Genomic DNA, 55705 nt, shown 5'->3' on the forward strand with positions numbered 1-55705 from the left:
TTCAGATAGCCGGAGTCCAGGATGATGTCGTAGGTGCGCTCGGCAGGTCGGTTGAGGAGTTCGTTTCCGTCGTTAACCTCCTGGGCCAGGATCACCTGGGCGAACAGCAAAAGGGCGAGTATTCGAGACAGACTTTTCATTGTTTTCTCCCAACGACGAAGGGCCGGCACAGGGCCGGCCCGAGTTCAGGCATTCGTTCCGATCGGAATGGTGTTCATCACTCCGGCTTGGGTAGAGATTCCACATAGGTGCGGATAGCCCACATGGCGTTCTGGTCCATGCTCTTTTTCCAGGACGGCATGCCACGATCGGTGCCATTCATCACCCGGCCGATGTAGTACTCGTCATCCCACTCGGTCAGTTCGCGAAGATCCGGCGTGAGACCGCCGGACATCGCCCGGATGCCATGGCAGGCGGCACAGTTTCCCGCGTAGGCACTCTCACCGATTTTGATGGCCTGAGCGTTGAACTCGCCAAACTCGTTACCTTCGCGGAAAGGATTCTCTGCGCGGACGTCATCCCCCAGTTCCGGCAGATTGCCCGTATCCACTTCCTGTGGTGTGACATTGCCGTGCGCGATAGCAAAGCCGGCCAGGCCAAGCATGGCCGAAGCCACGATTGCTTTGAGTGAAAAGGACATTGCCATTGGTCTTACCTCTGTTATTGGATTCCCCGTGGTTGGCTATTGGATTTGTCAGTTGCCAACTTGCTGATCTCCAGTCTAGGAATCCCCTTCTCCAATCCGAATGCCACTTTGGGGTTTTTGACTTAGTTCCTTGGTAGTAGATGGTTGGAGCGAAGGCCAAAGCACGAGCCCCCTCAGCAAGAACGGAAAACCGACCAACTTTCATGAAGAAGGCTGCGGTTCGGGAATTTTTCCCGGTTTTTACGGATTTTTTCCCGCACTGGAAGTGGGTTTTTCCGTCGCCATCAAAGTCCGCCTGCGCCAATACTCGGGGCGTCGATGCCATGGGCAAGACAATGGTTACAACAAAAACCAAGGGGAAAGACTATGAACATCAAGACACGCAAACACCCGCTGCTTCGCGGGATCGGATTGGCCCTGGCTCTGAGCTCAGCGGCCGGACTGGCCAGCCAGGTTCACGCCAAAGACGTGACCTGGGACGACATTGCCAATGACGCGCAAACACCTGAGAACGTTCTCGGATACGGCATTGGCCCCAAGGCACAACGCTACAGCCCCATGACCACCATTAACCGGGATAACGTCGAGCGCCTGGTTCCAGCGTGGTCGTTCTCATTTGGCGATGAAAAGCAGCGGGGCCAGGAATCCCAGGCACTGGTTCATGATGGTGTGGTCTATGTTACTGGCTCCTACTCTCGCCTTTTCGCCCTGGACGCCAAGACCGGTGAGCGTCTCTGGGAATACTCCCATCGCCTTCCCGAGGGTATCCGTCCCTGCTGCGACGTGGTCAACCGAGGCGCAGCCATTTTCGGTGACAAGGTGTTCTTTGGCACCCTGGATGCCGGCATCGTTGCCCTGAACAAAGACACCGGCAAAGTTGTGTGGCGAGAAAAGTTCGCTGACCATGAAGCCGGATACACCATGACCGGCGCCCCCACTCTGGTAAAAGATCAAAAAAACCGGCAAGGTACTGCTGATTCACGGCTCCTCCGGTGATGAATTCGGCGTTGTCGGAAAGCTGTTTGCGCGGGATCCCGATACCGGCAAGGAAATCTGGATGCGCCCGTTCGTTGAAGGCCACTATGGCCGCCTGAACGGCGAAAAGAGCACCCCCACCGGCGACCCCCGCGCACCCAGCTGGCCGGATGACCCCAACACCGAAACCGGCAAGGTCGAGGCCTGGAGTCATGGCGGCGGTGCCCCCTGGCAAAGCGCCAGCTTTGACGCGGAAACCAATACCATCATCATTGGTGCCGGCAACCCCGCGCCCTGGAATACCTGGAAACGCACATCCCCCGGCGGTGACCCTGCCGACTACGACAATTTGTACACCTCCGGCCAGGTGGGTGTAGACCCCACTACCGGCGAAGTGAAGTGGTTCTACCAGCACACGCCGAACGATGCCTGGGACTTTTCCGGCAACAACGAGCTGGTGCTGTTTGAGTACGACGAGAACGGCGAAACTGTCAAAGCCACGGCCCATGCCGACCGCAACGGTTTCTTCTACGTGGTTGACCGTGAGAATGGCGAATTCAAGAAAGGCTTCCCGTTCGTGGACAACATTACCTGGGCCGAGCGCATTGGCGACGATGGCCGCCCTGTGGAGAGGAAAGGTCAGCGTCCGCCACCGGTAGCACAGGGTGAGACCCGAGGCGAAGCCATTGAGGTATCTCCGCCTTTCCTCGGCGGCAAGAACTGGAACCCCATGGCTTACAGCCAGGATACAGGACTGTTCTACGTGCCCGCGAACCACTGGAAAGAGGATTACTGGACTGAAGAGGTCACCTACAAGAAAGGTGCCGCTTACCTCGGCCAGGGCTTCCGCATCAAGCGCATGTACGACGACCACGTGGGTATCCTTCGCGCCATGAATCCCCTCACTGGCGAGATCGAGTGGGAGCACAAGGAACGGTTGCCACTCTGGGCCGGCGTACTGACTACCAAGGGTGGCCTGGTGTTCACCGGTACCGGTGACGGCTTCCTGAAGGCGTTCGATGCTGAAACCGGAGAAGAGCTGTGGAAGTTCCAGACCGGCTCGGGAATCATCTCCTCTCCGATCACCTGGGAGATGGACGGCGAGCAGTACATCGGCGTTGCCTCCGGCTACGGCGGCGCGGTTCCTCTCTGGGGCGGCGACATGGCCGAACTGACCAAGCCCATTTCCCAGGGCGGGTCATTCTGGGTCTTCAAGATGCCCTCCTGGGCACAAGCCTCCCGTTAACCATCCTCCGGACTGGGTCTGGCAATTCGCCAGGCCCCTTTTTCCACCCGGGATTCAGGAGTGAAATCATGAGACCTGTTATTAGCGCCTCGCTTTTATTATTCATTGCCCCGGCACTGGCCGGCGATTATATGGCCGAACTGGATCAAGTCCCCGTTATCAACGGCTGCAAACTGGAGAGGGAGGCCAGCTGTGCTGGCGCCGACCTGCAGGGAGCGGATCTGTCGAATATGGATCTGCGTTCCGCCAACTTCCGCGGTGCCAACCTGTCTGGCGCCAACCTAAGCCATACCAGCCTTCGGGGTGCCAACCTTGACGGGGCGAACCTTAACGACGTCACCGGATACCGCCTGCAGGTTTATCGGGCCAGCATGCGGGGCGCGTCGTTGAGGAATGCCCGGTTACAGGGTATGCAGGGGGAATATCTGTTCGCCCAGGGTGCGGACTTCAGCGGAGCAGATCTGTCTGGCGCCAACTTCGACTTCTCCCGTTTTTCCGGGGCCACCCTGGTAAACGTCAACATGCCTTTTAGCAGTTTCGAGATTTCCTGGCTGCCCAAGGCGAACCTGGAGGGAGCCAACATGAGCGGGGCAAATCTTCAGGAAGCCAAGCTGGGGCTGGCCAACCTGGCTGATGCCGACCTGACCGGAACCCGTATCCACTATGCCACCTTCGAGGGCACCCATATGGAGGGCTGCACGGCCTGTCCCTTTGACTGGTAAACCTGGGCGGGCTCAGACCCGCCTTGCTTCCTCCAGCTGACCGTAGCGAATGAGGCCTGCATCCACGGCCAGATGAATCAGCTCCACAGACGACGACACCTGAAGCTTGCTTTTCAGGCCGGCCAGATGGTTGGAAACTGTTTTACTGCTGACACACAACCGCTCGGCGATTCCACCGAGACTTTCACCTCTGGCGTACATCAGCAATACCTCCATCTCCCGCTGGGTCATATCCCTGAGCCGGTGATCGACGGGCCGCTCCTGATTCATGGCCAGCCGGGTCGCAATCGGATGTTCGATATAGGGCTGCCCGGCAGCGACCCGCTTCACCGCTTCTGCCAGTTCCTCGGGTGCGCAGCTCTTGGACACAAACCCTAAACCACCAACATCCAGGGCCTGCCTTACCATTGGCAGCTCATCATGCATGGTAAAAAACAGGATAGCCGCCCCTCGCCAGCGCTGGCGCAGTCGACGCCCAACTTCCAGACCGGAGATGTCGGGGAGCCCCATATCAAGCAGCACCACGTCCGGTCGCAACTCGCCATATCGGGCAACCGCGTCCTGACCGTTCTCGACTTCCGTAATCGCAACTGCTGGCAACATTGAGCGCAATAGATTGGCAATGCCCTGACGGACCACCTGGTGATCATCCACAATCATCAGTTTCATAAAACACCTCCGGTATTCGGGCTGAGCGGCACGGCAAGCCGAATGCGAGTTCCCTCGCCCATCCTGCTCAGAAACCTGACCTCAGCACCCAAACAGCGGGCGCGCTCACACATGGAGCGCACGCCGAGACCCGCATTGCCGGGTAGCTGATCATTGCCGACTCCGTCATCACGCACCTCAATGCTCAGCTCGTTGTCTTTGCGGGCAACCGCCAGCGTGGCGCAGGACGCGTTGGCATGTCGGGAAACATTGTTCAGGGCTTCCTGCAGAAATCGGTAAAGGTGGGTTTGCTGCTCGCCGGTAAATTCAGGCAGGCGCTCGTCCATGGCCAGGCGACATTCAAGCCCGCTGAGCTGCTGCCATTGCTCGGCCAGGTGACGGATTGCGCTGCCAAGACCCAGTTGCTCCATCACCAGCGGATGCAAATCCTGCAACAGGTGCCGAAAATGTTTCTGGATGGTCTCGCAGTGTTCCGCCAGATCCCTGGCCTGCTGTTTCTGTCGGTCACCCAGGTCCGGATCGTAGAGCAGACTGCGGGCCTGAGCCCGAATTCCGGTCAGGTACTGTCCCAGATCGTCGTGCAGTACCCGAGCGATGTGTTCCCGCTCCCGATCCTGCAACTGCAGCAGTTCGTTAAGGAGCCGGCCAACAGTCTGCTGTTCAGACTCGAGCGCATCGGCCATGGAATTGAACCGGCACACCAGCGCATCCAGTTCCTGCTCGCCCTGACGCGGCAGCCTGGAAGTCAGCTGGCCCGCGGATACCGCTCCCATGGCCTCGGACAGACTGGCAAGCGTGCGCACACCTCGCCGGACCATCACGAACAGCGCCAAAAAACACAAGCCCATACCGATTGCATAAGCACCCGAGATCAGCAGGAACCCTTCCCAGATTTCCTCAACCTCGTCGGCGGGATCAACCTGCCAGCCATTGACCACTGGTCGGGAGGATTCTCCGGCAATCAGGGCTGAGAACCAGACTGGTACTTCTCCCTCGGAACCGGATCCCACACCACCCGCCGGGGTCAGGTGGCGCATGCCGCTGACTGCGGAGCCCGGAAGACCGGCGGGGTTTCCCAGGCTCTGTGCCAGGCCGGCAACACCGTCGAGCTCACGCTGGACATCGTGTCGGGCCTGCTGGGTGTAGAGAAGCGCTCCAATCAGATAGATCAGGAGGAAAACTGCCAGCATCAACAGGGAAATCTTCCGATATACGGTCATTGTTTTTATCCGTTGCGGGTAAACAGCATTTCTACCTCCATGCTAAAGCCGCCAGTTTTCACAGGAATAGTTCTTTAGTACCGCCACTTTCCTACTTTCTGAATATTTCCGGGACTTTTTCCCTTCTCTAAGCTGGAAGCACAACAACAAACCGGAGAATCCCATGTCTTTTCTTTCCCGGACAGCGGCCACTTCACTGATCACACTGGCGGTGGCAAGCCCACTTCAGGCTGAGAGCCTCGATGTGCGGATTGGCTATCTGCAGTGGGTTCCGGATCAGGGGCCGGTGCTTTCCAACGTCATTCCCGAACCGGAAGATGCCGGCCTGCGAGGCGCCGAACTGGCCATTAACGACAACAGCACCACCGGCAAGTTTCTGGGCCAGACCTACTCACTTCAGAGTGACGTTGCCGATTCGGAAGAGGCCGCCATCGCAGCCTTTGATGCCATGCGCGAGAACGGTTTGGACCTGTTTGTGGTGAACGCGCCTGCCTCGACCCTGAAAATCCTCACCGAGAAGGCCGGCGACAACACACTGATCTTCAACGCCGGTGCCAAGGACGATGCCCTGCGCACCGGCCAGTGCCACGTGAACCTGCTGCACACCATGCCCAGCTATTCGATGCTTACCGATGCCCTCGGCCAGTGGCTGAACCAGCGACGCTGGGATGAGGTGTTCCTGATTACCGGGCCAACCGAAGCCGACAAAGGCTGGGCCGATGCCTTCCGCCGTTCAGCGAAGCGCTTCGGGCTGGAGATCGTCGAAGACAAGCCCTGGACCTTTGACGCCGACCTGCGCCGAACCGCCTCGAAGGAGCTGCCGCTATTCACCCAGGCCAGCGATTACGACGCCGTGGTGGTCGCCGATGTGCGTGGTGATTTCGGCGAATACGTGCCCTTCAACACCTGGCTGCCACGCCCGGTGGTAGGGACCCAGGGCATGGCACCGGTCACCTGGCACCGGGTCGTTGAGAGCTGGGGGGCGGCGCAATTGCAGAACCGTTTTCGTGAACTTGCCGATCGGGACATGAACAGCGAGGACTACGCTGCCTGGGCCGCTATTCGCTCCATCGGTACCGCCGTCACCGACCTGAACTCCGTAAATCCCACTGAGATTCGAAACTTCCTGTTCAGCGACAAATTCCAGCTGGCCGCTTTCAAGGGCCGCAAGGTTACTTTCCGGGACTGGAACGGCCAGATGCGACAGCCCATCCCGCTGGTTCACCCCAGAGGCCTGGTTTCCACCGCACCGTTCGAAGGCTTTCTTCACCCGAACACCGAACTCGACACCCTCGGCTTTGACCGGCCAGAGAGCGAGTGCCGGATCAACGGCTGAGCCATGGGTTGCCAACGTTCAAAACAAGAAGGAGTTACACCATGAAAACCCTGTTCAAGCGCACCGCCCTGGCCGCCATGATCGGCCTGTCGACACCGGCTCTGGCCAGCGTGGCCTATGTGTCCAACGAGAAGGACAACACCCTGTCGGTGATCGATACCGAGACCCAGGAAGTGATTGAAACCATCGACGTTGGCCAGCGGCCCCGGGGCATCCTGCTCTCCAAGGACTACACCAAGCTGTACATCTGTGCCAGCGACGACGACACCGTGCAGGTGCTGGATCTGGCCACCCGCAAGATTGTCGACACCCTGCCCTCTGGCGAGGATCCCGAGCAATTCGCGCTGCATCCGAACAACAAGCACCTGTACATCGCCAACGAGGACGACGCCATCGTGACCGTGGTGGATGTCGACAGCAAAGAGGTGCTCGCCCAGATTGATGTAGGTATCGAGCCGGAGGGCATGGCGGTGAGCCCGGATGGCAAGTGGGCCGTGAACACCTCCGAAACCACCAGCATGCTGCACTGGATCAACACAGAGACCTTCGAGATCGAGAAGAACATCGTAGTGGGTCAGCGCCCACGCCACGTGGAGTTCAGCAAGGACAGCAAGATTGCCTGGGCCTCCGCGGAAATTGGCGGCACCGTTCACATCATCGATGTCGACAACCTGGAACAGATCCACGAGATGTCCTTCAAAGTGCCCGGTGTGAACCAGGACCGGGTTCAGCCTGTGGGTATCGAACTGACGTCCGATGGCAAATACGCCTTCGTAGCGCTTGGACCCTCCAATCATGTAGCCGTTGTTGATGCCCAGACCTATGAGGTTCTGGATTACCTGCTGGTCGGCGCCCGTGTGTGGCAGCTGGATCTGGACAAGGACGAGAAGCACCTGTACACCACCAACGGGGTGTCCGGCGATATCTCTGTTATCGACGTGGAAGATCTGAAGGTCATCAAATCCATCAAGGTAGGCCGCTACCCCTGGGGTGTGGTCATCGATCCGACTTCATGACCATCGCAGCGAGCAACCTCAGCTTTCGTTACGGCGACAAGCCGGTGCTCCGGGAGGTCAGCTTTGTGCTGACCTCTGGCCGTTTTCACGCCTTGCTCGGGCCCAACGGCGCCGGCAAATCAACCCTGTTTGGTTTGCTTACCCGCCTGCTGGCCCTCCAGCAGGGGGATATTCTGCTCGCCGGGCAATCCCTGAAAAATCAGCCGGCGGAGGCCATGCATCGGATCGGCGTGGTGTTCCAGCAGAATGCCCTGGATCTGGACCTGACCGTTCGCCAGAACCTGCAATACCACGCGGCGTTACACGGGTTGTCCCGCAAGGAAGCCCGGGGGCGCGGTGACCGGGAACTGGAACGCTTCAACCTGCTGGACCGGGCCAACGATGCCGTTCGACAGCTCAACGGCGGTCACCGCCGGCGCGTGGAAATTGCCCGTGCTCTGCTGCATGAACCCTCTCTGCTGTTGCTCGACGAACCCACGGTGGGTCTGGACGTTGCAAGCCGCAAGGCGCTCAACGAGCACGTGCGTACCCTGTGCGAAGAAGACGGCCTGACCGTACTCTGGGCGACTCACCTGATCGAAGAAGTTCGCACTGACGACCGGGTGCTGATCCTGCATCAGGGCCAGTTACTGGCCGACGGCAACGGCCAGGCCATCTGCGAGGCCGAAGGCACCCGGGATCTGGCCGAAACTTTCCATTCTCTGACCGGAGCCGGCTGATATGAACGCAGCGCACTACTGGCACTGTTTTGTGGGCATCCAGACCCGGGAGTGGCTGCGGTTCTGGCAGCAGCGCACCCGCTTTGCCAGCGCCCTGGTGCGGCCACTGCTCTGGCTGGTGGTGTTCGCCGCCGGGTTCCGGGCAGTGCTGGGCATTTCCATCATCCCGCCCTACGAAACCTACATCACCTACGAGACCTACATCGCCCCGGGGCTGTGCGGCATGATCATCCTCTTCAACAGCATGCAGGGCGCTCTTTCCATGGTGTACGACCGGGAGCTGGGCAGCATGCGGGTGCTGCTGATGAGCCCCCTGCCCCGACCGTTCCTGCTGGTTACCAAACTGCTGGCGATGGGCGTGGTATCCATTGGTCAGGTCTATGTGTTCCTGTTGCTGGCGCTGCTGGTGGATGTAGAGCCACCGCTATGGGGTTACCTCGCGGTGTTGCCGGCGCTGATTCTGACCAGTCTGATGCTTGGCGCCCTGGGCCTGCTGATCGCCACCTGGATCAAGCAGCTGGAGAACTTCGCCGGGGTGATGAACTTTGTAATTTTCCCGATGTTCTTCATGTCCTCGGCGCTCTATCCCCTTTGGCGCATGAACGAGGCCAGCCCCTGGCTCTATTGGATTTGCCAGTTCAATCCGTTCACCCATGCGGTGGAGGCGATCCGGTTCTCTCTTTACCTGGAGTGGAATCCGATGGCTTACGGGATTACTGCCGGCGTGACGGTGGTGCTGGCGTTACTGGCCACGGCCGGCTTCCGGCCGCAGCGCACCCGGATTCTGGGCAGCAAGCCTGCCTAGCTGCACCGAAGACGCCTGATCCAAGCTAATTTAGTGTTGGTGGCCCCGAGTGCGACTCTGTGGCCATAGCTGGCCCTGCCAGACCACACCAAGGGCGAACCTCAGTTCATCGTCTGCCAGGGCTTCGTCCTGAATGACTTCTGCCCGAAAGGCGACATCCGGTCGCCACTGGTAACGCCAAACCGCGGTGTATCGCATCGGGTCATGGCCCGATGCATTGGCCAACCCGGAGTCCTCGGCCAAAACGGGGGCCGCGGAACCGGTCAGATGATTGTCCGTGGTCAGCATTTCCCCTCGCAGACCAAGGGTGTGCCGGCGCCACGAAACCGACGGCTGCAACCAGCCCCCCTGTTGATCGGCATCCAGACGGGCTTGCCGGCCGACGGCATCGTTAAGCGTTCCATCCATCGCAAGCTCCATCCACTCGACCTGCAAACCCAGAGACCAGTCCGTCGACAGTTCGTACTGAAGGCTGGCGTGCACACCGTAAACATCCACGTCACCGGTGAAACGGGTATCGGGGAAAGCTTCAGCCGTTGCGCCGGGCGGTGCCACCGGGGTGTGGGTATGACCTCCACCGTAGCGGTGATCAGCCCGCGCGCTGGCGTTCGCGCGATAATACCAGCCACCGGCGGTGGTGCGGATGCGACCAGCGCTCCAGGCATGCCTGGCAAACACATCCCAGGCACCGTCACCGTCTGTGTTGGCGGGAAACGCCTTACCGCGCCAGTACTCGGCGCCAGCCGACCAGCCCGCCGTTTCATGCCACCACAAGCGCACCCCCTCATCGTGAAAATCCCGCCCGAAAAACACGTCGTTCACGAGCGGCGATTCGCTCGTCAGACGGTCGCCGGCGTGGGCCGCCAACGAGGGCGAAAAGGCCGAGCTCATCCGCCCCACCTCCAGCACCCAGGGCCCCGGCTCCTCGCAGCATTGGAATCCGAGGTAGGCGTGCTGGACTTCGGCGCTGTCACCGTGTCCATCACCGCCGCCATGTGTCCCTACCTCAATCACGGCGAATGTCCGCTCATTGATTCTGGCACCAAGACCCAACAAGGCTTCGTCAACCGCCACGCCCTTTTCGTAGGGCCAGGCATGGCCGCCCATGAGCGTGCCCGGTATCTGCCAGTAGTCGTTCTGTTCCACAATGTCGTCTGATCGCCAGGTCGCCACAACGCTGGCCGAAAGCTCAACCGGGCCATCGCCGGGTATATAGTGGCCAAACGTTGGCATGGCCATGCCAAGCCCAGTCAAAAGCATAAATGTTTTTCGAATCATGGTGTTTCCTGACCGGTACTGTTCCAGGGATTGCTGAAGCGGGGATTGGTGATGAAGGATTCGTCAGTGAGCGACTCAAGGAAAGCAACGACGTCGTCGATTTCCTGCTCGCTGATTGCAAATGAGGTGATGAATCCATCCTTAAACGGATTCATTCGGCCATCACCGGGGTTGGGGCCTGTGATCAGCACCCGTCCGCCAGCGGCGTAGTTCCGGATGACTCCCTCAAGGGTCTCCACGGAGCCATCGTGATTGTAGGGCGCCGTCAGGGCGATGTTACGCAGCGTTGGGGCCCGGAATTGCCCCATGTGATCGGGATCACCCGTCACCTCATGGCGGCCGGTATTGGGTTCCGGGTAGCCGCCCATGCCATCCACGTTGTAAAGCCCGGTGTTGTGGAATATCAACTGATTGAACGTGGTCAGCCGGTCCACGGTGGCATCGGAGAAATTATAACCGGCGTGACAGTGGAAGCACTCCAGACGCTCGCTGTTGAACAGGCGCTCGCCCCGCTGTGCGGACGCGGAGAGTTCCCCCCGGTCGAACTTCGAGTCAAATGACACCAGACCACGCACGAACGAGGCGAGCGCCTTCACAACGTTGTCCCATGCGAGATCGCCAAACAGCGGGTCGTTTTGCTCTGGAAAGGCCGCCTGGAATAGCGGCCCGTAGGTCGGATCTGCCTGCAGGCTCCGTAGCACCTGTTCCGAATTCGCTTCATTCAGGCCATGCTCCACCGGATCATCGCCAAAGAGCGGTAGTAGAATCTGGCGCTCGATGGTTCCGAGGCTCGGGTTGCCCCAGGTCACCGTGGATGCCCAGGCAACATTCACGAGCGGCTGGCTGTTACGCGGATGCTGCTCACCCGTGGCGCCAAACGGTCGCGCCACGCCATCACTAAAAGCCTTGTCTTGCTGATGACAGCCAGCGCAGCTGACCGTGCTATTGGTCGAAAGCCTGCGATCATAAAACAGATGTCTACCAAGCTGGAACTTGGCCTCTGTCATCGGATTGTCTTCCGGCTCCCTCGGCAGGGGGATGGATTCCGGCAAGCCCCAGTCAAATGAGGACACCCGCGCACCCTGGTCATCCACCGTGGTGGAACTGGACTCCAGGCAACCCGACAGGAGCGCCGACACGCACAGCAGAAGCGCGGGCCAGACAGGCCCCGCGCGAAGCTTCTTAACAAACATACTGATTAGCGCTCGACAATCGAGAACACCATAGCGTTGGGGTTACCGCCGGTGTTTGGCTCGCCACCCCACGGCAGGGCAAGGCGCTCGAAGACGGCATCACACTCAGGGTCTCCTGGAAAAGACATGCAACCTGGTGCACCACCCTCGTCCAGACCAAGGTTTGATCCTGACACCAGGGCGGCGTAGTCGATCTGGATCGCCAGTTCCTCGGGATCCAACCCACCGACTGGCAGCGTTACCTGCAGCCGGTTTTCATTGGCACAGGTCTCCGGCTCAGCGCCCTGTTCGAGTTCAGACGGTGTTACTTCGCAGCCGGTACTTCCGATGTGAAGATTCCAACGGCTGGCGCCGACCGGCAATACATCAGCCGCCAGGAATTTATAACCGTTCTGCCAGTTCCAGGTCATCCCAGCGGCCTGTCCCGGACTGCGAAGCGGCTCCTCGGCACTGGTGGGGTTTGCGTGATTGAGATCGAACGGCACGCCGAGAGTGAATTGCACAGACTGGATCGTGACAGCAGGATCCAGCGTAACGGTGCCCTGAACGGCATCTTTAAAACCGGGATTGTCGTCAGTACCCGCGGTGCAAACATCCACCAGATCACCGTTGTCATTTACATCGGCCTTGTCGCGGAAGTCCAGTAGCGCGACGTTGCTATTCTGGCCTTCGGCGGAAGCATCGAGAGAAACAGGGATCACCTCGCCCTGATCGGTAACCAGCGCCAGGTCATGAATGAAGAAGCGGAAATCAGCGAAGCTGACGTCAGTACCCGAGGTGCCAAGGCCGGAAAAGGTGGTGCCACAGCTCACCGGCTCTGTGCCGACAACGGCCTTGAAGGGAAGGCTTAGCTGGGTTTCAGCAGACTGCTGGTTCGTGTCTGAAGAGGAGGAAGACCCACCACAACCCGCCAGAGCGAGAAGCCCAGAAACTACTCCCAGACCAACGCATTTATTCATAACATTCTCCGTGTTATTACGATTATTATTTCGTTCAGGGAAGTATGAGAGAGGGTTTGCCAGAAAAGTATGTGGCACAGTGTCGCACCCTATCAGCCGCGCACGTGCTACCAGCAGACGATCTGCAACTAATCGGAAAGGACCGCAGCTGAAAGACGGGCCCCAAAGCCGCAGAGCACCGAATACCAGAGCAAAGCTATGCCCAGGGTCATGACCACGATGGCTGGCCCGACCGGCACATCGAAGGCAATAGAGAGGCCAATGGCGGCCAAATGGCCAGCGACGGCACAGCAGGCAGCCAGGAACGGTGCCTTGCCAGCCAGAGTGCCAAGGATCAACGGCGTCATGATCAGGGTCGCAAACACCACGTAGATGCCCGCCAGCGAGACCGAGTAGGTCACCGCCACCGCGAACACCGGCAAAAAGGCCGCGCCTGTCATCCAGGCGGGGCGACACCATCCCAGCAACCAGACCAGAACGGTGAGCGTGGCAACGGCCAGCACCAGAGGCCAATTGGCCCAGAGCAAATCGCCCGACGCGGCTCTATGTAGTGCCTGAGCTCCATGGGGATCACCACTGACCAGAAGCACGGCCAGGCTCGCCCCAACCACGTACAGAATACCGATCCAGGCTTCCTTCGCTTCCGCCAGGCGCCTGAAGATCAGGTGCACTGCCAGGGACGCGAGAAGCGCGAACATCAGGCTGCTGACCGGTGCCCCGGCCAGCGTGTGGTTGGGCAGAAAATAGAGCCCGGCCAGGGTGCCGAGAGCCGCCCACTGGGCAATGGCCAGGTCGGCAAAGATCACGCCTCGGGCAATCACCTGGTAACCCAACGGGACCAGCAGCAGGCAGAGCATGGCACTGCCGGCTGCTGGCAAGAGCAGCCATTCATATTCCGCCATCAGAGGCTCCGGGTTCGGCCGACTCAATCTGACGGATAATCTCACTGATCAGCCCGCTCAGGGTCGCTGTAGGTGCTTCACCCGTGACGGTGCCAGGCACCACCACAACCGGCAGCCCGGTTTGCTCCGCCAGCCATTCAGCAGGCTGAGGGTCCTGATAGCTGGTAATCAGGATGGCGCTCGCCTCCAAAAGGGCCGGATCGGCCAGAAGCTGACTCAGGTGGCTGGCACTGGGGGGCAGACCCGGCTTTGGTTCCAGATCCGCTGCCGCCTCCACACCCAGCCAGCGTAACAGGTAGCTGAAGCTGGAGTGCTGAACCACCAGGGATCGCCCTTCAAGCGCCTCTGCCCTGGCGCGCCATTCGGTTCTGGCCCGATTCCAGTCACCCCGCCAGCGGATATACCGGACCTGGATCGCCGCCGCTTGCTCCGGCTCAATCTCGCCAAGGCGCTGGGCCAGGGCCCGGGCGATCTCTGGCAACTGCTCCGGGGACAGGTGCACATGGGGATTACCCTCCGGGTGGACGTCGCCCATGCTCCGATCCACGTGATCGTGGGGCGCATGCAGTTGTGCATGGTCGGCCGCAAAAAACAGTCCCGCGCGTCCGGTCTGAATGTCCGCGTTCGACGACCGTTGAAGCAACATGGGCAGCCAACCGGCTTCCAGAGAAGCGCCGGTGCAGACTGCAATATCCGCGCGCCGCACCGCCGCAATCAGGCTTGGCCGTGCCTCAATGTAATGAGGATCCTGGAGATGACTGGTCGCCGTGGTGATCTCGGCATCCGGTGCCAGCGCCCGAACCAGGGCCGCCCACTCCGGTTCACAGGCGAACACCCGAAGCTGGGCCTGAGCCGGCACGGATGCCACTATCAACATAAGTGCCGCAACCGCGTTACGAAGTGTCATATCAGTACCCATGGGCGCCGTGGGCACCAAGCGACATAATGTACTGCACCATCACGGTATTGTCGGCGTTGCTGAAGCCGGTCGCTTCCTGATGGGTGTACTGCAGCCGTACCGTGGAGAAATGGGAGCGGGACCAGGACAGCATCACGTCAGTTTCTTCCAGGGTCTGGTTGTGGAAGTGATCGCCGTGGGCTTCCTGAAGATCCACCTCACCGTAACGAACACCCGCCGACCACTGGGGTGCGAACTGGTAAACGCCGGAAACATACCAGCCTTCATTGGTATCATCAGACGCCGCAAACTGGTTCAGCTCGTCCCCGTAGAGGTATTCGCCGCTGAGCGTCAGCTGTTGTTCACGGTTGTTGCCATTGGGAGCCCACTTCCAGACCACATCGGCAATGTAAAGGTTTTCGCTGGTGTAGCCGGCACCATGACTGTGGCCGTGGTCGTGCCCTTCCTCGTGATCATGGTCGTGACTACCGTCTCCGGTATCTGCCGATTTGGCATGGCGGTTCCTAAGCCAGGAAAGCCCCAGCTGCCAGCTTTGGGACAGGCTGATATCGCCACCGAGACGGGTATTGACGGTGTAAACGCCAATGTCCTCGTCACCCTCGGTCAGCTGGTCGCCGGCAAAGGCTTCTGCGCCGACCTGCCAGAAAAAGGGTGTAGGCAACAGCACATTCAGTCGCGCACCAGTATCGTAATAGTGACTACCGAGCATCGCGCGATAAGCGGCAGGACGTTCGACGAAGTCGTCTTCATGCATGTGACGACCGTTCAGGTAGCCAACCTGCGACAGGAAACGACCGGCCCGCACGTTCAGTGCGTAAGGCAAGCCGTTCGTCTGCAGATACGCCTCTTCAATCAGCACCTCACTCTCACCGTCATGCTCTTCGAACACGGCGGTGAGTCGGCCGGAGAACAGGTCATCGATCGGGGAAGACAGGGACAGCTCTGTGTGGCCCAGGCCAAAGCCCTGTTCACGGTGGGACAGAGCGGTCTCGTTCTGTTTGTAGTATCCGTCCAGTGTCACACTGACGTCGGGATTAAGTTCGTTGGCGGTTGCGCCGCCTGCTGTCATGGCCAATGGGAGAATGGCAAAGGGTGCAAAACGTTTAAACATAGGTACTCCGGAGATAAAACAGCAGGGCGCGCCACCAGGTGTCGACGCGCCCTGCTGGATTCAAAGCAGATTAGTGTGAGTGCTCTTCTTCGTGATCGTGGTCGTGGCCTTCTTCCGCCAGACCCAGCCATGCGATTGCAGAAGCACTGAATCCAAGATCGATGGTCCGCACCACATCACCATCGGTGGCATCCACCTCATGCACAGACTGGTTGTGCAGCACGAACAGGCGTTCCTGAGCCGCAGATACGGCGACAGCGAGGGTGTCACCTTCACCCGGCGCGTCCATCAGCTCAGCCGTGGTAATCAGCGCCCAGTCGCTGGCGGGGTCGAACAGCCTCAGGTCACCATCATCGCCGAGCACATAGAAGACCTCGCCGTGGGTGGTAAAGCCCTGGGCCAGTCGGCCCACGCCTTCGCCAAGTTCCAGTTCGTGGTAAACCTCAGTGGTTGATTCCGGATGGATCACGAACAGGCGGTCACCGGCAATGCCGACCAACTCCTCAACATCGTGATTGGCAACCACGGTTCCGATGCGAGAGCCCTCCGCCAGGCCTTCGGGGTTTTCCAGTTTGGTAGCGGGGTAACCAGCTTCGTGCAGATCAATTACCAGAACGCCATCACTGCAGCCGAAGCCAAGACTATGGGCGTTGGCGGCGGCGCCATGAAGCCTCGGGCAAGCCTGGCTGTAGCGTTCTTCAAACTCGAAGTCGGAACCGTCCAGGTGGTAACGCTCGACAGCCGCCGGCAGAGTGGTGTCCGTAATCGAGCTGTCCCGATAGGTCACAAACAGGTGGCCATCGATCACCTTGGCAACACCGTGCATGTTGTTCTCCAGCGGCAGGCTGGCCACGGTGGCGCCGCTTCCCAACGTCGCATCTGAAAACACGGTCACTTTGGAGCTTGCGGCCTCACCGCCGTCGAAGAAAACGACACCTTCCGCTTCACCAGACGAGTAGTGCGTCGGTTTGTGATCGTTCAGGGTCAGGGACAGCATGCTCGGCGTCTCTGCGTAATCATGCATGTGATCGCCGTGGTCCTCGGTGTAAAGCCCACCGTCAACAAACGACACCAGATCGTCGCCCCGCTGAATGGCGACGGCATACCGGTTGCCGGGGGATGCATAGAGGCGTGGGGCCTCTCCATCCATCGCCATGGATGCGATCACTTCACTGTTGTCCAGGTCCAGAACCTTGAGCTGCGAAGCGTCGGTGTCGAACAGGGCCAGACGGCCCGCGGTGTCAATATCCGTGTGCTCATGCTCATCCCCGGAGCCGCTGCTACCGCCACAGGCCGTCAACATCGCTGCAGAGACCAGTAGTAAAGAGGTAGCCATCGGGCGCAGCCTGGAGGGGAATTGGCGGGATCGATCAGACATCAAGAACTCCTTATTTAACGTTATAACATTGCTTTTATTGCTTCAGGAAAGCCAGTCCAGTCCCAGAACCAGCCTGGGGGTATCACCCGGCGCGGGCGAGCGGTGAACAAGGCCTCGGCCTTCATTGCCAATCCAGGCTTCCCCTTTCAGGATCGCAACCGACCCGGTAGGCATGACCTGGATGCGGTGTTCCGCTAATGGCTGCTCCGGCAACGGCCCCGGGCTTTCCGGACGTAAAACATCCGATTCTGCAAGCCACTCGGTTCCACGTCCCGAATAGGTCACCAGCAATCGAGCCGGAACCCGGTCCGTGTGAAATCGGGGACACATGGTGTCAGCCAACACATGAACCCGAACCCCCACGGCGGCAGGCTCGAACAGGCATCGATACATGGCGATCAGTTCCCTGACATCCGCCAGCCACGCCCGGGCGCCGGGCAATTCCAGCGCCCAACGCGGAAGAACCTCATCAACGGGCTCGTCTTTCTCCTGCGCCACAAAGCGCTCGAAGCTGGAAACCTCTGACGCGAAATGGCGTGCAAAATCGAGACATTCAGTACGCGGCTCCCGCCGCCAGACGGCCAGATTGACCTCATCCCGGAATATCTCTGTCAGGCATTCAGGTTTGCCACCGTGAACAGCCACAGGGCCGGCAACCGAATTGGACTCTACTGTCATTAACAACCTCCCGCGCCTGCCGCATGCAGGAATGGACTTGGAAAAGGAATATTTCGAGACGGCAAATGTTATGTTATAACATTACTCAAGTAAAGGACGAAGGTTGCAGCGGATAGCGTAAAAACCAGGGGCTGTTTTTTATAGACCGGGGATTTGATCAGGACATAGTCGGATCGAGCCTGCGTAGTTTGCCGAGCAGCCCTTCGACGATGCCAGCCTCCCCAATCTGATCATCCCACTGCAGGCGCGCAGGTTTTCCGTCGAGGTACCAGAGCCGATTGGCCAATATCTCTGCATCACCACCATCGTGGGTTACACAGATCATCGCCATATCCGGTTGCGAGTCCAGGATCCCGGCGATCAAGGCTTTCAGTTCGCCGGCCATGATGGGGTCCAGCGAGGCAAACGGCTCGTCCAACAAGAGCAAGTCGGGCTTCACCGCAAGGCAGCGGGCCAGGGCGGCTCTTCGGGCCATACCGAGTGACAGTTGGTCCGGGAGATAATGGCCGTAGCCGGCCAGGCCAACCTGGCCCAGCAACGTCCCGGCCTCGTCATCGCTGGCACCAACCAGCCTGAGATTGGCCTGTAAAGTCCGCCATGGCAGCAGGCGATGCTCCTGAAACAGGTAGCCCACCCGGAGTTTGTCGCGCCCGATTACCGCGTCTTCGGGAACCGATTTGTCGAGACCGGCAATCGCGTTCAGCAGGGTGGTCTTGCCGATACCCGAGGGACCCAGCAGGCAGATCCGGTCGCCTCGCGCAATGGTTGCGAAGACCTCTCCGAGCACCGGCTGGCCGAAATCACGGCCTGCGATTCTGAGCTCAAGCATGAGCGGCCTCCGGCTGGCGCCAGCGGCTGGATCGACGCTCGAGGGGCTGCAGGATGGCCAGCTCGATCAGCTGGACGACGGCTATAAAGGCCAGGCTGTAGGCCAGAATGGCGGCCACGTCGAATACCTGAAACGCCATATGCAGCTGGAAGCCGACGCCACTGGAGCGGCCCAGCAGTTCCACTACAAGGACAATCTTCCAGATCAGGGCAAGACCACCCCGGGTGGCGGCCATGAGGTAGGGAAACAGCTGCGGCACCCACACTTCACGCAACCGTTGCCAGCGGGTGAACTCGTAAACGGTGGCCATTTCCTCAAGCCGGTAGTCGAGGCTGCGGGCGCCTTCCCGAACGGTAACGGCAACATTGGGCACTTTGTTGATCACGACCGCCATCACGGCAGCCACTTCCACCAGGCCGAACCACACGTACATAAGGATGATGGTGACCAGCGCCGGCAGGTTGAGTAACAACACCAGCAGGGGATCGAACAGGGCATTGGTGGTTTGTGACCGGCCCATCACAATGCCGATGGCGGTGCCAATCGCCATGGCCAGAACAAAGGCGACCACCACGCGGGCCAGGGTTGCCCCCAGGTGATGCCAGAGTTCGCCGGACGCTGATTCCCGAACCAGGGTATCCAGCACGCTCACCGGCGTTGGTAACAGAGGCGACTGAAGCAGCCACGCCGTCAGCGCCCAGAGCACGACAAACGAGGGCAGAACTATCCAGTAGCTCCAGAGCGGCGGGCGGCCGGGAGGGCCTTTCACGGTTGGCTCCGGTAAAACAGATTGGCGGGCATCAGGCGGTCCGGGTCGGCACCTGTGAGGGTCATCAATCGCTGCAGGTCTGCAATACGCTGTTCTGTTTGTGGCGCAGGCGTGCCGGCGACGAAGCCCTCGCGCAATGCCGTGAAGACGCCCTCTTCAGGATTACCCATCAGGGGACGCAAGCGTTGCCAGGGTGATTCACTGTCCGCCAGCTCGGCTTTGGCCTGTTGAAGGGAGGCCGCGAAACCATCTATCAACGATCCATGATCGGTCGCCCATTTCGCAGGGAAGACATAACCCAGCACCGGCAGGTTGCGATCCAGGTCCAGCTCAGTGAGCAGATCGGCCATGCTGAAGTCCGACCGCCAGCCGCCCTCACCCCGGAGACGGGCCGCGAAATGCCAGTAGGTGACGATCACGTCTACCTGTCCCCGCTTGAGAGCCTGGCTGAGCAGCGGCGGAGCAGCGAACTGGATCTCTGCGGATTCGTCCAGATTGATACCCTGCCGCTCTGCGACTTTCTGGAGCAGTATCCAGCCCTTGCTGTCCGGCCCGCCGGCTACGCCGATGCGCTTGTCCGCCAGATCCGCCACCGAGCGGATCGGGGAAGTCTCGGCGACCACGATATCGCCGATCTGGGATGAAAAAGGCACATAAAGGTAGGGCGCTCCTGCCTGAAACCTGGACTGCGCCCACAGCAGGTCGGCCACTGCGCCATTCACCGAACCGCTGGTGACCGCGAGCCTGGAGGCCGGCAGGTTGGCCACCGGTTTCAGGTCCAGCCGATAGCCATTCTCCCGATCCAGTTCCCGATGCAGGATATGGTCAAGCTCCCAGTGGGCCGTGCCGAACTGCAATACGCTGACGGACAGTACGGGCAGCTCAGAGGCTCCCTCCCCGGCCTGGGCACCACCTGCGAGGCTGAAGATAAGACACACCAGGGCGGTCACTCCCTTTTTGATCCAGCGATCGGCAAGAGAGGGTTGGGAGACTGGAGTTATTGTTGGTTGTAGGCTCATTGCTCCACGATACGAAGCCCACAGCCCGGCAAGAATAGTACTTTGGTGCCTGTTTTTTGGTGCGATGGTCGCATTCACCCCGAGACCAGGATGGCGTGTAATGAAACCATCACAATAATAAACAGAGGATCGACTCCGACTCCGGCGATTCTCTGCACAGGAGGCCGCTATGCTGAACGAGCTCGATGCCGCACTCTCTTCCGAAAACCGTTATCATGATTCGGAAGCCATTCCCGACACTGAAAACAAACAGGTAGACCCATCCATGGAGCCGGCTTACAAGATCCTGATTGCCGACGACCACCCGCTGTTCCGGGAAGCCATCAGCAGCGTTATCGCCTCTGGCTTTGAGGGCAGCGAGATCATCGAAACCGACGATCTGGACAGCGCTCTCGACATTACCCGTGAGAATGACGACCTGGACCTGATCCTGCTGGACCTGAACATGCCCGGCATGCATGGTCTCAACGGTCTGATCACGTTGCGCAACGAAGCCCCGACCATTCCGGTGGTGATTGTCTCTGCCGAGGAAGACAAGCAGGTGGTACTGCAGGCCATTACCTACGGCGCCTGCGGATTCATTACCAAGTCCTCGCCCAGGGCCCAGATGACCGAGGCCATCCAGCAGATACTGAACGGCAATGTCTACCTGCCCTCGGACATCATCCGAACCGGCAAGGAGAGCAATACTCGTCGTGGCCGCAATGAAGACAACCCGATTTCACCGGAGCTGCTCAACTCACTGACACGTCGGCAGCTGCTGGTGCTCGAGCGCATGTCCAAGGGCGAATCCAACAAGCAGATCGCCTATAACCTGAACATCGCCGAGACCACGGTGAAGGCCCATGTTTCCGCAATCCTACGCAAGCTCGGGGTTCACAACCGGGTGCAGGCGATTCTATCTGCCAGCGATGTGGATTTCAGTCAGTATCTGAAGCGGTAATAAGTTCAGGACTTCACAGGCTAAAAAAAGGGTCAGGTGACATGTTCATCTGACCCTTTTCGTATGAGACCGCCGTCAGCTTCTCAGTAGATGACTCAGCGCACTCCTCAGCTTCAGAGGCTTCACCGGCTTGTTCATCAGCAGGTGCCCAAGTTCGCGGATATGCTGCTTGAGTTCGTTGGTGTAGTTAGCCGTAATCATCACCACTGGCGCCGGACATCTCCGGCGGCCATTGATCTCCGCAACCACATCCACGCCGTTTTCATCGTTGTCCAGATGGTAGTCCGCCAGGATCAGGTCAACCGCACTGCTGGCCGGGTCCAGTTGGCGTTCGAGATCTTCCAGGGACACCGCCGTCACCACCTGGCAGTCCCAACCTTCGAGCAGGGTTTGCATGCCCTGGCAAATAGACTGGTCGTTGTCGATCACCCAGATCCGGGCCCCGCCCAGACCGCTATCGAAAGACAGGGCCCGGTTCTGGTCGGGCGCTGCTTGCCTCGGCTTCAGCTTTCCGACGGGGACCCGGACGCTGAAGACTGACCCCCTGCCCTCGATGGAATTCACCGTCACCTCGTGCCCCAGCATTCGGGATATTTTGTCGACGATGGCCAGACCGAGTCCCAGGCCTTTATCCGGCTGAGAACCGGCGGGGCGAATACGCTTGAATTCCTGGAAGATCTCGGTGAGTTTGTCTTCGGGAATCCCCGGGCCGGTATCCCACACCTGCAACAGCACATGATCCTTTTGTCGGCGAACGCCAAGCAGGATCCGGCCGTTGCCGGTGTAGCGAATGGCGTTGGTGAGGAAATTCCGGAGAATCCGCGCCAGCAACTGGGAATCGGACTCCACAATCGCGGAGCTGGCAATAAAGTCCAGTTGCAGCCCCTCGGCCATGGCCATCTGCCGGAATTCCCGTGCGATATTGTTGAGCAGGTCCCGAAGGTCAAAGGCGGTGACATCCGGCTTGATCACGCCGGCATCGAGCTTGGAAATATCAACCAGAGTGCCCAGCAGGTTTTCAACGTCATCCAGAGAGGTGCTCACCGATCGAACCAGGCCTTCAGCCTTGGGCCCGAACGACTGTTCCAGCAATGCACTGGTGAATAACCGTGCGGCATTCAGAGGTTGCAGCAAGTCGTGGCTGACGGCCGCCAGGAACTTGGTTTTAGAAAGATTGGCCCGTTCGGCCTCCAGTTTGGCATCCCGAAGGCGCGCTTCCACAGCCGCCCGCTCGGTGATTTCCTGGCGCAGCTGGTTGTTCAGGCCGGTCAGGGCTGCGGTGCGCTCCTTCACCCGTCGCTCGAGGTTGTCATAAGCCTGCTCCAGGGCCAGGGCGGTCTTGCGGCGGTCGGTGATGTCCCGTATCAGCACGAAGAAACCGATGATATCGCCCTGCTCATCGAAATTCGGCACGTAGGAACGCAGCATGTGGCGTACCTCACCCTGCTCACCGGTCTCCTCGAATTCGAACGTCACGTTGTGGCCGTCCATGACATCGAGAATCTGGGGAAGCAGGCGCTGGTAAAACTCCGGCGAATGCACCTCGTTAAGACGTTTGCCAAGGGGCGACTCGCCTTTGCGCCCGTACCATGACTCATAGACCTTGTTGCAGAACTGGATGGTCATGTCGGCCCCGATATAGGCAATCAGCGCGGGAACATGGTCGGTCACCACCCGGATCCAGCGCTCGCTTTCTTCGAGCGCCTTGATCCGGCGGGCCATTTCGCTGTTCTTCACATCGGTGATGTCGGAATAGAGCACCACCAACCCACCTTCCCGGGTCGGTCTCTCGGTAACCTGAACCCAGCGGCCGTTGGCCAGCAGAAACACCACGCCTTCCGAATCCGGATGGCTGTGTTCCTCCAGGACCAGACCGCAGGCCACCGCCTGCCGCTTTACGTCTGAAATCCGGGTACCCTGGCCCGGCGCGTCAACACCGGCATGGCGCCAGTAACTCCGGAACCGGCTGTTGCTCTGGATCAGGCAATGCCGGTTATCAAACAGCACAAAACCGTCGGCAATGCTCTCGATGGCATCGCTCAGTCTCTGGCGGGTTGTCTCGGCTTCTTCCCGGGCCCGGTTCAGGGCCTTGTTGCTGCCCTTGAGCTGCTCCATGGCCTGGTTCAGTGCCTCGGTCCGCTCCCGAACCTGCTCGGCAAGCACCACCGAGTGCTCGAAGGCGGCGTAGGGCTCCGGCTTGTGGGCAGAGCCGGACTCCACCCGGACAATCAGGGCATCGCGAATCCGCCGCAGGCGCTCGTTCTCCGCCTCAAGTTCGGCAATCCGGAGATCCCGCCTGTCTTCAACGGGTGCTTCAATCTTGTCCGGAATGGACATCAGGCTGGCCAATGACCACCCCCGTAAACGTCTGGTTGATGTGCATACCGTCGAACTGTTCGCCGTACGTGTTGAAGCCAATCACATTGTGGTGGCGGAGGAACTGCGAGACCGCTTCCACCTCCCCGGTGAGTTCAGCCTCCAGCCTGCGCAGAAAACAATCGCAGCCGATGGTCACCAGAGGTGGCCCCACAACCCGTTCTGCGGCTTCTATCTGGGTACGAACGCTGTCCAGCAGGGATTCCGGCTCCATGGCCGTCATCACGATTCCGGTTTCCACGGCGCAATAGAAAGTCAGACTCTTGTCCGGGTTCACCCGCTGCACCGAGCGGACAAAATAGTGGCCGCCGATTTTCACCCCCATGGGCCGTAGCGCAAACACCTTGCGATCCAGTGCTTCGACATCCACGCCAACGGCTCGGGCATAGGCATCGGCTGCCGGCTCTGCATTAAGCTCGAACACCGTGCGGCTTTCCGCGCAGGCGTCCGTCACCACCAGCTTTTCACTGCGTTCGACCATGTGGTGCGTGGAAAACACCCGGAAATCCAGCGGTGTATTTACCAGCAACACCGTGGCGGCTCCGGTATGGAACTGGCCGTCGTAGAACACATGGGTATTGGCCAGCCGCTCATCGTCGCCGGCAGAACCGCCAAACTGGGGAATGGTGCCAAGGGCCGAGTTGAGCGTTGCCAGCACCAGCTCTTCACGGCTGGACAGGCCGTCCAGCAGCGTGATGGCAAAGGTGTTGCCTTTGACCGGCGCGAGTCTGGCATCCCGGCAGGTCGAAAGCAGACCGTCGATTACCCCCTGGGCATCCTGCAGGGTGAATCGGTCCAGCTCCCGGATCAGCGCGCAATCGATGGCAAAATAGCGGCTGTCAAAGCCGATGGCGGTGATGCATCCACGTCCGTAGCCGTCCGGAGTGATCTCCCCGGCCGAGGTGCAGCCGCAGACGCGCACACCCTGAAAACTGTGCTCAAGGGCACTACCAAGTCGACCCAGGTCGTATTCCGCAGAACAGAAAAAAGCACACAGCCAAGATGCTCGTGGCTGAGCTGGCTGGCGAGATTGGTGGCGGCCAACATGGGATCGCGAACGCTGGAGCTCGCTACCCGGACCGCAGGCAGGGTCGTCGCTGGCTTCATAAACGCGGTTCCCGAAAACGGATGACTTTTCACCGATTCTACGGCATCCGTAAACGCAGCCAATGCGACTTCAGTGCTTTTAATAGGCGCGCCAAAATGATCGTAAGCCATTGATTAAACAGCCTCCTGAATCAATGCCTGGTGGCGCTGCCGGTTTGCCTCAAGGCAAACCGGCACTTTAGTCTTAGACAAACCAGCGCAGCGAGAGGCCTCCTGCCACCCGCAACGCCAGGTAGGGCTTAGAACATCACGATGGCGCCAAGGGCGATGGTGTCCGCCTCAGTGGTGGTTGCACCGGTGGTGCGGTTGTTGTCTTCGTACATGTTGTACTCGGCAACCAGCTTGAAGTTGCTGTTTACATCGTGGAAGAACCCGAGCGTTGTGCTCTCGGTTTCCAGATTCAGGATTTCAGCGTCCGTCTCGCCGTAGGAAAGCACAACGCGATTGGCACCGAAGGCATAGGAGCCCTGAACCAGGAAGCCGTCGGCATCGTCTTCGGTCACCGCACCGTTGCCAATCAGAACCGGGTTGTCACCCTTGGAAGTAAAACCGGAAGCGGCCAGGGTCAGTCCCGCGACCGACGCCTTGATACCGTACCCGAGGCCCGTGCTGTCGACGGTTGTCGTGCCGTTCTCGGCAGACTGGTAGCGGCCGTTCACCCAGCCGGTCAGGGCCACATCGTTCAGGTTGGCGTTATAGGTTACCTCGGACTCGAAGCGGGGTGCGGCGTTTTCATCGTTGGCGCCGGTCACCGTATCGGCGGGATCCAGCACACCGGCCGCGACTTTGAGGCCGCCCATATCCGGCGAGCGATAGGTAATCTGGGCGGAAGGTGTCGGGTATGGATAGCCTGCGCGGATATTGCCGAAGGAAACGCCACCGGCAACGCCCGGGGAACCGAATCCCATCAGGATTTCGTCGAGGAAAATGTTGGAGCGGGCATACAGGCCGAAGTCCTTACCAATCAGCACCTGACCAAAATCGCCGTCTACCGTGGCATAGAACTGACGCACGTCGATGGCGGTGTCTGTGGGTGAATCAAGACTGTCATTGATGGTGGTCCAGAACGAAGAACGTCCGCCCAGGGTCAGATCACCTATATCCTTGCTGAAATTGAAGCCGATGGTGTTCGGCAGGAAGCCCATCTTGATGCGGGAATCCCGAACGTCGTTCTGCTTGTCGTCACGGTTTACGTAGAATGCGTTGAAGTAGCCATCCACGGAAAAGCTGGTGCCGTCCTGGTTATACAGCTCAACAGCGGCATTGGCTCCTGCGCTGGCGCCCATGGCCGCTGCCATGGCAATCGCTAACCCTGACTTTCTGACGTTATTGTTTTTCATAGTTCCCCCGGTTGTTTTTGGAAATCTGGGATCGGAGGCCCGGATCATCCGGACGCCCCAGGCGCGGTCTGTCGCCTGAATTCCATGGTCGGTGATGCGAGGGAGGGGGAAAATGCTTCGACGGAGCAGGTTTTCTGCTCATTTGGGAGGCACTTGAATTGAAACTTTGGGAGTACGACCCGGCGGATCAGTCGCCGGGGAACTGGGCCAGTTCCTGCAGGCAGTCGTTGAGGAAGTCTTCGGGGTCGGCCATCACCGCCTCATCGGCAACGACGCCAAACTGCACCTGGTCGGCGTAGCTGACAATGCTGATGCCCAAACCGATATCCCCGGCCTGGGGCACCCAGAACATCTGTTCGGTTATCCGGCAGCCGGCAATATACCGGGCCTCCGGAGTGCCGGGCACGTTGGACACCACGGCACTGGCCTTGCGGTAGAACACCTCGGCCAACGGCTCCCGCCAAGGCTCTGGAACAATCGTGGCGCTGGCCGCGAGACCCCAGGCAATGCCGGGCTGCCAGCTTTTCTTAAGACGGCGGGTTTCGTGCTTGATGCGGAAAAGTCGCTCGAGGGGACTTTCACCATCCACCGGCAAAGGTACAAACACGGTGCCAAAATAGTTGCCCAGCGCGCCGGGTGCCGGCTTGAGCTCCTCGGGCAGGCGACTGCGAATATCCACCGGTACGGCGGCATGCAGCACGGCTTCATCGAGGTCCTCGCCTTCAATGCCCAGGCGGGTGCGCACAGCCGCCGCCACACAGCTCAGCAACACATCGTTGATGGTTACATTGGTAGCTCGGGCAATGTTTCTGAAGCGGTCGAGGGGTACCGGCTCGGACCAGCGACAATGTCGCCTCCCCAGCAGCGGCTGCCTGAGATCCGTCGCCGTGTCTTCCGGCTCCACCAGGAACTCCGAAAATTCATTGACCAGCTTCAGGCTCTTCTGGGCGACCCGCTCCAGCAAGCGACCCGCGTCCTGCCATTGATTACCGGCGGACCGGTCTGCATTGCCAGCACCGTGGGATTCTTCAGAAGGATCTTCGGATGCCATCAGTTGCCCGAACCAGGCCTTTGCCGCAGCCGTCCAGCGTGACAGCTCCGCGATTTCGGGGGCGCCGTAAATGGCGGGATGCTGCTGGGGAGAGGATGGGCACAGTCGGTCAAAGATGCCCAGCAGAGACAGGCCATCGGCGTAACAGTGGTGAATGCGCAGCAGTAGCACCGCCCCACCCTCGGCATTGGGCGCAAGCCAGAATTTCCAGCGCGGACGATACATGGGCAGAGGCTGGTTCAGACGCGCGGACACCCATTCCTGAAGGCTGTCGGGCGTGAAACGATCCACAACCACATCAAGGTGGTGGCTAACATCAAACGTCGGATCCTGCTCCCACCACCAGGCAGGTGAGCGCTTGACGGGCATGTACCGGAAACGCTCCCAGGCCATCCAGTACACCCGCAGAAACTCCCTGAAACGGGGCGCAGTGAGCCCATCAACCCGCAGCATCACGGTGATGGTCATGGGGTTTTCCGGGCGCTCCAGGGCCAGCCAGGCCGAATCAGCAGGTAGCAGGAGATGCGATTGCTCGTGACTCAAACCCGAACGTCCCTGGAGAAGTAATGAAGAAAGGGGCCCTGGATCCAATGCCAAGCACGAGGCGCCCTAAGTAAAAACCGAACTCCGCATTGTGCCAGACAAGCCGCGCCGTCTCCATATGCGGCACCAGCGCACGCTGTTACAAAAATTACACGTGAGTAACTGTTCAGTCCTATACTGGTTATAAGCCTTGGTGCAATGGTTATTAAACGCTGCCGATCCGTGATCGATTGGCCCTGAGACATCAAAAAACCCGTACTCAGAGCCAGTAACATAACGAGGTGATCGGGGTACAAAAGGCTTACCAGCACAACCAAATTCCAACAACAGGCCATTGCCGTGCTGGGTGGGAGAACAGTTATGAAAGCGAGCCATGTTCGCAAGCTGATCAAACCGATTGAAAGCGCCTACTCGGAAATGTTTTCCGGGCATGTGTATCGCGTCGGCAAGGGCGCTGTTTCCGTTCGCAACCACAGCGGCAAAGCGGAGCAGACGGTTATTGGCGTGCACGGTTTTCTGGAAAACCACTGCTACTTCACCCAAGCTTATGAAGCGCCGACCACTGAGCTGATCCTGCTCACCTGCAGCAACTACCACATCCCGGTAAACGGCGTTACGCCGGAAACGCCGGAATGGGAAGTGCCGATCAAGCAGCTGGAAGGCACGATCGAGTACGACGCCTGCATTCTTAACCAGGCGCTCTCCAGCCTCCCGACTACTCAGAACATCCGGGTTCATGGACATTCCCGTGGCGGAGCGGTCATTCTCGAGGCCATCAAGCAATGGCCCGAGCTCTATGATGACGTGGAAGTGGTTCTGGAGGCACCGGTACTCCCCAACGGCAAGCTCTCAGCTCTGGTAACCACCATTCTGGAACCGGTCAGTCACGGCATGTGGCCCTGGCTGATCCGGCTGATCAACAGCGCTCCGTCGTCGGCCTATGGCCAGACCTTTTTCGGCAAGATGAATCCGCGCAAGAAGCAGCTGTTGAGCAAGCTGTTCTCAGCCACCAAGGATCACCTGACCATTGTTCGTAACATCGAGAACATCATGGACTGGATGGCGCGGACGGACAGCAGTGTCTACGGTCATGTGCGCCACGGCACCTTCCTGATCCCTGCCGTAGATCGCATTCTCGATCGCTCATCCATGCTGGCCAGCGCCCGCCAGAGCCCGACCACCATGCGCATCGTGGAAACCGAGGCACCGAGCCACTTCATTACGCTGGACAGCAAGGAATGGGTTCCGGGGTTCGAAACGCTCCCGACAGCCGCGCAGGGCTGACGCCCGGCTTGCACCCTGCTGCAAGACCACTGCAGCTCCGCTAAACTACGCTCTTTTCCTCAGGTTTAGTGGAGCCATCGCCCATGTACCGTGAGCGCCTCGTCGCTACCGAAGCCCGCTCTGAAAGCGCTCGCCGGCTGCAGCAACTGCTTCTGGACTACCATGATTTCCGGCGCCTGAAAGCCGAGCATCCGCTTATGGAACACGCCGTCTCCGTCGCCGACTGGCAGGCGGAGCGGCTGAAGTCGACCCATGAGGATCTTTATCGCCATCCCGGATATCACCACGGCCTCGAATTTCTGCTGACCGACCTCTACGCCCCGGCCGGCATGACCCGCCGGGACGACAATATTGATCGGGTGTTTCCCAAAATGGTGAAGTGGTTACCAGATAATCTGCTGGACACCTTCGCCGGCCTCGTGGAACTGAACCTGATCACCCAGCAGCTGGACCTTGAGCTCGCCGAACTGTTCCACCAGCAGGGTGTGTCGGTGTGGGCAATCACCACGGACGCCTATTGTGCCGCCTACCGGGAGAGCCGACGGCTGGCGCAGAGAGAGAAACAGATTACCCTGGTGGCAGACGTTGGCCAGCAACTTGATCGCTATGTCCGCAACCGCTCCCTTGGATGGCTGCTATCGATGACCCGGGGCCCGGCAGAGATGGCCGATCTGACGGATCTGCACAGCTTCCTGCACCGGGGTTATTCCGCCTTCCGGAAGATGGACGATGTGGAGCTACTGATCGACCGGCTGGTTTCCCGGGAGCAGCGGGTGATGCGCAACATTCTCGACCATCACCCGGACCCGTTCAGTCTGCCGGAAAACCTCTGAGCCGGGGATAGTTGGCTGGCTCAGGCCTTGATGATCTGGTCCAGCTGGGAGTGGATTTCCTGCTCGATCCGCGATTTGAAGGGCCGTAGCATCATGCCCAGCTCCAGGTGAATGTGCAGGTCTGTCGGCGTGATGTTCAGGTGCCCCTTGACGCCACTGCGCTTGAACTTCAGGTGGTCGCCTTCCCACTCATAATGCACGTCAAACTGACTGGACAGGTCTTTGGCAAGGGATTCTGCGGCCTGCCTTGCGTGTTCTTGATCCAGGGTGTGCGGGCGATGTACATCAATTACAGACATGAAGCGGTTTTCTCTCGGATTTGGATAGATTTACAGTTTAGGGCGCTATTTAACTCACCGCCACCCTTGTAGCAACCCCGTCAGCGGTTAGAATACGGGGTTCAGATTCTGACAGGACATGCCCCATGAGCGAGCAGCAAACGCCAGCCAACCAGGCCGCAAACAGCAACGGCCAGGACGACGTAACCCATTTCGGTTTCCGCAATGTGCCCAAGAGCCAGAAAGCGAGCCAGGTGGCCGAGGTGTTCCACAGTGTGGCGGGCAAGTACGACCTCATGAATGACCTGATGTCCATGGGAATTCACCGGCTCTGGAAACGTTTCACAATTGAGCTTTCGGGCGTGCGTCCCGGCCACCAGGTGCTGGACATTGCCGGCGGCACTGGCGATCTCACCATGAAGTTTTCAGACCTTGTGGGTCCGTCCGGAAAAGTGGTACTGGCCGACATCAATGCCTCCATGCTGCAGGTGGGCCGCAGCCGGCTGACCGATCGCGGCTATGCAGGCAACATTGAATACGTACAGGCAGATGCCGAGCATCTGCCGTTTCCAGACAACAACTTCAATGCGGTATCCATCGCCTTCGGCCTGCGCAATGTCACCGATAAAGACCAGGCCCTGCGCGACATGACCCGGGTTCTCAAGCCCGGCGGCAAGCTGATGATCCTCGAATTTTCCAAGCCGACCAATCCATTGCTGAGCAAGGCCTACGACACCTACTCGTTTTCCGCCCTGCCCCTGATGGGCCAGCTCATCGCCGGCGACAGTGAAAGCTACAAGTACCTGGCTGAATCCATCCGCATGCATCCCGACCAGGACACCCTCAAGGGCATGATGGAGAACGCCGGCCTGGTGAACTGCAAGTACTACAACATGACCGGCGGTATCGTCGCCCTGCACGTGGGAATCAAGCCCTGATGTTTCCCGGCCCCACCCTGCTTTCCGCTGTCTCCGCTATCCTGGAAAGTGCCCTGAACCGGGCACTGGAACTGGATCCGGCGGGGCATAGTGCCTTGATGGAAGCGTTGGCGGGTCCGGTTCAGTTCAATATCACCGACCCGATTGCCCTGACTTACACCCTGGACCGGGCCGGAAACCGCGTCCGCGTCGGCAGCCAGCCGGTCGAACAGCCAGCGCTCGAGATCACCGGCAAACCCATCGCCTTTGCAGCGCTGGCCACCGGCGATGACCGGGTCTTTGCCGACGGCCGTCTTGACGTGACCGGCGACACAGCGCTGGCCCATCAGCTGCAACGAGCCCTGAACCAGCTTGAACCGGATTGGGAAGCCGCCATCGCCCGGCACATCGGCGATGTGCCCGCACACTTCCTGGGCCAACGGGTTCGCGGCGCTATCCGATGGAGTCGACAGGCCTTTCAGTCCCTGAATGCCAACATCGAGGAGTATGTGCACGAGGAAAGTCGCGCCCTGCCCGGTCGGCGGGAACTGGAAGCTACGTTCGAGGATATCGACGAACTGAACCTGCGCACGGAAAGACTGGAAGCGCGGCTTAATCTGATTGAAAACCGCGGCAAGACTGACGAATCGGAGAACCTGTGACCCGCCTGCAACGCCTGTTCCGAATTGCCTGGGTATTTTGCCGCTATCGGCTGGACACGTTCCTGCCAATCGCAGAACTGCCCGCGCCCCTGAAGGTGTTTTTCCTGCTGGCGCCCTGGCATCTGTTCCCGCAACCGAAGCTCAATCGTGGCGACCGCCTTCGGCTGGCGCTGGAGGAACTGGGCCCCGTGTTCGTAAAGTTTGGCCAGATCCTCTCGACCCGAAGGGATCTTCTGCCGGACGACATGGCGGAATCCCTGAAGAATCTCCAGGACCGGGTACCGCCGTTCCCGAGCAATGAAGCCCGGAGCATTATCGAAACCTCCCTCGGTGCCCCGGTTTCGGACCTGTTTGCCGAATTCAGTCCGGACCCGCTTGCCTCGGCATCGGTTGCCCAGGTGCATGCAGCCACCCTGCGCAACGGCCAGAAGGTAGTTGTGAAAGTTCTGCGACCGGGCATCGAGAAGGTAATCCGTCAGGATCTGGCCCTGATGTACCTGATGGCCGGCCTGCTGGAAAAATACTGGTCCGAAGGCAAGCGCCTGCACCCGGTGGAAGTGGTAGCCGACTACGATTCCACCATTCACGATGAGCTGGATCTTCAGCGCGAAGCCGCCAACGCCAGCCAGCTGCGCCGGAATTTCGAAAACTCCTCGCTGATCTACATTCCCTTTATCGACTGGGACTACACCCGCAAATCCGTGCTGGTGATGGAGCGGATTCACGGCATCCCCATTGCCGATACTGCGGCTCTGAAGGCCGCCGGCGTCGACATGAAGGTACTGGCCGAGAAAGGCGTGGAGATTTTTTTTACCCAGGTATTCCGGGACAGCTTCTTCCACGCCGACATGCATCCGGGCAACATCTTTGTGGATACGTCCAATCCCTCGGATCCCCGATATATCGCCATCGATTTCGGCATCGTCGGCACCCTGGCACCGGATGACCAGAGCTATCTTGCCCGAAACCTTCTGGCCTTTTTCCGCCGGGATTATCGGCAGGTTGCGCAGCTGCATATTCAGTCCGGCTGGGTACCGCCCGATACGCCAGTGAACCAGTTTGAGGCGGCCATACGTACTGTTTGCGAACCCATCTTCGAGAAGCCGTTGAAGGATATCTCGTTCGGCCACTTCCTGTTGCGCCTGTTCCAGACCGCACGGCGGTTCAATATGGAAGTGCAGCCCCAGCTCGTTCTGCTGCAGAAAACCCTCCTGAACGTGGAAGGTCTGGGCCGACAGCTGTATCCGGATCTGGATTTGTGGAGCACCGCGCAACCCTACCTCGAGACCTGGATGCGCAAACGCATTGGCCCTTCGGGGCTGATCAAGTCGCTGCAGTCGCACCTTCCCTCCTGGCTGGAACAGTCGCCGGAAATGCCCCAGCTGGTGCACGATGCGCTCTTGCAACTGCGGCAGGCGGGGCCCACCGAGCCCCAGAACCGGGCAACACTGGCGTTGCTCCGGGAGCAGCAGATCCGTACCGAGCGGCGTTGGCGGCGGGCGACATTGGCGGTACTGCTCATTGCCGGCGGCTTTCTGGGCACTCAGCCCGAGAGCCGGCAGTGGATTGAAAGCGTGCCTGCCTGGAGCTGGGCCCTGTTTGCCGTCGCCGGCGGGCTCATGCTCCGGGGCAGCCGATAACCGATAAAGATTTCAGGATTCACAAAAATGCAAAATAGCTCGGATAACGTCGAGACCCCTGACTGGCTGGATGCCATTCGCTGGACAGAGGACGGCCTGGTTCCGGCCATCGCCCAGGACGCCGACACCGGCGATATCCTGATGATGGCCTGGATGAACCGCGAGTCGCTCAGGCTGACCGCCGAAGAAGGCCACGCCGTATACTGGTCGCGCTCCCGGGGCAAGCTCTGGCGCAAAGGGGAAACCTCGGGGCACCAACAGGTCATCCGGGACATTCGACTGGACTGCGACGAGGACGTCATCCTGCTGAAAGTAGAACAAAAAGGCGGCATCGCCTGCCATACTGGCAGACGCAGCTGCTTCTACCGGACTTTGAAAGACGGTCAGTGGGTCAGCGTTGACCCGGTGATCAAGGACCCCGGCACTATTTACGGCAGCAACTGAGGAGCACGGACTGTGAGCGATGTATTGGAAAACCTGGCGAGGGTTCTGGAGGCCAGGAAAGAGGCAGACCCGGAAACCTCCTATGTAGCCAGCCTCCACGCCAAGGGCCTGAACAAGATCCTGGAAAAAGTGGGGGAAGAGTGCACGGAAACCCTGCTGGCAGCCAAGGACGCAGAGCATTCCGGGGAAACCCGGGACGTGGTCTATGAAACCGCCGACCTCTGGTTCCACAGCATGGTCATGCTGTCGAGACTGGGCCTTGGCCCGAAGGACATCCTGGACGAACTGGCCAGCCGGTTCGATCTGTCAGGCCTGGAAGAAAAAGCGTCGAGGAACAAGTGAGCGGTAATACCTCTAAAGGGGTTTCCGCGTAACGGTTCTGGTAACGTACAATGTCATTGAACAGAAACATTAAAATGAGGACCCCGTAATGGGTATCAGCATCTGGCAGTTACTTATCGTACTCGGCATTGTCATTCTGTTGTTCGGAACCAAGAAGCTTCGCAACATCGGCAGCGACCTCGGTGGTGCCATTCGCGGCTTCAAGAAGTCCATGAGCGATGAGGACTCCAAGGCCGAGAACCAGGAATCCCTGGAAGGCAAGGAAGGGGAGCAGCCACAGCAACAAGCGGCGGCCGAAGACAAGCCCCGGGACAAGTCCCACAGCTGAGACCAGGCTGAATGTTCGATATCGGCTTTCTTGAGCTGCTGATCTGCGGCGTCATAGCGCTATTGGTACTCGGCCCCGAGCGCCTGCCTGCGGCCGCCCGTGCGGCTGGCCGCTGGGTGGGTGGTGCACGGCGCATGGTTGGCCAGTTCACCTCGGAACTGGACCGGGAGCTAAAAGCCGGCGAACTCCGCGACGAGCTTCGCAAGGCAGGAGATGTTGGCCTCGACGACGTTCAGAAAACCGTGCGCGGCGCCCTGGACGAAGCCAGGAAATACGAGCACATGATCCTGCCCGAGAACGAGACCCAGAAGCCAAGGCCTGCACCTGCGACACGGCGGGTATCCGGCCAGCCAAAGGCCTCCGAGGCTCCAGCGCAGGATCAGCCCGATGCTGGTAGCTCCTCGCAGACGCCAGATTCCGGCTCTGACGGAAACGAACAACCCAAACGCGAAACCCCGCAAAGTCCGCCGGATAATCGTTCATGAATGCAAAACCCGACGGCAACCAGCTGCCTCCGGAGCAGCAGGAAATGCCACTGATCGAGCATCTGCTCGAACTGCGTAATCGCCTTCTGAAAATGGTTCTTGCGGTGCTGGTCTGCTTCGCTGCCATTTATCCGTTTGCCAACGAACTTTACCTGTGGCTGTCGGAGCCCATCCGTTCCCTGTTGCCCGTTGGCCAGACCATGATCGCAACGGATGTTACCTCGCCCTTCTTCGCACCGCTGAAGCTGGCCCTGGTTCTGGCTGTGTTCGCTGCCATTCCGATCATTCTCTACCAGCTCTGGAGCTTTATTGCCCCGGGCCTCTACGCCCACGAAAAACGCCTGGCCTTTCCGCTGCTGTTTACCTCGGTCATCCTGTTTTACGCGGGCGCGGCGTTTGCCTATTACGTGGTTTTCCCGCTGGTGTTCGGCTTCTTTACTGCGATAGGCCCCGAAGGCATCGTCGAACTTCCGGACATCACCAGCTACCTCAATTTTGTACTCAAGATGTTCTTCGCCTTCGGTGTGGCCTTCGAAATTCCGATCGCCACGGTGCTGTTGATCCTCACCGGCGCCACCACACCCGCCGATCTTGCAGCCAAGCGCCCCTACGTGGTGGTGGGCTGTTTCATCATCGGCATGCTGCTGACGCCGCCGGATATTATTTCCCAGACCCTTCTCGCGGTTCCCATGTGGATCCTGTTCGAGGTCGGTATCCTGTTCGGGCGGCTGGCAAAACGGGAAGTCGCAGACCCGGAAAGCGATGAGCCCGCCGGCGAATGAATCTGGCGTTACTGTTTGACGAGGATTTCGTGGCAACTGACCGTGCCGTTCTGCGCGGTCGACGCCTGGCGCACCTGCAGTCCGTGATCAAAGTGGTTGCTGGCGACACCGTGCCGGTCGGCCGCGCGGATGGCCAGTTGGGAACCGGCGAAGTTATCCGGCTTACCGATAACGAGGCGGAGCTGCGGGTGACGCTGAATCAGGATCCGCCGCTGCCTCTGCCGCTCACCCTGATACTCGCCATGCCCCGGCCCAAGATGTTCCGTCGCATCCTGCAAACCTGCGCTGCCCTCGGCGTGAAGGACCTCTGGCTGATCAACAGCTACAAGGTGGAGAAAAGCTTCTGGCAGACGCCGTGGCTCTCAGACGAACAACTTCGGGAGAACCTGACGCTGGGGCTGGAACAGGCAAAAGATACCCTGATGCCACAGGTGCATATCCGCAAGCTGTTCAAACCCTTCGTGGAAGATGAGTTGCCGGCGCTATTGGCGGATAAACGAGCCCTGGTAGCGCATCCAGGCACAAGCACCCCCTGCCCTGTGCACCTCAACCAGCCGACCGTGCTCTGCATTGGCCCGGAGGGTGGCTTCACGGCTTACGAAGTGGGCAAACTGGAAGAAGCCGGCTGCCAGAGCGTGCATCTCGGCCCCCGTATTCTGCGGGTCGAAACCGCGGTACCGGTACTGGTGAGTCGGTTGTTCGACGCCTGCCTCTAGAGCCCCGGTCTTCTCAGGCCTTTCTCGCCTGCCACCATCGCGTCAGTGGCGTGACAATGGCCACCAGTAGCGCACCTGCCAGCACACCGAACAGGCCATTGGCCACCGTTGGTACGAGCACACCAGCCACACCACTGAAACCCTCGGCAAAGTGATGAATAGCGTCGTATACCGGCGTCAGTCCGTGGGTAAGAATGCCACCGCCCACCAGAAACATCGCCAGAGTGCCCAGAATGGAGAGCGTCTTCATCAGATAGGGGGCCAGCCAGAGAATGCCTGACCCCAATTGCTGGAGCACCGGGTTCTCTTGCTGGCTGAGGTAGAGACCGCCGTCGTCCAGTTTCACGATCCCCGCCACCAGACCGTAAACACAGACCGTGATGAGGATGGCGACCACCGCCAGCACCATGAACTGCATGCCGATGGTCTGGGTCGTTACCGTTCCAAGGGTAATGGCAATGATCTCGGCAGACAGAATGAAGTCGGTGCGGATGGCGCCTTTGATCTTGTCTTTCTCGATCGCCCGCAAGTCGACGTCCGGGCTCTTCAGGGCTTCACGCAGCTCGCCTTTGCGCTTCTGGTCCTGCTCCCGGTGCAAAAACTTGTGCACCAGCTTCTCGAAGCCCTCAAAGCAAAGGAATGCACCGCCGAGCATCAGCAGAGGCGTTACCAGCCAGGGCATGAAAAAACTGATCGCAAGGGCCGCCGGCACCAGGATGGCCTTATTGATCATGGAGCCGCGGGCAACCGCGAGGACCACTGGCAGTTCCCGGGCAGGCTTTACACCGGTCACCTGCTGGGCATTGAGCGCCAGATCATCCCCCAGAACACCTGCGGTTTTCTTGGTGGCGGCTTTTGTCATCAGGGCAACATCGTCCAGAACGGTGGCGATGTCATCGATCAGAACCAGAAGGCTGCTTCCTGCCATTGGACAATTCCTTTTTTATTCAGCCGTTAAGCCCCATGGCCTCGGCAGCTATACGATTTTTCACCGGCCCCATCTGGTTGAGCCAGCGCAGGCCGGTATTTCGCAGCCAGCGGACCGGCAGCTCATCACGGCCGAACAGCTGCTTGAAGCCCTCCATGGCGGCCATCATGGCGAGATTCTCGCCTTTCCGGCGGCGCTGATAGCGCGCCAGAACCAGCTCATTGGCTGGACTCTGGCCCGCCTTTTTGGCTCGCGAAAGCTCATCGAGCAGAGCCCGTACATCTCCGTAGCCAAGGTTGGCACCCTGTCCCGCCAGCGGATGGATGGTATGGGCCGCATCGCCGACGAGGGCAAAACCGGGGGCAATGTAGTCCTTCGCGTGGCGCTGTCGAAGCGGAAAGGCGAAGCGACCGGAAATGGACTCCACCGATCCCAGCTCGCGCTCAATCGCACGCTCAAGTTCAGCGGCAAAGTCGGTGTCGTCCAAAGCCATCAGACGCCGCGCTTCCCCGGTATCCTGCGACCAGACAATGGAACAGAAATGCTCATCTCCGGACTCTGGCAGCAAGGGCAAAAATGCCAGCGGCCCGGTCGTCGAAAATCGCTGCCACGCGGTGAAACGGTGACTCTGGCTGGTTTTCACCGTGCATACGATTGCCTGCTGGTCGTAGTCCCACTCACGCGTTGGCAGGCCAACCCAGTGGCGCAGACGGGAATTGGCACCGTCACACCCTACCAGTAGCCCCGCCGACAGGGATCGACCATCCTCCAGCTCAACCGTATAAGTTCCAGACAACCGTTTACAACCAGTAATCCTTGCGCCATCAATCAGTTCGACCGGACTTTGTTCCAGGGCCCTGAACAGTGATCGCACGATGCTGCGGTTCTCGACAATCGTTCCGAGAGCCCGCGCCTGAAGCTCGGCGGCCTCGAACTGTATACGCCCCGTGCCGTCGCCATCCCAGACCGTCATGGTCTGGTAAGGACAGTGCCGACCGGCGGTCACCTCGGACCAGACTCCGAGTTGCTCCAGCAATTGCTGGCTCGCCACCGAAATGGCACTGACCCGAGGTTCAAAATCGGCAACGGTGGTGGCGGAGTCCGGCGCCTCAACCAGAGACTCATGGCCGGAACCTTCCACCAGCCCCACATGCCAACCCTGTTGTGACAGCCCGAGAGCCAGGGCGGAACCGATCATGCCACCGCCAGCCACAAGAATATCGAACGTTTGCGCCTCACTCATTAGCCGGCGCCTCCCGGTTCAGGTTTCCGGGCCGCTCAATCATGGCCCGTCGGCCGCCCAGGCCCATGGCCTTGCGGGCAAACCAGCGTTTTGCCCCAGGCAACAGATCAAGACCCACCAGGCCGGCATCGCGGGCCGCCGCAACCGGCAGCATGGAATGCCCGAACAAACGGACAAGCGAATCGGAGAAGCGCACCGTCTGTTGCCAGTCTTCCCGATGCAGTGCCTGGTAGCGCTTCAGGACCTCGATATCGCCAATCGACCTGCCCTGCTCTTCAGCCAGGCGAAACTGTTCGACCAGCGTCATGAGACCTCTCAGCGCGAGATTGAAGCCCTGCCCGGCGACCGGATGCAGGGCATGGGCCGCATTGCCCACAAGGGCAACCCCGGGGCGCACCGGCTCGTCTACCGTCGTCAGGGTCAGCGGGTAATGGTGACAGGTGCCGATGCGGGTAAACCGGCCCAGACGCCAGCCAAACCGGTCCTGAAGCCAACGACATTTCTCGTCGTCGGGCAGCGCCAGAACCTGCTGCAGAACCTCATCGGATAGCGTCCAGACCAGTGCCGACTGATGTCCGGCTCTGGTCGGTGATCCATGGGGCAGGAGAGCCATGGGACCGGCATCGGTAAATCGTTCAAAGGCAGTGAATCCATGGCTGTCACTGGTGGAGACATTAGCGATCAGAGCATTCTGGCCATAGCTGTGACGATCCGGCCGGAACCCGAGCCTTTCCCGCAGACCGGAACGACCGCCATCTGCAACGACGAGGCAACGGGCCGTCAGTTCCGCGGTCTCTTCACCCTCTTCTGAGAGCTGAACACGGACGCCGCCGGGAATGGGCGTCATGTCCGTTACTTCTGCCGGCGCCCGCCACTGGACGTTGGTATCCAGAAGCTCACGCATCAGACACAGCCCCATCCAGCGATTGTCAGCCACGTACCCGAGCGCCGCCTGGCCATGCTCGGCAGCATGCAACCGTGTGGCGCCGAAATGGCCCCGATCTGAAACATGGATATGTTCGATGGGTGTGGCATGTTCGGCCAGCCTTTGCCACAGCCCCAGCTCCTCAAAGATTAACCGGGAGCCCCACGCCAGTGCGGTTGAACGGGCATCGTAACTCGGCTGGTAACTCTCGGGCAGGGCGTCGGGCGAGAGCGGGAAGGCCTCGACCACGGTCACGCGCAGTGACGGCACCATCCGTGCCAGCGCCAGAGCCAGGGTCGCTCCGGCGAGGCCACCGCCGGCAATGATCAGATCGGTATCAGGCTTGGTCACAGGCTGTCAGTCCGCCATCAGGGCTTCGATTTCGGCAATGGTTTTCGGCACCGCTTCGGTCAGGACCCGGCAGCCGTCTTTGGTCACCACCACATCGTCTTCGATGCGTATGCCAATGCCGCGCCATTTCTCATCCACGTCGGTGTTATCCGGCGCAATGTAGAGGCCTGGCTCGACGGTCAGGGCCATGCCGGGTTCCAGCTGGCGCCAGGCGTCACCGACCTTGTAATCGCCGACGTCGTGTACATCCAGCCCCAGCCAGTGGCCGGTTCGGTGCATGAAAAAGGGCTTGTAGGTTTCGTTGGCAATGGCATCTTCCAGGGTGCCGGACAACAGCCCCAGATCAATCAGGCCCTGGGTCAGTACTTCCAGCGCAGCCTCATGGGGCCGGTTCCAGTGATTTTCAGGCGAGACCGCCTCGATGGCCCGATACTGCGCCGCCAGCACCACCTCGTAGAGGGCCCGCTGTTCATTGCTGAACTTTCCACTGACCGGGAAGGTGCGCGTTATGTCGGAGGCGTAGCACTGGTATTCACAGCCGGCATCAATCAGCACCAGATCGCCGTCCTTCAGCGGTGCACTGTTCTCGATGTAATGCAGGATGCAGCCATTGGCGCCCCCGCCCACGATGGAGGGATAGGCCGTAGACCGTGCGCCATGCTCCATAAAGGTGTGGATAAGCTCGGCCTCGAGGTTGTACTCGAAGCCGCCCTTGCGGGCCCGTTTCATGGCCCGGCAATGGGCCTCGGCACTGATCTGGCCGGCCTTGGCCATGATCTTGATCTCATTGGCGCTCTTGTATAGCCGCAGATCATGAAGCAGGTGCTCCAGGGCTACGAACTCGCCCGGCGGATGGGCGCCGCTGCGAACCTTGCTGCGAATCATCTTCACCCAGTCCATGACACGGGCGTCAAAATGATCATCCTTGCCGAGGGGATAATACACTCGGCTGCGACCCTCGATCATGCCCGGCAGGATATCGTCGATGTCTGCAATCGGAAACGCATCGTCCAGGCCGTAGCGTTCGATGGCGCCTTCCGGGCCAACCAGGAAACCGTCCCAGAGCTCCTTCTGCGGATTGCGCTCTTTGCAGAACAGTACCGATTCCCCGTGTTCACGGCCCGGGATCAGCGCCAGGACGGCCTCCGGCTCACCAAAACCGGACAGGTAATGAAAATCGCTGTCCTGGCGGAACGGATGCAGCACGTCCCGATTACGAACGCGCTCCGGGGCGGCCGGAATAATCGCAATGCTGTCTGGCGCCATACGCTCCATCAGCTTGCGACGGCGCTCGGCAAACTCCTTTACGGGAATCATGGAGTTCATAGTCTCTCCTGCAATCAGGACCCGGCTCAGTGCAGGGTCGGCGAATCAGACTTCGGTGGTTCAGGGGCGTTGAATTCAGTGAACACGGCGAGCGCCCCCAGCCGGATGTATTCGGTAATCTCCAGCAACTGCTGCTCGCTTTCGTCGTCCGCTTCTTCCTCTTCGGATAGCTGGCTGATGGCCACCATATCCTCGATCAGCTCCCGGATCTCGTCCGGCGCCTGGCCGAGTGACTCGCCGGCCGAAAGTGCCATACCCTCGAGAAATCCCCGCACCCAGGAAACCAGGGCTTCCAGCCGCTGCTCAATGGCATAGTCGTCATCCGGCAGTAAAGGATGGAAACTCATGTCTGCTGATTTCAAGAGCTCGAGGGTCTGTTCATAGGCTTTGTTCATGAACGGAGCGAGATCATCGGACTCTTCGGCCGCGTTCTCGGCCAGCCCCATGTGTTCACACACCATCGCCAGCCACTCCGGCTCTTCGATACGCGATCCGGCCGCCAGGCGACCACAGAGCGCGCCGTGCAATTCGGATGGGTGGCTGAATGCCTTGTGAGCTGTAAAAACGTTGGCCCAGCGCTCGAATTCTGCGGCGCGGGCAGCACCGGAAGTGTCGGTTTCTGACATGAAACAGGCGGATCCTGTGTTAATGGATTAGAGGTCTATCCTAGCATTCAGGCGGTGCCAAGGCACTGCCTGTTGATTTTTATCCGGCAAGCGAACAATATGTTATAACGTATCATTTTTGCCGAGAGATAAAGCCATGTCCTTACGAGCCAAAACCTGCTTCTTCCTGGCTGGCGCCGCTATTGCAAGCGCTGGCCCTGCGTTTGCCAGCGACAATCCAGGTGCTCACCAGCACGGTCATGCCGAACTACAACTGGCCATCGAGGGAGAGCAGATTGATCTCCTGTTCACATCGCCGGCCTACAACCTGCTGGGGTTCGAGCATCGTGCCCGTTCGGACGACCAGAAAGCACTGGTTAACGACGTAACCAACTGGCTTGGACAGACCCCCCTTGCGAACACCAGTGAGGGGGGCTGCACCGTCATGAATGCGGTAGTGCATCATCAGGCAGGTGGCGATGATCACGGACACAGTCATGGGCATGACCATGATCATCCGGACGAATCATCCCACTCGGATTTCGAAGTCACCCAGACCCTGAGCTGTCCGGGCCTGAGCTCATCCCAGGCGCTTGCAACACCCATTACAACCCGGTTTTCCGGAATAGAGCATCTCGGCGTTCAGTGGGTATGGCCAGAAGGTCAGGGATCAGCCCGTCTGGGCCACGGACAAAGCACGTTTGAACTCCGCAGCCGATGACAGCGTCTATTCTTCGTACGGCTCAACCCCGGTTGCGACCATAGAATAGGAAGACGTTCCGATGTCGTTTTCGGTGCGGTCAATTACCAGCTTGCCTTCGATCCACACCGGATCGTACAGGGCTTCGAGCGTGAAACCTTTCTTGTACTTGACGTGAATGATCTGATTGGGGGGCGGTGGCGGAACATGAATACAGGCGCCGTAGTAGGGCACCAGGAAGAACTCCAGGATGCGCATGTCCTCGGTTGTCTTGAGGGGCACCACGAAGCCGGGAATGCGGCCTTCAACATTGCCCATTTCCGGCACAACCCGACCGGTCATGATCTCATCCGGCAGCAGCGGCGGGCCATCGCCCTCGTGCTCAATCTCTGGCATATTCTCCAGCAGCGCCAGATCCTCGGCGGGCATCAGTTCAAGCCAGTCGATCTCCCGGGTTTCAGTCCGGCCTGTTGATGGAAGTACACACACCAGGGTAAGCGCGATGAAAAAAGGCAGCGCAAAGCGCGAATGTGCCGGGGCAGACATCATTGGACCAAAGACTCCTGAGATTACTATCCGCAAACCGCCATCATACACCGGGCCGACGGCAACCAACATGACCAGCAAGACAGACTCAGCCAGCAACAGTTCCCGAAGCACAGAAACTGCGATGGAAGTCAGCGGGCTCGCCTTTTCCTGGGATCCTGTCCAGCCCCGCCTCAGCTTTCCGGACATCATACTGAAACGCGGCGAACACCTTTTCCTGCACGGCCCGAGCGGCAGTGGCAAAAGCACGCTGCTCAGCCTGTTGGCAGGCATGCTTCGGCCGGCCTCTGGCACTGTCCGCGTACTCGGAACCGATATCCACCGGCTCGGTGCCGGCGCCCGCGACCAGTTCCGGGCCGACCACATGGGCGTGATCTTCCAGCAGTTCAATCTGGTGCCCTACCTGAGCACACGAGCCAACGTCACCCTGCCCTGCGGACTTTCTGAACTGCGCAGAGAGCGCACCGAACCGACCGTCGAAGACGAGGCTGAGAGATTGCTTGCCGCCCTGTCCATCCCCGCGGACCACTGGCAGAGGAAAGTCATCAGGCTGAGTATTGGCCAGCAGCAACGTATCGCAGCCGCCCGGGCGCTGATTGGCGCGCCCGGCCTGATTCTCGCGGACGAGCCGACTTCCGCACTGGATGCCGACAACCGGGACCGGTTCCTGGAACTGCTTCTAACTCTTGCGCACCGGCACAACACCTCGGTTCTGTTCGTCAGTCACGACCAGTCCCTGGCCCGCCATTTCGATAATCAGCTGGAACTGCAGGGTGACCGGACATGAAAGCACGCCTGGCCCTGACACTCGCCCTGGCCAGCCTCTGGCACCGGAAAAGAGTACTGGCCCTGGTGTGCCTGACCCTGACCCTGAGCGTTTCCCTGTTGCTGGGCATCCAATACCTCCGCACGGAGGTCAAGCAGTCCTTCACCAGCACCATCAACGGTACAGACCTGATCATCGGCGCCCGAAGTGGCCAGTTGAACCTGCTGTTGTACACCGTGTTTCATATTGGCGATGCCACCAACAACATTCGCTGGTCGACCTATCAGGGCCTGAAACAGGATAACCGCCTGGCCTGGCTGATTCCGATTTCCCTGGGAGACAGCTACCGGGGTAATCGTGTGGTCGCCACAGATGAGAACTTTTTCAAGCACTTCCGCTACGGCCGCGACCTGCCCCTCGAACTGGATGAAGGCCAGTGGTTTGAAGGCGTCTTTGATGTAGTGTTGGGTGCCGGCGTTGCCCGCTCGCTGGCGCATCAGGTGGGTGAGCAGATCGTGCTATCCCATGGCGGTGGACGCACCAGTTTCTCCAACCACGAAGACACGCCGTTTACCGTCACCGGCATACTGGCGCCCACTGGCACGCCGGTGGACCAGGCCGTGTATATCAGCCTGGATGGCATGGAGGCCATGCACGTAGGCTGGGAATCCGGGGTCGCCATCCCCGGACGGACAATCACACCGGAGCAGGCAAAGGGCCGAGATTTCACACCCGATGCCATTACCGCCGTGTTCGTTGGTATCGACCGGCAAATCCTGACCTTCCGCATACAGCGGGAAATCAACCAGTTTGCCGGCGAGCCGCTCTCGGCCATACTTCCGGGAGTCGCCCTCAGTGAACTCTGGCGGCTGATGGGCCAGTTTGAGCGAGCACTACTGGGCATAACCGGTTTTGTCGTGGTAACCAGCCTGATCGGACTGATTGCCGTACTTCTGACCCTCCAGGCCCAGCGGGCCCATGAAATTGCGGTGCTGCGGGCAACCGGTGCCTCTCCGGCGTTGATTGCCTCACTTTACATCCTCGAGTGCGTGGCTCTTGCCCTTGCCGCCTGCGTGATGGCTTTGGCCCTTGGCATGGCGGGCCTTGCACTGTCGAGCCCATGGTTACTGGCCAACTATGGCCTGCAGATTGAGCTTCGCCCATTAACGCCCGAGGAATGGACGTTAATGGCCCTGGTTCCGGTTGCCGCCTTCACCGTGGCGCTGATACCCGCCTTCAACACATGGCGCCAGAGCCGCCGGCTGGGCTTTGGCGAGGCAGCAGATCAGTGATGGGCATCACGCAGGGAACGCAATGACAAGCCTGTAAATTGACCGACTTAGCGTCCACACTTATAGTTGAGCTTAATATCATAAAACCACTGCTGGGCACGTCATGGAACAGTCCGAAGTACAGGCATTAGCGGACAAGCTGGACAGGCTGATTGAACGCTGTCAGAAACTTGAGCGGGACAACGCCACATTGCGGGAACTGCAGGACGACTGGAACCGGGAACGGGCCCAGCTGGTGCAGAAGAACGATCACGCGAAGCACAAGATCGAAGCAATGATCAGCCGCCTTAGGGCCCTGGAGCATCACTGATGGCACAGCAATCCACCACGGTTGAGGTGAAAATCCTCGACAAGGAATACCTGGTCGCCTGCCCCGAGGAAGAACAGGAGGCACTGCTGCGTGCCGCCCGACATCTGGACAGCAAAATGCGGGAAATCCGCGCCGGCGGCAAGGTTTTTGGTACCGAGCGCATTGCTGTAATGGCCGCTCTCAACATTACCCACGAACTGCTCGAGCGCGACACCATGTCCGATGCCACCAGCACCTTGCTGCGAGCCATGGACAACAAACTGGACGGAGCGCTGGGTGATGGCTCCGGTCGTTAAATCCCCGGAGAATCTCAGACAGGTGTTGCAATCGGCCCCGACACTGCCCGTATAATGAGAACAACTTCCTGGGCTGTTCGGGATAGTCGGATACGTCCTCGAGCCGATGCGCACTACCCAGGTGGCTACGTCAGGGCATTGTGAGCACGTCCCCGACAGGGGAAAGCCTAATATGTCACAGCGGCCACCGACCTTGAACTTTGGGTTCAAGGGCCACATCCGATAACGGCAGCCCGGGAAGCTTTATTTTGAGCCAGTTTATCGAGCCTCAACCGTTCCAGTCCCACCCTGATACCCTGTCGCGCAGTGAACTTCGCAAACGCCTGCGGCAGAATCGTCGCGACCTGAGCGCTGAAAAACAGCAACAGGCCGCCGAGCACCTGGCCCTCAATCTGCTGAAGAATCCAGACCTGCACCGGGCCCGGCACATTGCCATTTATCTGCCCAACGACGGCGAAATTGATCCCCACGTATACTTGGACATCGCCCGGCGCAAGGGCATCCGCTTCTACCTGCCGGTGCTCCATCCGATTCATGAAGGCAGGCTGGTGTTCAGCCCCTACTACGACGGCGTGGAACTCACCGCCAACCGGTTTGGCATCCCCGAGCCAGGATTCAGCAAAGGCCTGCGGCGCCCGGCCTGGGCACTGGATGCAGTACTGTTTCCGTTAGTGGGGTTTGACGAACAGGGCGGAAGACTGGGGATGGGGGGAGGCTTTTACGACAGAACGTTTGCCTTCAGCCGGATACGGCCAAGGCTGGCGCCAAAGCTGATTGGCCTGGCCCACGATTTCCAGAAAGTTAAGAAACTGCCAATAGAGCCCTGGGACGTGCCCCTTCACAGCGTAGTGACCGATAAGCGACGTTACCGGTTCAGCGGCTGATTCATGACCTGAACGGAGCCAACCAGATTGGCCGCTCGTGCGTCTTTATCTTCGGAGGCGTGGATGGATGTGAAACCAGTAATCACAAGGCCGATGGCAAAAATCAGCACAATGGCTTTGATGATGTCAGGCTTGCCGCCCATGGCTTCAGTTCCTCAAGATGCAGTTTTGAAATTGTTGGTAAATCAGTGAGCTATTCTTGCTTTCAAGAATCAGAAGAAAGACTAACACCTATCTTCGGTTTTACAATTTTTCACAGATTAAACTTCCGTAAGCTTTCTCAGAGCTTACGAAACGGTTGGGGACACCCTTTCTGAAACTGAGCGGAGCCATGGATGGCGGAGCCCAAGCGACACAAGGATGTGCCGCCAGGAGCGTGTTTCTGAAAGGGTGTTCACAACCGGTTCCCGCACTGAACTCACGAGCTAGGAGGACCGGGCGTTACCCTGCCCGAGAAACAACTGATAGGCCTCATTATCCGTCATGTTTTCATAGCGGAAACCGACCTTGTCGAGCATTTTCTCGAAGTCCTGCACCTCGTGGTCGTCCACCTGGGCGCCCAGCAGAACACGGCTGTAGGCTGCACCGTGGTTGCGGTAGTGGAACATGGAGATATTCCAGCGGGTACCAAGAGACATCAGGAACTTCAGCAACGCCCCCGGACGCTCCGGGAACTCGAACTGGAACACCTTTTCGTTGGTGATGGTAGGCGCGTGACCGCCCACCATGTGACGGATGTGCTGCTTGGCCAGATCGCTGTCGGTTAAATCGACCACCGAGTATCCGCTCTCCCGAAGATCCTGAACCAGATCCTCGCGGCCGTGGCCACCCGCGGCAATCTGGATGCCAACGAAAATCGTGGCATTGGTAGCATCGGCGTAGCGGTAATTGAACTCGGTGATGCTGCGCTTGTGCAGGGCGTTGATGAAGGTCTTGAAGGCGCCCGGTTTCTCCGGAATGGTCACCGCCAGGATGGCCTCGCGTTTCTCGCCCACTTCCGTGCGTTCGGAGATGTAGCGCAGACGGTCGAAGTTCATGTTGGCACCGCTCAGGGTGGCAATCAGGTTCTCGCCCTCGACTTTCTCGCGCTCGATGTATTTCTTGATGCCGGCCACACCCAGGGCACCGGCCGGCTCGGCAATGGATCGGGTATCCTCGAACACATCCTTGATGGCCGCGCAGATTTCGTCGGTGGATACGGTGATCACCTCGTCCACGTGGTCCTTGCAGATCTCCCAGGGGTACTTACCAATCTGCTTGACTGCCACTCCATCAGCAAAGATGCCCACTTCATCGAGCACCACGCGCTTGCCCGCTTTCATGGCGGCCTGGAGGCAGTTGGAGTCCTCCGGTTCGACACCAATCACCTTGATCTCGGGGCGCAGATACTTGATGTAAGCGGCCATGCCGGCAATCAGCCCGCCGCCGCCAACACAGATGAAGATGGCGTGGATCGGCTTGCTGAACTGCCACATAATTTCCATGGCCACCGTGCCCTGGCCGGCGATCACATCGGGATCATCGTACGGCGGAATGTAGGTGTAGCCGTGCTTTGCGATCAACTCCTGAGCGTGGGCCGCCGCCTCGTCGAAGGCATCGCCCTTGAGAACCACCTTGGCACCGTGATCCCGTACCGAACGCACTTTGATCTCCGGCGTGGTCTGCGGCATCACAATTACCGCCTTGATCCCGAGATTCTTGGCAGCCAGCGCCACACCCTGGGCATGATTTCCCGCCGAGGCACAGATGACACCCTTGGCCTTCTGCTCCTCGGAAAGCTGCGCAATCCGGTTATAGGCACCACGAATCTTGAAGGAAAACACCGGCTGAAGATCTTCACGCTTGAGCAGAATATTGTTGCCAAAGCGCTTGGACAGACTGCGGGCTTCAGTCAGGGGTGTTTCGATGGCCACGTCATAGACGCGCGCATCGAGAATCTTCTTGATGTAGCGTTGCGGCATAGCAGTTCCGGCTTTTGGTCGATGTGTGAGTGATGACTGGCTGAGAAAAACCCACAGTGTAGAAAGTTTGCACGGCAGCCGTCTATAAGCAGAGGGCTCTTAAGCGCTATAATGCCGGCAAAGCCAACCTGATTTGCAGCCGGAGCCAATGATGAACCAGGACGAACTGAAAAAAGCCGTCGCCAAAGCCGCCATTGATTACATTGCTCCTCGTCTTGATAGCGAGAGCGTGATCGGTGTGGGCACCGGTAGCACGGCCAATTTCTTCATCGACATGCTCGCGGAATTCAAGACCGAGTTTGACGGCGCCGTTGCCAGCTCGGAGGCCACCGCCGAGCGTCTGAAAAGCCACGGCATCCCGGTTTACGACCTTAACAGTGCCGGAGAACTGGAGTTCTACGTGGATGGCGCTGACGAAACCAACGACCGCCTGGAACTGATCAAAGGCGGCGGTGCCGCGCTGACCCGGGAAAAAATCGTGGCCGCGGTTGCCAAGACCTTCATCTGCATTGCCGATGACTCCAAGATGGTCGGCATATTGGGCAAATTCCCTCTTCCGGTAGAGGTCATCCCCATGGCCCGGAGCCATGTTGGCCGGGAAATCGTGAAACTGGGCGGTGACCCGGTCTATCGGGAAGGGGTAGTGACCGACAACGGCAACATTATCATCGACGTCCACAACATGGACATTTCCCAACCGATCCGGGTCGAAGAAAAACTCAACAACATCGTCGGCGTGGTCACCAATGGCCTGTTCGCCCTCCGCCGCGCTGATCTCCTGCTGCTGGGAACCAAGGACGGCGTGAAAAGCATCTCCAGCGAAGGCGCCTGACCGACTTCTGTCGCTCCTCGATGTCGAAGCTGGCCTTTCGGGCCAGCTTTTTTATTGCCTGAATGAACGAACAACCAAGCGCTTGCTTGGTAATAATATTTAGGCGACACTGCTTCCCATTGATTCCGATCAGGGAGAGCCAGACCGTGTCCGAATACTTCAACGAAACCCATCAGCAGGTCCGCGCGACCGCCCGCAAGTTCATCGAAACCCACGTATTGCCGCACATCGACGACTGGGAAGAAGCGGGTGAATTTCACCGGGATCTCTACAAAAAAGCCGGGGATGCAGGTTTGTTGGGCATTGGCTTTCCGGAAGCATTGGGGGGCATCGGGGAAGGCGACATTTTCCTGAAAGTAGCCGTTTCTGAAGAGCTTATGCGCTCCACATCAGGCGGCCTCGTCGCTGGCCTGGGGTCTCTGGATATCGGGCTGCCACCAGTCGCCAGATGGGCAAAAAAGGACATCCGTGAACAGATCGTGCCGCCGGTGCTGCGGGGCGAAAAAATTGCCGCCCTGGCAGTGACCGAACCCGGCGGAGGTTCCGATGTCGCCAACCTCAAAACCCGGGCCGTCCGCGACGGCGACCATTACATTGTAAACGGCAGCAAAACCTTCATCACCAGCGGCATGCGCGCCGACCACTACACCGTGGCCGTACGTACCGGCGGCGAGGGCCATGGAGGCATCAGCCTGTTGTTGATCGACCGGGACATGCCCGGATTCTCCACCGGCAAGAAACTGCGAAAAATGGGCTGGTGGGCCAGCGATACCGCCGAGCTGTTTTTCGAGGACTGCCGCGTGCCGGCCGACCGCCTGATCGGCGCCGAAAACGCCGGCTTCATCGCCATCATGAGCAATTTCCTGTTCGAGCGTCTCAGCCTGGCCATCATGGCCTACATGACCGCCCAACTGGCCTACGAAGCGGCGCTGGAATACACCCAACAACGCACGGCGTTCGGCCGCAATATCACGGGCTTCCAGGTGACCCGCCACAAGCTTGTGGATATGGCGACCCAGATCGACGTAGCCCGGGAATACACCTACCGCTGCGCCGCCCTGATGCAGGCGGGCAAAAACCCCATCAAGGAAGTGGCGATGGCCAAGAACTTCTCGGTGGATGTCTGCGAAAAGGTCACCCGGGAAGCAGTGCAGCTGTTCGGTGGCATGGGGTACATGCGGGAAACCGTCGTCGAGCGCCTCTATCGTGACGCCAAGATTCTCTCCATCGGCGGCGGCACCACCGAGATCATGAAGGAGCTCATTGCCAAGCAGATCAAGCTCTGAGCTGTGGGTTCCGCGTTCGCCCTCTTGTCCTGACCCAGCCTGCTGGGTTTTGGTGGCGGGGCATGTCAGTGGCTGTTCCAAAACACGCTACGAGCACATCCATGTGCGCTTGTTTCGGGCCATCCATGGCCCTCTACAGTTTTGGAACAGCCACTGACACGCCCCGTTCGAACACTTTGCAATCCTCGTGTTGAATATTGCGTTCTTTGTTTCGGGTTTACTTCAACGGTTTTCCTCAAAGGTTCGGGCGGGTATCTGGCGGGGCTATCCGAAAACGTGGAGCGCCAGGGATGGCGCGACCGAGCCCTACATGGACGTATTCACGGGCGCTTTTCGGAAAGCCCTGCCAGATGGCCGCTTGCACCAAACATAAAGGCCAAGCGATACCAGCAACCAAGCCAAAAACCAACGACCAAGGTTTAGTTTCGAACTGCAGGATACTCCCGTATAATTGCGCCCACTTTTTAACCGCAGTTAAACGTACCTTTAACGTACCAGGAAGGATCGCACATGCAATTCGACAACATCCCCGCAGGCAAGAACCCGCCTGAAGACATCTACGTTGCTATCGAAATCCCGGCCAACAGCTCCCCGGTGAAGTACGAACTGGACAAAGACATGGGCGCCCTGCTGGTAGACCGGTTCATGGCGACCCCCATGTTCTACCCGGCCAACTACGGTTTCATCCCGCACACCCTGGCCGACGACGGTGACCCCCTGGACGTACTGGTTGTAACCCCCTACCCGATCCAGGCCGGTTCCGTGATTCGCTGCCGCCCGGTGGGTGTGCTGAACATGGAAGACGAAGCCGGTGGTGACGCCAAGCTGGTTGCAGTTCCCCATGACAAGCTGACCACCACCTACCATGACGTGAAGGAAATTGACGATCTGCCCGAGCTGCTGCGCGACCAGATCAAACATTTCTTCGAGAACTACAAGACGCTCGAGCCCGGCAAGTGGGTAAAAGTGCAAGGCTGGGACAACGCCGACGCCGCCAAAAAAGCCATCGTGGATTCCGTGAACGCCTACAAAGGCTGAGCCGGACTCCTCTTGGTTTAATGGCATAAAAAAACCGGGCTTCGCGCCCGGTTTTTTGTTTCTGGATCGAACTCTCCTGTCATCAACCCCGGGACAACAGGTCCCGCATGTCACTGATCGCCGAGTTGGCGCGGGAAAGGTAGGCAGCCATGGTCAGCGAGTGGTTGGCCAGTACGCCAAAGCCGCTGCCATTGAGAATCACCGGGCTCCACATTTCGCCCTGAGCGCCCTCAAGCTCGATGATCACCTGCCGTACGCTGGCCATGGCGTTCTTGTCCTGCAGCACTTTCCGGAAATCCACTTCAATTGCCCGGAAGATGTGCAGAAGCGCCCAGGAGCTGCCGCGGGCCTCATAGAAAACGTCATCAATCTTGGTCCAGGGTGTCTTCACATCTTCTCCGGTCGCTTCCTCAGCAAGAGGATCACCGGAATTCATGGTGATCACGGAATCTGATACCGATGCCTTGCCTACACTCTCACCAAGGGTACGGGACAGACTCCCCAGGCGAGTCTCCAGGTCTGCCAGCCAGTTGCTCAGGTTATCCGCTCGAGCAAAAAACTGGGCGTCGGCCTGTTCCGGGCTCGACAGCCGGTCAAGGTAACGCTTCAGAGCGGTAATACCCCGACGGTACTCGGCCTCGGTAGACGGGATTGCCCAGCTCTCGCTGTCGAAATGGAACTGGGGCTCGGCGATCGTCAGATCCCGATCTTCCGCGGACTGGCTTTGCGAGCGGCTGATGTCCTTGCGCATGGCGCGCGAAAGATCCCGAAGCTGAACCAGAACGCCGTACTCCCAGTTGGGCATGTTATCCAGCCACAGTCCTGGCGGGAAAATGTCGTTGGAAATATAGCCACCAGGCTTGTCTAACAGAGTTTCTGCGATACGAATCATGGTGACCGTGGTGGCAAAGCCGGTAATCGGCTCCCTTTCCATGGTGTTGGCCACCGACCTCGTGTGCTCGCGCACCGAGAAAGTGTCCGGCTCGCTGCTCCAGATCATGCCGAGCACCAGCGCCACCAGCAGGTAGACCACAACCAACGCCAGAATCAGTTTGCCAATTACGCCGCTGCCACCGGCATAATCCTGAACATCGTCTTTCTTGTCCTTGAAGTACTGTCTGATTTTGCCTGGCATATGACTTTTAATCCCCTGTCTGTTGATTGTCAGCGGCAAACGGCCTGCCCAGATGGTAACCCATGGCCCCGTCGATACCCAGTTTACAGAGTACCGAGTATTCCGCGGCAGTTTCCACTCCTGTGGCGAAGACTTTCACGCCACGACTGTGAGCGATGGCCACCACAGACTCAAGGTAGAAGCGGTTATCTTCATGGGTGTCGATATTGTGGATGAAGCTGTTGTCGATACGCAGGGCCTGAAACCTCAGATTTCTCAGGTAACTGAACGGTACGCCTCCCACCCCGAAGCGGTCGACCAGTACCGGAACACCGAGTCGCCCCAACGCCCGGACCAGTAGGCCCACCGCGGTCCGGTGGTGATGGATTGCCTGTTCTGAAATACCGATCCAGAGATTCCGTGCCGGCGAACCAGCCTGCCGCAGCTGGTCCAGCAAATCCGTGCGAAACGCCTCGCTGGCCACGGAGGCATTGCCAAGCGAGACCGCCAGCGGCTGATCCGGGCTCTGTTTAAGGCGATCGAGCACCCGCTGGACCAGCAGACGATCAAGTTCCGAGATCAGCCCGAAACGCTCAGCCATTGGTACAAAAGTGCCTGCCTTCAAGGCCCCTTCGGCGGAATCGATCCGGGAAAACACCTGATGATAGACCGGCATGAGCCGGCCCTCGTTCACCATGGGCTGGAGCCACAGCGACAGAGCCTGCCGGCGGATCGCCTGACTGATAATCACCCGCCAGGTTTCGAGGTTGTGATGGCCGTCTTTCTCAGGGTCAGCCAGATGGCAGCCACTCTCGGCCCTGCTCTGGGCAGCGCGCAATGCTTCGTCCGCGGCCGCCATCAGATCCCGGGCACCACGACCCTCAAGCGTTCTCGCCAGCCCGGCATGAACAGAGGTGTCCATCGGCGAAGCAAGATCTGCATATACCCCATCGAGGTCCGTGACCAACTGACGACACCAGACACCGGCATCAGCCGGCATCGCACCGGGCAGAAAAATGGCAAATTCGGCGCCCGTTCGGCGCCCGGCAAACGACCCGGCATGCTGCATGACGAATTCGCCAATCCAGGTTGCTACCCTCAGCAGCAACCGGTCGGCCTCGCTCCGGCCATAGGCCTGGTTATATCCCGAAAAGTCGGCCAGTTGAATCAGCATGAGAATTCCGGGTGCCGCCTTTTCCTCGGACTCCACCTCCACCTTCAGGCGCTGGTCGAAGGCACTCCTGCTGGCCAGCCCGGTGACCGAATCCTCGTTGTTTACCCGGCGCAGGTGCTGAATGAGTTTCGCCTGGCCTTCGAAGAGCTGGCCGAGGTCATCCGCCATCCGGTTCATGGCGTCGGTCACCTGATTGATCTCGCGGGTCGACTTGATAGAGACCCGCCTCCTGAAATCCCGCTGCCCGAGTGCCTTTGCCTGATCCTCCAGTGCATGAAGCGGGCGCAGGGTACGACGAAGCAGAAGGAAAACCGCAAACAGTCCAATCCCCCCGATGACGGCAGTACTGGCAGTCAACCCGACGGTGATTCGCCAGAGGTCCTCATAGGCGCGACCGGGATGGCTGATTACCTGCACGGTTCCCAGACGGCTCCAGCCACGGACGACTTCTGCCTCGGCAACTGGCAGCGGAAGATCTGCGAGGTCGCGGAACCAGGCGGGAACAGCCACTTTATTGAGCGTCATGGCCCGACCGGCAACCTGCTCGCCCTGATGATTCAGATAGCTGACTGACAGGTAGCGGCCACTATCAAACACCGCATCAATGAGGGAGGCGGAGGCGACCGGATCGCGGCCGTCGATAGCATTGGACAGGGACAACCCGATGGCCGTGGCCCCGTCACGGGCATGACCTGCCAGCTGATCCGAGACATAGTCCCGGAAATAACCGTAGCTGGTGATAAACACCGCAACCAACAGGGTAACCAGCAGACTTCCGGTCAACACCAGAAGCAGGGTTCGCAATGTGACCGCACCCTGTTGCGTCTGCTTCAGGGGGATGTGCTTCCGTGCCATGGGGAGTTTCTCCGCATTGGCTGTGAGCCAGCCGGCCAGGTGTTTGTGACCTGCACCGCAGAGTTGACAAACATTTACATAGCGCAACCTACGCCGACAACATTAAACACTATAGACTCTGCAAAAGGACTAAGGTTGAAAAATCGTCCACACCGGGAAAGGACGACCAATAACGAAAAAGAGACAGGCTCGAGCAACATGAACGACGAAAGCCAGAAAGAAAAACTCAGGCAGCATTTCGCACGCCGTGTGACAACCCAGGCCCGGGTTGTTCTGGATACCTGGCAGAAAATTCACGAGGACCGGGACAAGGCTTCGGCCCACCGCAACGAGTTCGCGGCGGCTACGGACAAACTGGTGCGCTACGCCCAGCGGTTTGAAATGGACAGCCACGCCCGGGCCGGTCAGACCACGCTGGCGCTGATCAACCAGTGGGAACCCGGATCTGCCCTGAACGAGAGCCTCGAGCGACAACTGCAGGATGCCATCGAGACCCTGTCCCAGAGCACTCTGCGCAGGACCGACCTCAACAGTTCTGAAGCGCCCCACCAATTTCGTCGAACCCCGGTTTACATTGCCCTGGCCAACCAGGAAATGGCAGCCCGCCTGATCCGGCAGCTGGAATTCTTCGGCTTCCGGGCATCCGCTTTTGCCAATGCCGATGAACTGACCGAAGCCTGCGCACTGCACAAGCCGGAAACCATCCTGGTAGACGTCAATTTCGGCGGCTCGCCCAATGCCGGCATTACCACCATCGAACGCCTGCAGGAACGACACGATACGCCGATTCCGATTATTTTCATGAGTGACGAG

The 55705-nt window shown here is 59.3% G+C and carries 56 protein-coding genes, 1 other RNA gene and 2 pseudogenes (2 of these 59 running past the window's edge); 29 read left to right on the forward strand and 30 right to left on the reverse strand.

Annotation, left to right across the window (positions count from 1 at the left end; genetic code table 11):
- Both HP15_RS15685 and pedF read right to left on the reverse strand, forming a co-directional pair.
- Positions 1-140 carry the beginning of a substrate-binding periplasmic protein gene (locus HP15_RS15685; RefSeq protein ID WP_041645636.1) on the reverse strand. 841 nt of this gene lie to the left of the window's left edge, so 140 of the gene's 981 nt are visible here — the first part of the coding sequence; the start codon lies at positions 138-140; the stop codon falls past the left edge of the window.
- 77 nt (positions 141-217) lie between these two features.
- The gene (gene pedF, locus HP15_RS15690; RefSeq protein ID WP_041645637.1) at positions 218-646 is read right to left on the reverse strand and encodes a cytochrome c-550 PedF; all 429 of its coding nucleotides are present in this window, start codon (positions 644-646) and stop codon (positions 218-220) included.
- 366 nt (positions 647-1012) lie between these two features.
- On the opposite strand from pedF, the pseudogene HP15_RS15695 reads away from it, so the two are divergent.
- Both HP15_RS15695 and HP15_RS15700 read left to right on the forward strand, forming a co-directional pair.
- Positions 1013-2867, forward strand: a pseudogene (locus HP15_RS15695) (methanol/ethanol family PQQ-dependent dehydrogenase).
- Positions 2868-2935: 68 nt separating this feature from the next.
- Positions 2936-3589 carry a pentapeptide repeat-containing protein gene (locus HP15_RS15700; RefSeq protein WP_014578375.1) on the forward strand — a complete coding sequence of 218 codons (654 nt, stop codon included), beginning with the start codon at positions 2936-2938 and terminating at the stop codon, positions 3587-3589.
- Between the two features lie 12 nt (positions 3590-3601).
- Here the strand turns inward: HP15_RS15700 and HP15_RS15705 are convergent, their stop codons facing one another.
- Both HP15_RS15705 and HP15_RS15710 read right to left on the reverse strand, forming a co-directional pair.
- On the reverse strand, positions 3602-4258 hold the full coding sequence (locus HP15_RS15705) for a response regulator (RefSeq protein ID WP_014578376.1): 657 nt from the start codon (positions 4256-4258) through the stop codon (positions 3602-3604).
- On the reverse strand, positions 4255-5478 hold the full coding sequence (locus tag HP15_RS15710; RefSeq protein ID WP_014578377.1) for a sensor histidine kinase: 1224 nt from the start codon (positions 5476-5478) through the stop codon (positions 4255-4257). The genes HP15_RS15705 and HP15_RS15710 overlap by 4 nt, the downstream gene beginning before the upstream one ends.
- A gap of 163 nt (positions 5479-5641) precedes the next feature.
- On the opposite strand from HP15_RS15710, the gene HP15_RS15715 reads away from it, so the two are divergent.
- The 4 genes from HP15_RS15715 to HP15_RS15730 are packed head-to-tail and all read left to right on the forward strand — an operon-like array spanning position 5642 to position 9354.
- Positions 5642-6814 carry an ABC transporter substrate-binding protein gene (locus HP15_RS15715; protein ID WP_014578378.1) on the forward strand — a complete coding sequence of 391 codons (1173 nt, stop codon included), beginning with the start codon at positions 5642-5644 and terminating at the stop codon, positions 6812-6814.
- Positions 6815-6855: 41 nt separating this feature from the next.
- On the forward strand, positions 6856-7830 hold the full coding sequence (locus HP15_RS15720; protein WP_041645641.1) for a YVTN family beta-propeller repeat protein: 975 nt from the start codon (positions 6856-6858) through the stop codon (positions 7828-7830).
- Entirely contained in the window at positions 7827-8549 is a 723-nt protein-coding gene (locus tag HP15_RS15725) for an ABC transporter ATP-binding protein (protein ID WP_014578380.1), read from the forward strand. Before HP15_RS15720 ends, HP15_RS15725 begins: the two co-directional genes overlap by 4 nt.
- Before the next feature lies 1 nt (position 8550).
- Positions 8551-9354: an ABC transporter permease gene (locus HP15_RS15730; RefSeq protein ID WP_014578381.1), complete on the forward strand. Its 804-nt coding sequence runs from the start codon at positions 8551-8553 to the stop codon at positions 9352-9354.
- A 30-nt stretch (positions 9355-9384) separates the two neighbouring features.
- Here the strand turns inward: HP15_RS15730 and HP15_RS15735 are convergent, their stop codons facing one another.
- The 11 genes from HP15_RS15735 to HP15_RS15785 form a co-directional block, all read right to left on the reverse strand.
- The gene (locus HP15_RS15735) at positions 9385-10632 is read right to left on the reverse strand and encodes a hypothetical protein (protein WP_014578382.1); all 1248 of its coding nucleotides are present in this window, start codon (positions 10630-10632) and stop codon (positions 9385-9387) included.
- Complete coding sequence (locus tag HP15_RS15740) at positions 10629-11825, reverse strand: methanobactin export MATE transporter MbnM (RefSeq protein ID WP_014578383.1); 1197 nt, start codon at positions 11823-11825, stop codon at positions 10629-10631. The genes HP15_RS15735 and HP15_RS15740 overlap by 4 nt, the downstream gene beginning before the upstream one ends.
- Before the next feature lie 5 nt (positions 11826-11830).
- Complete coding sequence (locus tag HP15_RS15745) at positions 11831-12784, reverse strand: MbnP family copper-binding protein (RefSeq protein WP_081449846.1); 954 nt, start codon at positions 12782-12784, stop codon at positions 11831-11833.
- A gap of 128 nt (positions 12785-12912) precedes the next feature.
- Positions 12913-13686, reverse strand: coding sequence for an ABC transporter permease family protein (locus tag HP15_RS15750; RefSeq protein WP_014578385.1), 774 nt, complete (start codon positions 13684-13686; stop codon positions 12913-12915).
- Positions 13673-14593 carry a metal ABC transporter solute-binding protein, Zn/Mn family gene (locus HP15_RS15755; RefSeq protein WP_041645643.1) on the reverse strand — a complete coding sequence of 307 codons (921 nt, stop codon included), beginning with the start codon at positions 14591-14593 and terminating at the stop codon, positions 13673-13675. The genes HP15_RS15750 and HP15_RS15755 overlap by 14 nt, the downstream gene beginning before the upstream one ends.
- 1 nt (position 14594) lies before the next feature.
- Positions 14595-15716 (reverse strand): membrane protein, encoded by a 1122-nt coding sequence (locus HP15_RS15760; RefSeq protein WP_014578387.1) that lies wholly within the window; start codon positions 15714-15716, stop codon positions 14595-14597.
- Between the two features lie 70 nt (positions 15717-15786).
- On the reverse strand, positions 15787-17094 hold the full coding sequence (locus tag HP15_RS15765; RefSeq protein ID WP_041645645.1) for a hypothetical protein: 1308 nt from the start codon (positions 17092-17094) through the stop codon (positions 15787-15789).
- A gap of 42 nt (positions 17095-17136) precedes the next feature.
- Positions 17137-17772 (reverse strand): DUF1826 domain-containing protein, encoded by a 636-nt coding sequence (locus tag HP15_RS15770; RefSeq protein ID WP_014578389.1) that lies wholly within the window; start codon positions 17770-17772, stop codon positions 17137-17139.
- 157 nt (positions 17773-17929) lie between these two features.
- The gene (locus HP15_RS15775) at positions 17930-18601 is read right to left on the reverse strand and encodes an ATP-binding cassette domain-containing protein (protein ID WP_014578390.1); all 672 of its coding nucleotides are present in this window, start codon (positions 18599-18601) and stop codon (positions 17930-17932) included.
- Entirely contained in the window at positions 18594-19370 is a 777-nt protein-coding gene (locus HP15_RS15780; RefSeq protein WP_049784497.1) for an ABC transporter permease, read from the reverse strand. The genes HP15_RS15775 and HP15_RS15780 overlap by 8 nt, the downstream gene beginning before the upstream one ends.
- Positions 19367-20320 (reverse strand): ABC transporter substrate-binding protein, encoded by a 954-nt coding sequence (locus tag HP15_RS15785; RefSeq protein ID WP_014578392.1) that lies wholly within the window; start codon positions 20318-20320, stop codon positions 19367-19369. The genes HP15_RS15780 and HP15_RS15785 overlap by 4 nt, the downstream gene beginning before the upstream one ends.
- Before the next feature lie 334 nt (positions 20321-20654).
- On the opposite strand from HP15_RS15785, the gene HP15_RS15790 reads away from it, so the two are divergent.
- Complete coding sequence (locus tag HP15_RS15790) at positions 20655-21332, forward strand: response regulator transcription factor (protein WP_041646379.1); 678 nt, start codon at positions 20655-20657, stop codon at positions 21330-21332.
- A gap of 75 nt (positions 21333-21407) precedes the next feature.
- On the opposite strand, the gene HP15_RS15795 is transcribed toward HP15_RS15790, so the two are convergent.
- The 4 genes and pseudogenes from HP15_RS15795 to HP15_RS15810 form a co-directional block, all read right to left on the reverse strand.
- On the reverse strand, positions 21408-23669 hold the full coding sequence (locus HP15_RS15795; protein WP_014578394.1) for a hybrid sensor histidine kinase/response regulator: 2262 nt from the start codon (positions 23667-23669) through the stop codon (positions 21408-21410).
- Positions 23647-24815, reverse strand: a pseudogene (gene nosP / locus HP15_RS15800) (nitric oxide-sensing protein NosP). Before nosP ends, HP15_RS15795 begins: the two are co-directional and overlap by 23 nt.
- A gap of 239 nt (positions 24816-25054) precedes the next feature.
- Positions 25055-26155 (reverse strand): porin, encoded by a 1101-nt coding sequence (locus HP15_RS15805; RefSeq protein ID WP_041645648.1) that lies wholly within the window; start codon positions 26153-26155, stop codon positions 25055-25057.
- Between the two features lie 187 nt (positions 26156-26342).
- Positions 26343-27749, reverse strand: coding sequence for a WS/DGAT domain-containing protein (locus tag HP15_RS15810; RefSeq protein WP_014578397.1), 1407 nt, complete (start codon positions 27747-27749; stop codon positions 26343-26345).
- A 360-nt stretch (positions 27750-28109) separates the two neighbouring features.
- On the opposite strand from HP15_RS15810, the gene HP15_RS15815 reads away from it, so the two are divergent.
- Together HP15_RS15815 and HP15_RS15820 are read left to right on the forward strand one after the other, a co-directional pair.
- Complete coding sequence (locus tag HP15_RS15815; protein ID WP_014578398.1) at positions 28110-29033, forward strand: alpha/beta hydrolase; 924 nt, start codon at positions 28110-28112, stop codon at positions 29031-29033.
- An 83-nt stretch (positions 29034-29116) separates the two neighbouring features.
- Positions 29117-29866: an FFLEELY motif protein gene (locus HP15_RS15820; protein WP_014578399.1), complete on the forward strand. Its 750-nt coding sequence runs from the start codon at positions 29117-29119 to the stop codon at positions 29864-29866.
- A gap of 20 nt (positions 29867-29886) precedes the next feature.
- On the opposite strand, the gene HP15_RS15825 is transcribed toward HP15_RS15820, so the two are convergent.
- Positions 29887-30165 carry a polyhydroxyalkanoic acid system family protein gene (locus HP15_RS15825; RefSeq protein WP_014578400.1) on the reverse strand — a complete coding sequence of 93 codons (279 nt, stop codon included), beginning with the start codon at positions 30163-30165 and terminating at the stop codon, positions 29887-29889.
- Positions 30166-30290: 125 nt separating this feature from the next.
- On the opposite strand from HP15_RS15825, the gene ubiE reads away from it, so the two are divergent.
- From ubiE to HP15_RS15870, 9 genes are all read left to right on the forward strand, one after another.
- Positions 30291-31082, forward strand: a complete 792-nt coding sequence (gene ubiE / locus HP15_RS15830) for a bifunctional demethylmenaquinone methyltransferase/2-methoxy-6-polyprenyl-1,4-benzoquinol methylase UbiE (protein WP_014578401.1) — start codon at positions 30291-30293, stop codon at positions 31080-31082.
- Entirely contained in the window at positions 31082-31723 is a 642-nt protein-coding gene (locus tag HP15_RS15835) for a ubiquinone biosynthesis accessory factor UbiJ (protein ID WP_014578402.1), read from the forward strand. Before ubiE ends, HP15_RS15835 begins: the two co-directional genes overlap by 1 nt.
- A complete protein-coding gene (gene ubiB, locus HP15_RS15840) occupies positions 31720-33363 on the forward strand; it encodes a ubiquinone biosynthesis regulatory protein kinase UbiB (RefSeq protein WP_014578403.1) in 1644 nt (547 codons plus the stop codon). Before HP15_RS15835 ends, ubiB begins: the two co-directional genes overlap by 4 nt.
- Before the next feature lie 27 nt (positions 33364-33390).
- On the forward strand, positions 33391-33807 hold the full coding sequence (hisI, locus tag HP15_RS15845; RefSeq protein WP_008170988.1) for a phosphoribosyl-AMP cyclohydrolase: 417 nt from the start codon (positions 33391-33393) through the stop codon (positions 33805-33807).
- 12 nt (positions 33808-33819) lie between these two features.
- Entirely contained in the window at positions 33820-34149 is a 330-nt protein-coding gene (locus HP15_RS15850; protein WP_014578404.1) for a phosphoribosyl-ATP diphosphatase, read from the forward strand.
- A gap of 88 nt (positions 34150-34237) precedes the next feature.
- Positions 34238-34477 (forward strand): Sec-independent protein translocase subunit TatA, encoded by a 240-nt coding sequence (tatA, locus tag HP15_RS15855; RefSeq protein ID WP_014578405.1) that lies wholly within the window; start codon positions 34238-34240, stop codon positions 34475-34477.
- A gap of 11 nt (positions 34478-34488) precedes the next feature.
- Positions 34489-34962, forward strand: a complete 474-nt coding sequence (tatB, locus tag HP15_RS15860; protein WP_014578406.1) for a Sec-independent protein translocase protein TatB — start codon at positions 34489-34491, stop codon at positions 34960-34962.
- Positions 34959-35744, forward strand: coding sequence for a twin-arginine translocase subunit TatC (tatC, locus tag HP15_RS15865; RefSeq protein WP_014578407.1), 786 nt, complete (start codon positions 34959-34961; stop codon positions 35742-35744). The genes tatB and tatC overlap by 4 nt, the downstream gene beginning before the upstream one ends.
- The gene (locus tag HP15_RS15870; RefSeq protein WP_014578408.1) at positions 35741-36460 is read left to right on the forward strand and encodes a 16S rRNA (uracil(1498)-N(3))-methyltransferase; all 720 of its coding nucleotides are present in this window, start codon (positions 35741-35743) and stop codon (positions 36458-36460) included. Before tatC ends, HP15_RS15870 begins: the two co-directional genes overlap by 4 nt.
- A gap of 13 nt (positions 36461-36473) precedes the next feature.
- Here the strand turns inward: HP15_RS15870 and HP15_RS15875 are convergent, their stop codons facing one another.
- From HP15_RS15875 to HP15_RS15895, 5 genes are read right to left on the reverse strand one after another with little or no spacing between them, the layout of a single operon-like run.
- Positions 36474-37388, reverse strand: coding sequence for a DUF808 domain-containing protein (locus tag HP15_RS15875; RefSeq protein ID WP_014578409.1), 915 nt, complete (start codon positions 37386-37388; stop codon positions 36474-36476).
- Between the two features lie 19 nt (positions 37389-37407).
- Positions 37408-38631: an FAD-dependent monooxygenase gene (locus HP15_RS15880; protein WP_014578410.1), complete on the reverse strand. Its 1224-nt coding sequence runs from the start codon at positions 38629-38631 to the stop codon at positions 37408-37410.
- Complete coding sequence (ubiH, locus tag HP15_RS15885) at positions 38624-39907, reverse strand: 2-octaprenyl-6-methoxyphenyl hydroxylase (RefSeq protein ID WP_014578411.1); 1284 nt, start codon at positions 39905-39907, stop codon at positions 38624-38626. The genes HP15_RS15880 and ubiH overlap by 8 nt, the downstream gene beginning before the upstream one ends.
- A gap of 6 nt (positions 39908-39913) precedes the next feature.
- Complete coding sequence (pepP, locus tag HP15_RS15890) at positions 39914-41233, reverse strand: Xaa-Pro aminopeptidase (protein ID WP_014578412.1); 1320 nt, start codon at positions 41231-41233, stop codon at positions 39914-39916.
- Positions 41234-41259: 26 nt separating this feature from the next.
- The gene (locus tag HP15_RS15895; RefSeq protein ID WP_014578413.1) at positions 41260-41859 is read right to left on the reverse strand and encodes a UPF0149 family protein; all 600 of its coding nucleotides are present in this window, start codon (positions 41857-41859) and stop codon (positions 41260-41262) included.
- Positions 41860-41995: 136 nt separating this feature from the next.
- On the opposite strand from HP15_RS15895, the gene HP15_RS15900 reads away from it, so the two are divergent.
- Complete coding sequence (locus HP15_RS15900; RefSeq protein WP_014578414.1) at positions 41996-42559, forward strand: ZrgA family zinc uptake protein; 564 nt, start codon at positions 41996-41998, stop codon at positions 42557-42559.
- Positions 42560-42565: 6 nt separating this feature from the next.
- On the opposite strand, the gene HP15_RS15905 is transcribed toward HP15_RS15900, so the two are convergent.
- Positions 42566-43087 carry a DUF3299 domain-containing protein gene (locus HP15_RS15905; RefSeq protein ID WP_169702176.1) on the reverse strand — a complete coding sequence of 174 codons (522 nt, stop codon included), beginning with the start codon at positions 43085-43087 and terminating at the stop codon, positions 42566-42568.
- A 67-nt stretch (positions 43088-43154) separates the two neighbouring features.
- On the opposite strand from HP15_RS15905, the gene HP15_RS15910 reads away from it, so the two are divergent.
- From HP15_RS15910 to HP15_RS15930, 6 genes are all read left to right on the forward strand, one after another.
- Entirely contained in the window at positions 43155-43871 is a 717-nt protein-coding gene (locus HP15_RS15910; RefSeq protein WP_041645650.1) for an ABC transporter ATP-binding protein, read from the forward strand.
- A complete protein-coding gene (locus HP15_RS15915; RefSeq protein WP_014578417.1) occupies positions 43868-45142 on the forward strand; it encodes an ABC transporter permease in 1275 nt (424 codons plus the stop codon). Before HP15_RS15910 ends, HP15_RS15915 begins: the two co-directional genes overlap by 4 nt.
- Positions 45143-45245: 103 nt before the next feature.
- The gene (locus HP15_RS15920; protein WP_008170964.1) at positions 45246-45452 is read left to right on the forward strand and encodes a TIGR02449 family protein; all 207 of its coding nucleotides are present in this window, start codon (positions 45246-45248) and stop codon (positions 45450-45452) included.
- Positions 45452-45748, forward strand: a complete 297-nt coding sequence (locus tag HP15_RS15925) for a cell division protein ZapA (protein ID WP_014578418.1) — start codon at positions 45452-45454, stop codon at positions 45746-45748. The genes HP15_RS15920 and HP15_RS15925 overlap by 1 nt, the downstream gene beginning before the upstream one ends.
- Positions 45749-45810: 62 nt before the next feature.
- A non-coding RNA gene (gene ssrS / locus HP15_RS22000) (6S RNA) lies at positions 45811-45992 on the forward strand.
- Between the two features lie 4 nt (positions 45993-45996).
- Positions 45997-46632, forward strand: a complete 636-nt coding sequence (locus HP15_RS15930) for a 5-formyltetrahydrofolate cyclo-ligase (protein WP_008170954.1) — start codon at positions 45997-45999, stop codon at positions 46630-46632.
- On the opposite strand, the gene HP15_RS22395 is transcribed toward HP15_RS15930, so the two are convergent.
- Entirely contained in the window at positions 46614-46775 is a 162-nt protein-coding gene (locus tag HP15_RS22395) for a hypothetical protein (protein WP_008170953.1), read from the reverse strand. The two genes, HP15_RS15930 and HP15_RS22395, sit on opposite strands and share 19 nt — an antisense overlap.
- Before the next feature lie 282 nt (positions 46776-47057).
- Complete coding sequence (ilvA, locus tag HP15_RS15935; protein WP_014578420.1) at positions 47058-48593, reverse strand: threonine ammonia-lyase, biosynthetic; 1536 nt, start codon at positions 48591-48593, stop codon at positions 47058-47060.
- Positions 48594-48744: 151 nt separating this feature from the next.
- Between ilvA and rpiA the strand changes: the two genes are divergently transcribed.
- The 3 genes from rpiA (at position 48745) to ppa (ending at position 51749) form a co-directional block, all read left to right on the forward strand.
- Complete coding sequence (gene rpiA / locus HP15_RS15940) at positions 48745-49425, forward strand: ribose-5-phosphate isomerase RpiA (protein WP_041645653.1); 681 nt, start codon at positions 48745-48747, stop codon at positions 49423-49425.
- Positions 49426-49571: 146 nt separating this feature from the next.
- Positions 49572-50711 (forward strand): acyl-CoA dehydrogenase family protein, encoded by a 1140-nt coding sequence (locus HP15_RS15945; protein ID WP_041645655.1) that lies wholly within the window; start codon positions 49572-49574, stop codon positions 50709-50711.
- Between the two features lie 510 nt (positions 50712-51221).
- Positions 51222-51749, forward strand: a complete 528-nt coding sequence (gene ppa, locus HP15_RS15950; protein ID WP_014578423.1) for an inorganic diphosphatase — start codon at positions 51222-51224, stop codon at positions 51747-51749.
- A gap of 82 nt (positions 51750-51831) precedes the next feature.
- Here the strand turns inward: ppa and HP15_RS15955 are convergent, their stop codons facing one another.
- Both HP15_RS15955 and HP15_RS15960 read right to left on the reverse strand, forming a co-directional pair.
- Entirely contained in the window at positions 51832-52884 is a 1053-nt protein-coding gene (locus tag HP15_RS15955) for a DUF2333 family protein (protein WP_014578424.1), read from the reverse strand.
- Positions 52885-52891: 7 nt separating this feature from the next.
- Complete coding sequence (locus tag HP15_RS15960) at positions 52892-54892, reverse strand: bifunctional diguanylate cyclase/phosphodiesterase (RefSeq protein WP_014578425.1); 2001 nt, start codon at positions 54890-54892, stop codon at positions 52892-52894.
- A gap of 198 nt (positions 54893-55090) precedes the next feature.
- Between HP15_RS15960 and HP15_RS15965 the strand changes: the two genes are divergently transcribed.
- Positions 55091-55705: the start of a diguanylate cyclase gene (locus HP15_RS15965; protein ID WP_014578426.1), read on the forward strand. 999 nt of this gene lie beyond the right edge of the window; 615 of the gene's 1614 nt are visible here — the first part of the coding sequence; its start codon is at positions 55091-55093; its stop codon lies beyond the right edge, outside the window.

The sequence above is a fragment of the Marinobacter adhaerens HP15 genome, from assembly GCF_000166295.1.
Classification (GTDB): domain Bacteria; phylum Pseudomonadota; class Gammaproteobacteria; order Pseudomonadales; family Oleiphilaceae; genus Marinobacter; species Marinobacter adhaerens.

What these genes read in the sequence shown, in the direction of transcription:
- HP15_RS15920 (WP_008170964.1), top strand. Translation starts at nt 45,246, where the DNA reads ATGGAACAGTCCGAAGTACAGGCATTAGCGGACAAGCTGGACAGGCTG.
- HP15_RS15820 (WP_014578399.1), top strand. Translation starts at nt 29,117, where the DNA reads ATGTACCGTGAGCGCCTCGTCGCTACCGAAGCCCGCTCTGAAAGCGCT.
- ubiE (WP_014578401.1), top strand. Translation starts at nt 30,291, where the DNA reads ATGAGCGAGCAGCAAACGCCAGCCAACCAGGCCGCAAACAGCAACGGC.
- ppa (WP_014578423.1), top strand. Translation starts at nt 51,222, where the DNA reads ATGCAATTCGACAACATCCCCGCAGGCAAGAACCCGCCTGAAGACATC.
- pepP (WP_014578412.1), bottom strand. Translation starts at nt 41,233, where the DNA reads ATGAACTCCATGATTCCCGTAAAGGAGTTTGCCGAGCGCCGTCGCAAG.
- HP15_RS15875 (WP_014578409.1), bottom strand. Translation starts at nt 37,388, where the DNA reads ATGGCAGGAAGCAGCCTTCTGGTTCTGATCGATGACATCGCCACCGTT.
- HP15_RS15790 (WP_041646379.1), top strand. Translation starts at nt 20,655, where the DNA reads ATGGAGCCGGCTTACAAGATCCTGATTGCCGACGACCACCCGCTGTTC.
- HP15_RS15760 (WP_014578387.1), bottom strand. Translation starts at nt 15,716, where the DNA reads ATGTTTAAACGTTTTGCACCCTTTGCCATTCTCCCATTGGCCATGACA.
- tatA (WP_014578405.1), top strand. Translation starts at nt 34,238, where the DNA reads ATGGGTATCAGCATCTGGCAGTTACTTATCGTACTCGGCATTGTCATT.
- HP15_RS15745 (WP_081449846.1), bottom strand. Translation starts at nt 12,784, where the DNA reads ATGAATAAATGCGTTGGTCTGGGAGTAGTTTCTGGGCTTCTCGCTCTG.
- HP15_RS15770 (WP_014578389.1), bottom strand. Translation starts at nt 17,772, where the DNA reads ATGACAGTAGAGTCCAATTCGGTTGCCGGCCCTGTGGCTGTTCACGGT.
- ilvA (WP_014578420.1), bottom strand. Translation starts at nt 48,593, where the DNA reads ATGCCGCAACGCTACATCAAGAAGATTCTCGATGCGCGCGTCTATGAC.
- HP15_RS15905 (WP_169702176.1), bottom strand. Translation starts at nt 43,087, where the DNA reads ATGATGTCTGCCCCGGCACATTCGCGCTTTGCGCTGCCTTTTTTCATC.
- HP15_RS15700 (WP_014578375.1), top strand. Translation starts at nt 2,936, where the DNA reads ATGAGACCTGTTATTAGCGCCTCGCTTTTATTATTCATTGCCCCGGCA.
- hisI (WP_008170988.1), top strand. Translation starts at nt 33,391, where the DNA reads ATGCAAAATAGCTCGGATAACGTCGAGACCCCTGACTGGCTGGATGCC.
- pedF (WP_041645637.1), bottom strand. Translation starts at nt 646, where the DNA reads ATGGCAATGTCCTTTTCACTCAAAGCAATCGTGGCTTCGGCCATGCTT.
- HP15_RS22395 (WP_008170953.1), bottom strand. Translation starts at nt 46,775, where the DNA reads ATGGGCGGCAAGCCTGACATCATCAAAGCCATTGTGCTGATTTTTGCC.
- HP15_RS15775 (WP_014578390.1), bottom strand. Translation starts at nt 18,601, where the DNA reads ATGCTTGAGCTCAGAATCGCAGGCCGTGATTTCGGCCAGCCGGTGCTC.
- HP15_RS15805 (WP_041645648.1), bottom strand. Translation starts at nt 26,155, where the DNA reads ATGAAAAACAATAACGTCAGAAAGTCAGGGTTAGCGATTGCCATGGCA.
- HP15_RS15880 (WP_014578410.1), bottom strand. Translation starts at nt 38,631, where the DNA reads ATGAGTGAGGCGCAAACGTTCGATATTCTTGTGGCTGGCGGTGGCATG.
- tatC (WP_014578407.1), top strand. Translation starts at nt 34,959, where the DNA reads ATGAATGCAAAACCCGACGGCAACCAGCTGCCTCCGGAGCAGCAGGAA.
- HP15_RS15755 (WP_041645643.1), bottom strand. Translation starts at nt 14,593, where the DNA reads ATGACACTTCGTAACGCGGTTGCGGCACTTATGTTGATAGTGGCATCC.
- HP15_RS15735 (WP_014578382.1), bottom strand. Translation starts at nt 10,632, where the DNA reads ATGATTCGAAAAACATTTATGCTTTTGACTGGGCTTGGCATGGCCATG.
- rpiA (WP_041645653.1), top strand. Translation starts at nt 48,745, where the DNA reads ATGAACCAGGACGAACTGAAAAAAGCCGTCGCCAAAGCCGCCATTGAT.
- HP15_RS15705 (WP_014578376.1), bottom strand. Translation starts at nt 4,258, where the DNA reads ATGAAACTGATGATTGTGGATGATCACCAGGTGGTCCGTCAGGGCATT.
- HP15_RS15720 (WP_041645641.1), top strand. Translation starts at nt 6,856, where the DNA reads ATGAAAACCCTGTTCAAGCGCACCGCCCTGGCCGCCATGATCGGCCTG.
- HP15_RS15825 (WP_014578400.1), bottom strand. Translation starts at nt 30,165, where the DNA reads ATGTCTGTAATTGATGTACATCGCCCGCACACCCTGGATCAAGAACAC.
- HP15_RS15915 (WP_014578417.1), top strand. Translation starts at nt 43,868, where the DNA reads ATGAAAGCACGCCTGGCCCTGACACTCGCCCTGGCCAGCCTCTGGCAC.
- HP15_RS15835 (WP_014578402.1), top strand. Translation starts at nt 31,082, where the DNA reads ATGTTTCCCGGCCCCACCCTGCTTTCCGCTGTCTCCGCTATCCTGGAA.
- HP15_RS15715 (WP_014578378.1), top strand. Translation starts at nt 5,642, where the DNA reads ATGTCTTTTCTTTCCCGGACAGCGGCCACTTCACTGATCACACTGGCG.
- HP15_RS15725 (WP_014578380.1), top strand. Translation starts at nt 7,827, where the DNA reads ATGACCATCGCAGCGAGCAACCTCAGCTTTCGTTACGGCGACAAGCCG.
- HP15_RS15730 (WP_014578381.1), top strand. Translation starts at nt 8,551, where the DNA reads ATGAACGCAGCGCACTACTGGCACTGTTTTGTGGGCATCCAGACCCGG.
- HP15_RS15960 (WP_014578425.1), bottom strand. Translation starts at nt 54,892, where the DNA reads ATGGCACGGAAGCACATCCCCCTGAAGCAGACGCAACAGGGTGCGGTC.
- HP15_RS15795 (WP_014578394.1), bottom strand. Translation starts at nt 23,669, where the DNA reads ATGTCCATTCCGGACAAGATTGAAGCACCCGTTGAAGACAGGCGGGAT.
- HP15_RS15925 (WP_014578418.1), top strand. Translation starts at nt 45,452, where the DNA reads ATGGCACAGCAATCCACCACGGTTGAGGTGAAAATCCTCGACAAGGAA.
- HP15_RS15870 (WP_014578408.1), top strand. Translation starts at nt 35,741, where the DNA reads ATGAATCTGGCGTTACTGTTTGACGAGGATTTCGTGGCAACTGACCGT.
- HP15_RS15910 (WP_041645650.1), top strand. Translation starts at nt 43,155, where the DNA reads ATGACCAGCAAGACAGACTCAGCCAGCAACAGTTCCCGAAGCACAGAA.
- HP15_RS15895 (WP_014578413.1), bottom strand. Translation starts at nt 41,859, where the DNA reads ATGTCAGAAACCGACACTTCCGGTGCTGCCCGCGCCGCAGAATTCGAG.
- HP15_RS15765 (WP_041645645.1), bottom strand. Translation starts at nt 17,094, where the DNA reads ATGTCTGATCGATCCCGCCAATTCCCCTCCAGGCTGCGCCCGATGGCT.
- tatB (WP_014578406.1), top strand. Translation starts at nt 34,489, where the DNA reads ATGTTCGATATCGGCTTTCTTGAGCTGCTGATCTGCGGCGTCATAGCG.
- HP15_RS15955 (WP_014578424.1), bottom strand. Translation starts at nt 52,884, where the DNA reads ATGCCAGGCAAAATCAGACAGTACTTCAAGGACAAGAAAGACGATGTT.
- HP15_RS15815 (WP_014578398.1), top strand. Translation starts at nt 28,110, where the DNA reads ATGAAAGCGAGCCATGTTCGCAAGCTGATCAAACCGATTGAAAGCGCC.
- HP15_RS15750 (WP_014578385.1), bottom strand. Translation starts at nt 13,686, where the DNA reads ATGGCGGAATATGAATGGCTGCTCTTGCCAGCAGCCGGCAGTGCCATG.
- HP15_RS15740 (WP_014578383.1), bottom strand. Translation starts at nt 11,825, where the DNA reads ATGTTTGTTAAGAAGCTTCGCGCGGGGCCTGTCTGGCCCGCGCTTCTG.
- HP15_RS15710 (WP_014578377.1), bottom strand. Translation starts at nt 5,478, where the DNA reads ATGACCGTATATCGGAAGATTTCCCTGTTGATGCTGGCAGTTTTCCTC.
- HP15_RS15900 (WP_014578414.1), top strand. Translation starts at nt 41,996, where the DNA reads ATGTCCTTACGAGCCAAAACCTGCTTCTTCCTGGCTGGCGCCGCTATT.